Raw genomic sequence first — 53,610 nt, forward strand, 5'->3', positions numbered from 1 at the left:
ATTCTCCGGCAACCTCCTCGCCATCCACCGTGTAACGCGTGTGCAGGAACTCATTGGCGCCGGGCACCGTCTCTTTGGTTGTAACCTGAGCAATGACGTTCCTCGCTTTGAGTTCATACCGCAACACAATCTCCTTGCACCATTCATAGTAACGAAGAGCGGAATCATGCTCCCTGGCACAGTCCATGGCATAGGCGATAAAGGTACCGTCACGAAGCCAAGAATAGCCATAGTGTATATAAGCGGGCGATGCGATATAAGCCCCTGTATTCGCTTGATGCTGTCGAATTAATTCAATACTTTTCGCTATAGAATTGAACGATGTCAAAAGTGATCCCCTCCGTTAATCCGCTACTGTAGAATATGCAAAAATTAATCCGAAATAGTAGTCCAACAAGCCCAAACGGTTGACAATGCTGTAAATCGAGATTACCAAAAGCGCATCCGAAAACATTTGCGAAACGTAAAAAAGGCAGGATGTAGGTATCCTGCCTTCTCACTATATGCACAGTCTCACTGTTATAATTTATTTCTCCGTATCCTGTTGGCTGGACATGTAGTTACGCAGCTCCTGATAAAACGAACGATTACACGCCACTACACTGCTCTTTTCATCGTATGGCAGCTCTTCTCCAGACATTTTGGTCACAATTCCGCCCGCTTCTTCTACAATTACGCGACCTGCCCCGAAATCCCAAGCATTCAGCTGCATACTGACGTAGCCATCCAAACGGCCTGCGGCAACGTACGCCATCTCCAGTGCTGCGCTTCCCAATAAACGAACGGCCCGAACCTTGCCCGCCAGTTTTTTCACGATCTGATCAATGCCCGTTTGCTCCGCCCGTCTGTTCCAGAATACGCTCGTGCAGAGAATCGCTTCTTCCAGCCTCACTTGACGCTTTAATTCCAGCTTGCGATCATTGAGATAAGCTCCTCGTCCCTTCACGGCATAAAACAGCTCGTCACGGGATGGATCGTAGATGACACCAACCATTCCTACTCCTCGGTGATACACCGCAATCGAAACGGAGAAATTAATCTGTTGATGGACAAAATTGGTGGTTCCGTCAATTGGGTCAATGATCCAAAGCGTTTCGTATCGACCTGGCTCATGTTGAACAGTGCTCTCTTCCCCCAATATCCCGTGATCAGGGAAGCGGGACAGGATGGCTTGCACTACTTGCTTTTCAACCTCTTTATCAACGGCGGTCACCAAATCTGAGGCAGACGTTTTGTATTCTACCAGAAAAGGTTCCTTCATCCTCTCAAGGCTAAGTTCTCCCGCCATTCTCGCACAGGAAATTGCAAGCTCCTTCACTTGATCTATATCAAACGGCTGCAAAAAGTATCGCCACCCAACCCATAGCATTTTCTTTAGTTTACCATAGATGAGTTATGCTTACACGTTTTGTGTTTTTTCGACAATCAAACACCTGAAGAGCCCCTTCCTTGTTCGTCCAACTCGGGGTAAAATACTCTTGAATCGCTAGTTGACAAGCATTCTTGGCTTGTCGCATGTCTTATGGATAGTTGGGTAGGAGGTCACGATGCATTATTTTGACAAGGAAACCATCATGTCCCGGGAAAATGCTTTAGTCCTTAAGCCGACTGAAATTGCGGTACTGGAGCATGTTCGGACATACGAATTGGAAGAAAGCGAAAGACCACTTCCCTACTTTATCGAAATCCAATGCCTGGATCACGGTGTAGTCGTCAAGAAAAAAAGGATCATTGATTTTCCAGAATTCGAATTGGAACGGGAAGAAAAGTTTGCCACAGTAGAGGAAGCAACTGAGGTTTTTCGTCAATGGATTAGAGAGATGGAGTAGAAAAGACTTCGTCCCTTTACGTTCTGTGGAAGTTCGCAATGATGTTGCAAAGTCCGCTCTCTCAATCCGAAAGGGAGTCGCCAAACGCTTCGCGCCCCTAAAGGGGTTGGGTGGCGACTCTTTTCCCTTTCTCCTTTCCTTCGCTAAGTATCACTTCCAAGGAATCTCAAGTGGACGAAGTTTTTTCTTCTGGGGGCTTGCGCAAATGGAAGAATGTTTAGTTGCTCTACCTTTGTAAACCAACTAAACATTCTGATATTAATAGAAAAGCCCCACCCGACGAAGCTTTCGCTTGATCGGGGAGGGCCGATAATCCTACATTTATAAATTTCCGCGCAGTTCCTGTTCACGCTCCAACGCTTCAAAGAGAGCTTTGAAGTTCCCGTTACCAAAGCGGCGGCTGCCCTTGCGTTGAATAATCTCGATGAACAGTGTCGGACGATCCACGATCGGTTTGCTGAAAAGCTGCAACAGGTATCCTTCATCGTCACGGTCTACGAGAATCCCCAGGCTTTTCAGCTTCTCCATATCTTCATCAATGGCACCTACCCGGTCTTGCAATTCTGCATAGTAGGTATCAGGTACATGAAGAAAGTCGATTCCATTATCGCGAAGCTTGGAAACCGTATCGATAATATCATTGGTTAACACAGCGATATGTTGAACGCCTGGACCTTTGTAGAAATCAAGGAATTCCTGAATTTGCGACTTACGACGGCCCTCGGCGGGTTCATTGATGGGGAATTTGATGCGACCAGTACCACTTTGCATAACCTTGGACATCAGAGCCGAATACTCGGTAGAAATATCGTCATCATCGAAGTTTTGCGAAGCGGAGAAGCCCATTACTTTTTCATAATAGCTGACCCACTCATCCATCAATTCCACGTTGCCCACAATGTGGTCAATTCCGATCAGACCCGTACTTACCCCTTGCACAGGAGATTCGTACGGTTTGAAGCCAGGGAAGAACGCCCCTTTATAGTTACTGCGCTCGATAAAGGAATGGACAGTATCTCCGTAGGTGGCAATCGTCGCTCTTTTAACGGTTCCAAACTCGTCGGAGTATTCAGTTGGCTCCATTAACGGAATGGCCCCGCGGGATACAGCTTCTTGGAAGGCTTTCTCACAATTGTCTACGCGAAGCGCGATGTCCTTAACACCCTCACCGTGTTTCTTGACAAAATCAGCAATTGGATGGTCTGGATGAAGCGCACCGGACAATACGAAGGTGATGTGGTTTTGTTTCAGCACATAAGAGACCTTATCACGAGACCCGGTCTCCAGCCCAGCATAAGCAAACGCCTCGAAGCCAAATGCCTTGGTAAAAAAATGCATGGCCTGTTTAGCGTTCCCCACATAAAACTCTACATGGTCCCAATCTTGAATGGGAAAAAAGTCAGTCGTGCTCATCTACTCAACCTCCACTGTGATTATTATCACACTTTTCTAAAATTTACTCTGTAAACGCTTTCCTTCGCAAGAGCATGGAGTGACGCTCCAACGCTTTTAACCAATGAAGACCTTTCCTACCTGCTACTAGCTTATGAAATGAAGTGGATCACCGTAACGTACCAAAAAACGAACCCCACTTTTCCCTATACAGAAAAGTGGGGCGTCCCATACTTTTGATGTTTTATTGGCTAGCTGTTTACTTCTCGCGATCGTTACCGATGCCATAAACGGATACATTCGAATCGTAGCTTGAAGTGGAAGGTGCTTGCTTGTTTTTTGCTTGCTCAGTTGGTTCCGCTTTTGGTTGCGCAGAAGTCTGAACAACCACTTGATTGGTCACACCCACATAATTATCGCTCACTGTATCTCGATCCTCTTTGGCGAATGCTGATTGTGTAAATAGAACCGAACCTACTAAAGCTGCTCCTACCATGGCCAATTTTGCCTGTTTCATTTTCCATCACCTTTTCCTATGTTTTCGTGTAACGATTTGCTTACAGGTTTATCTTACAGGAGGATATATTTGGTACAAACGGTCGAAGGATTGGTTTTTCACTCCGCCTCAAGACCGTCATCTTCCTCCATCTTCCAGTTCCTTGATAACTTGTGTGAAAATTAGAAAAAACATGATAACATAGAAATTGATGAAGAAAGCGCTGTCAAAAACCTGATAGATAAAGGAGTATGGCTATGTCCGAGCAAGAAATCATATGGAATGCAGGTGTCGCCTGGCAGTGGAATCGCAATGCGGCCAATTGGCACTCTCGCAGTAAGGAAATGTGGGAAAACGGCAGTCGACGGACGATTCTCCCCATGCTTCGTCAGCTGGTACAACCCCAAGCGGGATCTGTACTGGATGCCGGTTGCGGAGACGGCTATGGAAGCTGGAAATTGGCTGCTGATGGTTACTCGGTTACTGGCGTCGACCTCTCCGATGAAATGATTATGCTGGCGAAAAAACGGATGTCACCTGATCTGAACTTAATGTTCCATTCGCATGATATTACCGCCCTGCCGTTTGAGGATACGTCCTTTGCGGCGATTCTCGCTGTTAACGTGATCGAGTGGACAGAATCTCCTCTCGTAACGCTGCAAGAGTTTAGCAGACTGCTTCAACCGGGAGGAGTTCTTCTCCTCGGCGTGTTGGGACCAACAGCCGCTCCTCGAGCTTACAGCTACCGCCGCCTTTATCACGAAGCGATCATCCAGAATACCATGATGCCGTGGGAAGCGTGCCAGTTGGCTTTGGAGAACGGGTTTGAATTGCTGGTTGAGCATCCTGTTTATAAGGAAGGTGTCGACCCGTCAATAGCTGAGACGCTTACCTCCGAACTTAAACAGTCGCTTAGTTTCTTGACGGTGTTCGCTCTTCGCAAAGTGTGAGAAAAGACTTCGTCCCTTTTCGCTCTGTGGAAGTTCGCAATGAAGGGGGAAAGTCCGCTCTCTCACTACGAAAGGGAGTCGCCAAACGCTTCGCGCCCCTTAAAGGGGTTGGGTGGCGACTCTTATCCCTTTCTCCGTTCCTTCGCTAAGTCTCACTTCCAAGGAGACTGTGTTTCAACCCCCCGGTGAGAGGGGGCAAGCGGACGAAATCTTTTCTTGGTGGGCTTACGCGAATGGAAATAATGTTAAATTACTTACCTATTTAAAGTAATTTAACATTCCAATATTAAGAAAAAAGTTTAACATAGGCTTTTATGTTCATCTAAAACGTGAAAACGGGTCGCTTATCCGAAGGTTCTTCACTCTTCGATAAGCAACCCGTTTTCTCTTGCAGGCTAACTACTTCTTCAGGACGTATACTTTTACATCCTGAATCCCAAAGTCATCAGCATGTCCACCCGGTACGAAAATATCGACCTTGGAACCTTTTATGGCTCCACCAACGTCTACCGCACGAGCAATCATTCCGCTAGCAGGTAATCCGTTTGTTTTGTATCCTGTAACATAAACAGTCGAACCCAACGGAATAACATTAGGGTCCACAGCAATACTTCCTACTTTTAACGGATTTCCAAAGTAATCAAGCCCAGCATAACCGCCATTTTCACTTGCGTCAGCTGTATACGCCGTTGCTTTCGCAGGAATGCAGCGCGCGACAGGGAGTTCCTGTCCATCTGCTGTTTTCACTACTGGTCCGACACTCTTAGGCGCAACACTTTCAATATGAACTGGCTTGGTTTCTGGTTGTGCAGCAGGTTTGGATGCAGGTTGTGCAGCAGGCTTCGTCACAGGTGCTGAAAGTTTCACAACCATACCCGGCTGCAACTGAAGCGGGTCTTTTTCGTTGTTAAGCTTAAGTATAACATCCAAAGGAAGCTGATACTTCTGGGAGAGCGTCCAGAATGTGTCCCCTTGAGCAATTACATGTGTTTCTTCTGCGGCGAACACATTGCCGGACATGCCTGCGAGAAAGATCCCTAGTGTCAATGACAAGAGGGTTTTGTTGCGTTTTTTCAATTAAAGCTCCTCCTTAGCCTACGAGGTTAGCTGTCGGATTCGGATTGAGGAGTCAACCCGTTGCTTGCGCAATTCACCCCAAAGGACCACGAATGATCCTTATTTGACTTCCAGGTGGAAGTCTCGTCCCCCGCACTTGTTTCCAAGTTTCGGCATTTTATTTCGTAACACTTTTTAAACCTTAACATAAGAGCAGGGTTCAAAAAATGCTAAAATGTTGGTAATTGTGGAAAACGCCCGATCCAACGACCAGTTTAATGTATGTATTTGTACTTACCCGTAAAATCCACGGAAACATCGACTCCTATCTCATCCAACGAACCCGTTTGAAGAAATGAGTCTTTGTTTCCTTTAACTTTTCGCCAAAGATTAGGGTCCTCCCGATACAGCTTCTCCTCTAAGTGATACACATCTACGCCAATCGACAGCCCTTTTTCATAGGTATCTCTAATCTCTTTTTGGATGATAGACGAGACTTCTTTTTCTAACTGTTGAAGAGGGATATCTGTTAAGAATTCATTCAGTACACCTTTCGCCTTTACATGAATCTGAAAAGTTGGCTTGTTTCCGGTAACACGATAGGTAATCTGGGGTTTGGGGTGTAGAATCACAACAGTTGCCGCCGCTTTTCCATTTAGTTTGACGAGGACAAAAGTACGTTCTGTTTTTTTCGACACCCAACGAAGTCCAATGAGATTGGGTTCCTTTAAATACCCGTTATATTTGCCATGATGGAACAGGCAAGCACCATTCACCCTTAATAGACTATGTGGTTTTTGTGATTCTTTCCATCTGTTTGGATCAATTGTCAGAGTTGGAAGCAAGGTTGTGCCGGGGGGTTCCATTAACTCTCTGATAAACCGGTAATGATAAACAGGCTCAATCACGGATCGCTGGTTATACGTGTCAACAGGTTCATGGAGGATGGAAGCAAGCGGACTTAATTTAAAAAAGGGGATTACTGTGAACACTTTCTCCAATGATTCCCTTGTACTGTACGCCCAAATGTCGTATCTCATCTCCCTGTAACGATTAATGATTTCCACTATCTCTTTCGGCTGATGTTTCAGGGCTCTTTCCGAATAGACAATCGCTTTGACATGTCCCCAAAATACCTGTTGCTGAGCTGTCGGATACAGATTATTAAAAGCAGAGTTTAACGTAGAGCCTAGCGCTTTTCCTACCCAAACTCCTGGTTCACCTCTCGACCTCGCTCCCTCTTGTTTGGCTACATTGCTAAAATCAAGCACTTGGACATAAATGGCATATTGATTTTTCTCGTAGTCGATTCCAATGGAGGTCACATAGCTTTGGTCTTCAATCTCTCTTTCATCCCAACAGCCTGTAAGGATAACGGAACAGATCAGAAAGATTAGGGTTGCCTTTCTTCTGCACCAAATCATTCGCTTTCCCCCGATTGCCTGCTTTTATCCTGAGGATTAAGAATGCTCGGTCTGCTTTTCATGAGTGGCCAGGGAACACGGAAGATCGATTTAATGACATCCTTGAAGTTAATTGGAGAAACAGGTGCAAGATAGGGAACACCGAAGGATTGAAGCGAAGACAGGTATAAAACAATGCCAAAAAATGAAACAAAAACTCCGTACATCCCGAGCGAGGCACATAAAAAGAAAATAATAATTCGCAACACACTGATGGATCCCACTAGGGCCTGACTAACCAAGGTTGATCCTGCTACCGCAGTTAGCGAAGCAACCACTACCATGGATGGGCTAACCAGACCTGCGCGAATGGCGGCGTCTCCAATAGTTAATCCGCCGACTACCGTAATGGTATTCCCTAATGCGGTTGGCAATCGAACGCCTGCTTCTCTGAAAATATCCACAAGGATGATCATTAGCAACATCTCAGTAGGAGCAGAAATTGGTAACCCTACACGATTAACTGTTACGGTGGCAAGCAAAGGGAATGGTAGTTGATCTTGATGATAGGAAACCAACGCAATCCAAAAACCAGGTAAAAACAAGGATAACATCAAACCGATTAATCGTAGTAATCTACCAAAAGTAACCGAAAGAAAGGTAAAATGCACGTCTTCTGGTGACTTTATCAATTGCATTAAGTTCGTCGGGGCAATAATCGCCGACGGATTACCGTCTATCAAAATAGCAAAACGGCCATTGAGCAAGCAATCCACTACATAATCGGGTCTGCTCGTATAGTCTAACAATGGAAAAAAAGCCCATGAACGATCCGATATAATTTGTTCCAATTGGGTTGAACTATAAATTCCATCAATTTCAATGTGACTCAGGCGGTTTATGACTTCATGCAGAATCTCTTTTGACAGTATGTCCTCGATGTAGAATAACCCCACTTGCGTCTTGGTCCGAGCACCAATCACGAACTTCGCGTATTGAAGTGAAGTGGTTCTTAAACGCTTCCGAATCAGGGCTGCATTAACGGACAGACTCTCGACAAACCCATCTCGTGGACCGCGAACGGATGATTCAAAATTTGATTCGGCTGGCGTACGAGTCGGGATTTTGGCAATATCAAATTCAAGGATCTTTTGGGTGTGGGGGATGATCGCGAACAGCTTTCCCGCAAATACTTGCAGAATAATATCTTCCTCTGTCGCTGTATTGGGTAAACAGCGGATGGGAAGAATGGGATGATTCTCCATCACTTTTTCGTGAACAGGATTGCCTGCTTCATCATCAATCAGCTCGTGCAGGCGAGGGAGGATGAACTCTTGTAATTGCTTCTTGTCAATGAGATTGTCGCAATAAAGAAGCAGAATCGTGGAACCGCCATGCTGATTTACACGAATTGATTTTACTTTGACATCATCATTTAACCCAAATAATTGTCGCAAATAGGATTCTGAATAGAACTCCATTGGTAGTGGTCGGGGATTTTCGTTACGCGCCGTTCTCATGTTGATATCCCTCTTTTCTCTTTCTGCTCAACAAGGCAATTCCAAACAGCAAAATCGAAGTGGATAAACTAAAAACAAAACAATACGGAAAGTAAACCACCATTAAAAATCGATAAAACAAGACATCGCTTAATGGCCACATCGTCATCCCCACCATAAGAAAACTTAATATAACCAGTATCGTATTTCTTTTGATTGGAATGAAACTGCTGAGCAGATCTCCCGATACATACAAGACCAAGCTTAACCGGATAAATACCCCAGAAAACCATTGATAAAGCGATAAAAAGTCAAGATGCTCTATGTATTTGCCTATCTTGACCAAACGCCATTCCACAAAGGCAGGATATCTCTGTTTAGCAGCCTCCACTGGGCCAAATTCTGCGATAGCTCCTGTAAGGGGTCCTATCGTCAACATTACGATAAAAGCGGCTAGAAAGAGAATCTGCCACTTTTTAAAAGGCTTTTTCAGATGGTGTTGGGTTAAGAGAAGGAAAATCGTCTCTACAAATCCCCCACCAGCATAAATACATCCTTGTAAAACAGGAGAAATTCCATTCTCCAATAGTGGGGTCAACAGTTGATAATTCTTGTGTTGGAAGTTAGCCGTCATGACGAAATAGCCTAGTATTACGACGATGGGAAGCAGAATACCCGAAGTAATGGCAATCGAACGAATGCCCAATATTGCGGCAAGACAGCATACCAATACCGTCATGAACACAATGACCAATTGAGGTGTATCTGGAAGGTAGATTCCGACCGTCCAAGTGACCATTTCTTTCAGTGAGACTAATCCCATCGAGAACGTGTAGAGCGATAATAAGAATGCTATAAGACAAGCGAACGGTTTCCATGTTGCACGTTCTAGCCATTGGATAAGCGGTTGATTATGGGTCCATTTCATAATCGCATAAATAAGCATAGTCCATGGTAAATACACGAGTGCTGTTACGAGAACGGCAATCCAGGCATCTCTTCCAGATACTTGAAGGAGAATAGGTATGATGGTAACATGTGTCGTAATCCCTACCAATAGTACAACCATCATGGAAGCTTGCAAAATACCAATCGAACCTTGTCTAGACATGTACGAACCCCTTTTTTATTTGTACCTATAGAATGACCAATTGAAAGGGTTCAAATGCAGAATGGAAATAAAAAGGCATCCAACTTAAACCTTAAAAGAAGTTAACGTTTTCAATTGAAATATAACGATAAATCGAATATGTAAGGAGTTGATACGTTTGCTAACCAATCTTTACTTCGTAAGGCATGCTCATTCGACTTACACACCAGATGAATCAGGAAGATCTTTATCTGAACAAGGCCTTCATCATGCCAAAATGGTTTCTAAGCTATTAATACCTGAAAAAATTGATTATGTGATATCAAGTCCATATAAGAGAGCAATTCAAACAGTTGAAGGAATTGCTGCTTATATAAACAAAGAGATTGAAATTATAGATGACTTAAGAGAACGAACGTTGACGACAGAACCTGTTGCAGATTTTCATCATGCAATTTCAAAGGTATGGGAAGACGATAGATTCTCTTGGGACGGTGGAGAATCAAATGTAGTTGCTCAACAACGAGGAGTTACGGTCACTATTCAGATGTTAGAAAAGTACAAAGGTCATAATATTGTAGTGGGAACCCATGGGAATATCATGGTATTAATCATGAACTACTTCGACCGTAAATACACATTTAACTTTTGGAAGCAACTTGATATGCCGGACATTTACAAACTTACATTTAATCGAAAGGACCTAGTAGAAGTTACGAGGGTATGGAGATAGTTATAACACATATGGAAGTGTGACCAGAAAGTACATTTTTTAAGACGGGTGAACTCAAAAGTGAGTGAGAATAAAAATGTGGATGAAACGCCAGGTTGTTTATGGGTATTTCTTTTTGCCATTCTGGAGTTTGTTTTATTCTGTTTTTCATTATTAATTATTGGATACCTACCTGAAGAGATTACCAATAAGTATATATTCAAAATACTGCTATTCATATTTATCGTTCCAAATGTTGTCTTATTTCGTTATATTAGAAAAAAATAACCGAAGAGAAGGGAACCGTTCAACAAAAAAACAGCCAGACACTTTTTTGAGTGTTTTGGCTGTTTTTCTTTTTACATCAAATGAATATTAGATAACCTATTACAGCAAGGTTTTCAATTCTTTCACACTTGCTTCCAATTCTTCATCTACAACGTTGGCTTCCTTGATGTGAAGAATACTAATGTCATGCACTTCACCCAGCAGGTTTTTGGCTTGGGCTGTTTGATGTGCCATATCGTCAGCGAGTGACTTCTGGTTGCGGATAATGTCCATTACACCGCTTACCTCGTTGCTTACCTCGCCAAATGCGTTGACGATCTCATCCACTTTTTCGGACGCGATTTTGCTAATGCTTAAGCCATCTCGAATGGCTTTGGTGCTTTTCTCGGAGTTGGAGAGTGCTACTTTGGTTTCTTGTTGCATGGTTTCAATCAATTCAGCAATGCTCTTCGTAGAATTGGCGGTCATCTCAGCCAGCTTGCGAACCTCATCCGCCACGACGGCAAACCCACGTCCCTGTTCCCCAGCGCGCGCTGCCTCGATTGCCGCATTCAGAGCGAGCAAGTTGGTCTGGCTTGCAATATCGCTGATTACCTGAACGATACTGGTGATTTGAGTAGAGCGCTCTTCCAGACGGCTCATGGATTGGGAACTTTGGGCGGATTCCTGTTCCAACGTGGTAATCACGGAAACTACGTCCTCAAGCGCCTTCTTCCCTTCCTGAGAACGGCTTACGGATTGGTTGGAGATTGCGGCCAGCTTATCTCCTCGCGCGTATAATTGATTCGCGGATTGGTCGGTTGCTTCACTAGTTGACTGGATTTGTTCGATGGTATTTCTCACACGAGTGATGACAGCCGATAAATCGCTGTGCTGACGGTTTACGACGCCATGCTGACGAATGATTCGGTTCATCCGCTCGTATTGGTTGCGAATTTCACGTTTGAGGTCGTCTTCTTTGGATGTGATCTCCGATTTCGTTACACTAATTGTCGCTGCCACTTCACGTTGAGCATCTTCCTTATTCTTCTTCCAAAACATGTAAGCACCCTCCAATTTTCATCTCGTATTTATGCGTCTCGATTAGCAAAAAGACGCGATTCTATTACGCCAGGATGTTGCTTTGCCAGCGTAAGTAAATTCTCCAAGAAATAATAATGGCCTTCTAATAGCTCCACATCTTTTCGCTCGAACCGCTCTACCTGTAAATACTGCTGCATTTCGAGCATATAGCGTTCCATTTTGAGATGAAAATCGTTGGCACGAAGCATTTGCTCAATCTCTGGATGAAGTACTTTCAGCCGTGCGATCTCACTATGTACCCTGGTTGCCTCCAAAATAAACTGATAACCCGCCTTTTCATAGGAAGCGGCGGACGCCATCCTCTCTTGCCGCCTTGAATCTCGAAGCGCCGCGAGATAGGTAATAAAGTGAAAAATCGTGAGAAACAAGGGGCCCAAGAATAGGATAATGCCTGCCTTGTAGATGTGTTGGTTGGTAAAGCTGTTGATCAACAGAAACAGATGAAACAGAATAGCCCCCAACCAGACATAGATAATAATTTGATGATTGACAAGCCCCGCCTCTTCTTGCCGTGAAAAGACAAACGTTAATCCTAGCAGGTAAAAAGCTAATAACGTAAAGCTTGCGCTAAACAATCCCATTTCCATCTCTTGCAACCAGTCTGCTTGCTCAGGTATCTTAATAAAGAATTCACATGCAAGCACCAAGAGTGAAAATAGTAGTCCGAGGATCCAAAAACGACCGACATCGGTGTCTGTTCTTTTTCTGGTCCTGTGCTTCTCGACTCGTGACACCTTTGACACGTTCAAGGTAAATTCACCTCACATGATTGAAAAATTCGACATAGTTCCCTTTTTTCCTCTCGCATTTCCAACACTTCTCAAGAGGAAAAGTTTTGAACGGAGGCTTATCATGAAAACCGCACTACCCAAGCAATTTGTGACAAGAATGGCTGATCTTCTAGGGAATCAGCTGCAAGCTTTTCTCCATACTTACGAAGAGTCTCCTCTGCATGGACTCCGGATTAACCCGTTGAAGAGTTCTATAGAGGAATTGACAAGCAAGCCAACCTTTACCCTGCAAAGCGTCCCATGGTGTGACTATGGATTCTATTATCCCGCTTCCGAGCGCCCTGGGAAACATCCTCATCATGCCGCAGGACTCTACTACTTGCAAGAGCCGAGCGCAATGGCGGTAGCTGGAGCCGTTGGAGTCGAACCGGGAGAGACGATTCTGGATCTGTGTGCCGCACCAGGCGGCAAGTCTACACAGCTGGCCGGTTACCTCCAAGGAGATGGGCTCTTGATCTCTAATGAAATCCACCCGACGAGAGCCAAAGCCCTATCGGAAAATATTGAACGGCTTGGGATCACCAACGCCATCGTGACCAATGAAACACCAGAACGCCTAAGAGACCACTTCCCGCTCTTTTTCGATCGGATTCTTGTCGATGCGCCTTGCTCAGGTGAAGGCATGTTCCGCAAATTGCCCGAAGCTATAGACGATTGGTCGGAGGAAAAAGTTCTGGAGTGCCACCGTATGCAAACAGATATTTTGGATGCCGCTCATCAGATGCTCAAGCCAGGAGGTACTCTTGTCTATTCTACTTGTACCTTCGCCCCGTTGGAAAATGAACGGACGATTGAGGAGTTTCTTCAGAATTATCCCGACTATCAGCTGGAGCTGGTGCCTCATGCCGAGCTTTTTGCCCAAGGACAGCCGGAATGGTCCCGCTCCCAGGATCCTGCATTGAGTAAGACCTCCCGTTTGTGGCCGCATCTACTGAACGGAGAGGGGCATTATTTGGCCAAGCTGATCAAACCCCTAGACGATGTTCAAGAAGCTACTGAATCAAGTCTTGCCATCCAGGATTCAGATCAGAAGCGTTCGAATAAAAAAAGAATGGGCCGCAAGTCGGATAAACCATCATCAGGAATTCCCAAGGAAGCGTTAACCGCATGGGAAGCGTTCGCGAGCGATGCCTTGTACGAGGGGCATAAGAGCCTCTTCCACAATAGATTCACATTGTTTGGCGAGCAGCTATACCATCTGCCATCTGATGCGTTCTCCTTAAATGGGTTGAAAATTGTACGAGCAGGCTGGCACCTTGGTACCGTCAAAAAGAATCGGTTGGAGCCTTCTCACGCCCTGGCATTGGCCATCCGACCAGAACAGGCCAAACGAGTCGTCAACTTCTCAGCTGACGATCCGCAAATCATCCGTTATCTAAAAGGTGAAACGCTTCAGGCAGATGGTCCCAACGGTTGGACTCTGGTAACTGTAGATGGTTATTCCATTGGCTGGGGGAAACTAGTGGATGGGCAGTTGAAGAATCATTATCCGAAGGGGCTACGGTGGGTGTGAGGGAAAAGAGCTTCATCCCTTTTCGCTCTGTGGAAGTTCGCGCTGAGGTTAAATAGTCCGTTTCGGTCAATCCGAAAAGGGAGCCGCCAAACGCTTCGCGCCCCTGCGGGGTTGGGTGGCGGCTAACCACCCTTTTCTCCTTTCCCTACACTGGGTGTCACTTCCAAGGAGGCTGCAAGTGGATGAAGCTCTTTTCTACCGCGGGGTTTTAAAAGCAAAAGCAAAAACAATTACAAAAACAAATGGCCTCGTCATCTCATACCGAGGTCTTATTCCATATAATCTTTTATCTCACATTTCGAATGATAAACGAATCCGGTTCCCCATCTTTTCCCTTCACGACTTCAAAAATGGCTTCGTCTCGTGAAAAGCCCATTTGGTTATGGATTTCAAAATCACCATTCGATCTCGCGTGTTCAACATATCCTGTGACCTCCTTGTTCTGAACAAAAACAAGTAAATCGATATGATCATGAGTTTCGATAGTAGACACTACTTTATGGTTCCACTTAAATCCTAGCTGTTTACTTATCATTTTTGACGAAGTATACGGCGTAAAGATATAGACGTTGTCCCAAGCAAAAGGTGCTATCTGTGTGAAATCAATGAGTGCTCTCTCATTCGTTTGGCGTTTCTTTTCAACTGCTGATACGATTTGTTGTTCTACTCTCACTTGGTGTTGGACGTAATCTTCTTTGAAAATAAAGAAGTATACAGCAACTGCAAAAATCATAACAATACTAGCTAGCACAATTAGACCTTTTTTCATTTACTCCCCCAAGATTAACCCTCTACCCCCTCCTTTTGGAAACTATAAATCATGATAGAAAAAAGAGCTACTTATAGTAAGTAGCCCGAATTTAAAGAGTAAACTATTCATAATAGATCTTTCGTAATAAATTGATTTAAGATGCTTTTTTCTCTTCCACTCTAGGAGCGAGTGCTTTCTTTTCGATCGCTTTATAGACAAAGTTCAAAATCAATCCGGTAACGGCCAATGCGATCGCAATGTAAAATGCATTGGTAAAGTTTCCACCATTCGCAGAGGCAATTTGTGCAGCAATCTTTGGAGCATAGAACGCGGATGTTGAATAACCGATAAACGTAATACCCCAGTTCACACCTTGATATTTAGGACCGTAATTCTCCATAACAATTGAAGGGAACACACCCATAATTCCACCGAAGCAAAGCCCTAAACCAATGATACCAATCGCGAACCCGGTAATTGAACTTACATTGGCTAAGGCAAACATGGCCAAAGCGATAACCGCGTAAATGTACATCAATGTGCTGGAACGACCGATTTTATCCGATACGTAACCCCACAGAACACGACCAAGGCAATTGCTCAGAGAATAAAGACTTACATAGAAGGCCGCTGCAGCCGCAGTCAATCCAAACATATTTTGCCCGATAACCGATGCGTTAGAAGTAATCATTAATCCTGAGAAAGCGCCGATAGCAAACATCAATATAATGATATAGAATTTTCCCGTACTCAACATGCCTGTCCATGGAACGCTGTTCACTGTAGCTTTTGGTCCAGTAGTAGGAGGAGTCCAACCTTCTGGCACGTAATTAGCTGGTGCTGGTTTAATAAAGAAGCTGCAAAGAATCGTAATAACGACGAACACAAGACCCATATATTTAAAAGCAGCCAGCACACCCTGGTTTTCGATCAAGTAGTTAGCGACAGGAGCAGCGATAATGGTTGCTCCACCCATACCAGCAGTGATGAGACCAGCCGCCAAGCCTCTTTTATCTGGGAACAAGCGAATGGTATTGCTCAAGCAGCCAGAGTAGGCAATCCCTTGACCGAAGCCACCCAAAATACCATAAGTGAGATAAAGCATCGCAGGCGTTGTGGCAAAACCGGACAACATGAATCCAAGTCCATACATAACGCCCCCAATCAGGATTGACATCTTCGCATAACCACGGTCAGTTGCGAACCCACCAAGAATAATCGGGATTGGACCAATCGCCGCATTGATTGTAAAAGCCATCATGACTTGGGCCCTTGTCCATCCATGTACGGCACCTAATGGTCCAGCGAACACACTAAAAGCATAAATTGTACCAGTGCAAAGTAAAACACCAACAGACGCCCACAAAATAGCCCATCTATTAATTTTGGTATCCATTTAAAAATCATCCCTTTTACTAATGTATTTTGGTAAAGATGGGAATACGAATGACTTTGTGATTTTTTTCACAGAATAGATAATAAAGAAATAGCTTATACCCTTGTAGCCTCTTCCCTGTCAGCAAGAATTTGGATTAATTCTCTTTTCTTTATCTTTCCGCTCTCTGTTTTAGGAAAGTCGTCCATGAATACAATTCGTTTAGGCACCTTGTATTTTGCTATTTTCTCTTTGATAAAGTCTTTCATTATCTCTTCATCTTTCGCGTATTCTTCCTTCAAGCTGATGGCTGCACACGGGACCTCACCCAGAACTTGATCTGGCATCCCGAAGACAGCTACTTCTAATACAGCAGGATGTTTATAAAATAGATTCTCAATTTCTGGCGGATATATTTTGAATCCTCCGCAGTTAATAACCTCCTTCTTACGGCCTACGATTCGGATGTACCCTTCGTTGTCCATCGTCCCAAGATCTCCTGTATGAAACCAACCATCCTGATCCAGGCATTCCTTAGTGATGGATGGAGAATTGTAGTACCCTTTCATGACTCCAGCACCTCGGCAAACGACTTCTCCAATTTCCCCCCTTCCGACTTCGATCCCCTCATCGTTTACGACTTTGATGTCTGCTCCGTCTACCGCTTTGCCAACGGTTTCCGTTCGAAGGATTTCACTGTCCTCGAAGCGCGTAAAGGATATTCCTGCAGAAGTTTCAGTCGTACCATAGGATATTGCCACATTGCAATTCATTTCGGTACGAACTCTCCGTACAATTTCTGCAGGACAGGGAGCACCTGCGATGATTCCTGTGCGCAACGAGCTCAAATCAAAGTGGTGGTCGGACAAACTGTTTAGTTCCAGTTTAAAAGTGGTTGGAACTCCAAGGTGAATGGTTACTTTCTCTTTTTCTATAAGTTCAAGTGCTTTTATTGGATGATATTTCGGCAAGAAAAGAATTTTGGCCCCCACACTAATCGCCGTTAACATTCCAGCAACAAGTCCAAAAACGTGGGTGGCAGGCACCGGAACATAAAATACATCCCGGCACGTCGCCCCTAGGTTACTTGCTGTTGAAATGGCAACATGGAGAACATTCCGGTGTGTGAGCTCAGCCCCTTTAGGCTGGCCCGTTGACCCAGAAGTATAGATGATCGTAAATACATCTTCACTTTGAATCACATCACTGGGAGGTTCTGCTTCTTGCCCAATTTCCATTAGTTCCTCTAAACTCGTCACATCATCACCGATAAATCGGACAGAAAAAATGTGTTGGATCCGCTGTCTACCGATCTTGTTCATAATATCGAGATGATGATGTTCCTCCATAATAAACACGGCTTTGGCCCCAGAATTCTGGACGATACGAGAGATCTCTTCCTCTCGATATTTCACATTGCAGGGGACAAGCATCGCGCCAATTTTAGCTAAAGCAAAATATATAATGGCCATTTCATGCCAATTCGGCAAACAGATAACAACTCGATCTCCTTTGCGGATCCCAAAACGCGACAAACCATTCGCAAGCAGTGTCACTTGACTTGCCATCTCTTTATAGGTAATGCTCCCAATCCCATCTGAGACGGCAATGTTATCTGGATATAATCGGACAGATTGCTCAAACAATTCTGTCACAGTACGTATATTTGGCATCCTGTCTCCTCCTCTCCATCCATTACTGTCAAGTTTGATGCGCTTGCCCCATCAACCGTATCGAAATTCAATCCCCATGGTACCAACAGGAAACTCCCATTTATCCAAAATGGTTTTCCCGCAAAGAACACGGCACGTACCGCATTCCAAGCACCCCGCGTAATCGAAACGAGTGCTGCCATCTTCATTGATGGTGTACAAACCGGCCGGACAGGCGATCACCAGCTTTTTGAATTCTTTCATATCAACCGCATCTTTTTTCAACGTGATATGGGGATTTTCCTCATCTACAGCAAACTTGTTGACGCCTAATTTTTCTTCAACGTTTACCCTCATAGTGACCTTACCCCCTTAACCCCGTCCTTGATCAGGTTCATGATTCCCACTTTTTTGACATGTCCCATCATGGTAGACATCAGTGGTTTGGCAGGTGTACCGTCAATGACGAACAACGATTCCATCATGTCAGCAGCCATTTGAGGATACTGATTAAAGATCCGTTCGTTTTCCATGAAATGAGGAAAGTTCTTGTAAAGTTTCAGATCCTTCATGACAAAACTATCATTCAGAAGTTCAGTATACGTAGATAATCCCTTTTCACTGAAATCTGATTTTGCCTTAGCCGCAATGATTGCTTTGGCAGCCGCCTCTCCTGAAGCAATCGCCAAATCCATTCCTCTTACGGCATAACCAATATTGATGCAAAAACCTGCCGCGTCACCTACTACCAGAACACCGTCCCCTACAATTTTGGGAATCATGTTATAGCCAGCCTCTGGAACAAGGTGTGCAGAATACTCGGCCATTTTGCCGTTTTTAATTAACGGCTTGATCACTGGATGAGCTTTAAAGTCCTCGAGCATTTGTGGCACAGTTTTTTGCGAATTTTCTAGGTCGCTTAGTGTACAAACAACGCCTAAGGATATTGAAGATTTATTCGTATAAAGGAATCCTCCGCCTACTCGACCGTTGGAAGGACTTCCGGCGAACAACCAGGCTACCCCTTCACCTTCGTTGAGTTGAAACCGGTCTTCAATGACCGACTCTGGCAATTCAATTACTTCCTTGGCTCCAACAGCTACTTCATGCGGTTTCAGTTCCCCTCTGAATCCTAGCTTTTGGGCTAACAGAGAGTTGACACCGTCTGCAAGAATGACGGAATGGGCTTCAAGCTCATCTTCTCCCGCTATGACCCCGCAAACCTTTCCGTCCTTTACAAGAAGGTCATCTACACGAATGCCCGCAACGATTTGAGCTCCGGCATCTTCCGCTTTGCCAGCTAACCATTGATCAAAATCAGCACGCAGGACAGAGTAGGAGTCCTTTCCCTGCACAGCCAGCGACCTTGAACTGAAATCGACTGTGACCGCACTGTCTTCGGTCATCATGCTAATTTTCTCCGTTGTAATTTTTCTTTCCACTGGTGCTTCCTTGGTGAAATCAGGCATGATTTTTTCAAGGCTGTGGGTATATAATCTGCCTCCGGTCATGTTTTTGCTGCCCGCAAAGTTACCTCGCTCCACAATTAGGACATCAAGGCCTTCTTTTGCCAAAATGTAACCCGCTACACAGCCAGCCACTCCGGCCCCTACGATGATGGCATCATATTGTTCTGACATAGTAATTACTCCTTTCTCTGTTGTTCAATGTGACTGAGCGGCCGGACAAGTTTCATTGATCCTGAATATGCAACCTGCCCGGCTTACCATCACGTTTAGGCTTATTTGATTGCGGAAATTAACTCCGGCAATACTTCCAACAAGTCTCCGACGATATAGTAATCAGCCACTTTGAAAATAGGAGCATTTTCATTTTTGTCAATTGCCACGATGGTTTTGGAATCTCTGATACCATATACGTGTTGAATTTGTCCTGAAATCCCTGCAGCAAGATAGAGTTTCGGTTTAATCACCGCACCGGAAATTCCGATATACCGCTCTTCAGGAAGCCAGTGGAAGTCCTCCGTAACAGGTCGGGAACAGCCAATTTCACCACCAAGAAGGGAAGCAAGCTCCTCAGCATATTTCAAGTTTTCTTTTTCTCCAAAACCTCGACCTACCCCAATTACTACATCCGATTGGTTAAGATTTACAGAACTAGCGGCTTTCTCTTTTCTTTCTGCCAGCGTAATTCCTTGTGGTTGAGGGAATTGAATATCCTCGATTGCACCCTCTGTAGCAGCGGCTGCTTTCACTTTTTCGAATGTGTTGGCAGATACGGATACAATGACGGTTTCACCGTTTACCTCGACGTTCTTTTCAGCCAATCCGCCGTAGATGGTTCTAGAAGCTGTAAGCGTATTGTTGTTTACCTCAAGCTTCTTCGCATCTGAGATATATAAAGAGTCCAAGAGACCTGCCAGATAAGCACCTATGGTTTTGCCTCTTCTGGTTGCTCCAACCAGGATCAATTCAGGCTTTTCCGCCTCTGCCAGCTCACGTAAAGATTGCGCGTAATTTTCCCAGATAGTATCAAGAGGGAAAGAGATTAGCTTCACGCTATTTGCCCCATAAGAAAGGCATTCCTCTCCTACCGAACGATCACCAGCTACGAAGACGGTGATATTCTCGCCAAGTGTTGCAGCTTTCGAAATCAACTCATAGGCATGATCAGCAACATCTGCAATAACCCAAATCTTTTTCATCATGTGTGGCACCTTCCTCTACTGGATATCCTTGTTCGCTTTTAGGAGTTGTACAAGTTCTGCGACCGCATCTTTCACCGATACATCATTGCTGTTTACTCTGATTTGCTTGCGGTCCATGATCGAAGGACCAATGTGTACAACCTTCATACCTGTTTCAAGCTTGTCCGGAGTAAATCCAAGATCATTCAATGCAAGCTCTTCCGCTGGTTTTTTCTTGGCCGAAAGAATTTGTTTCATTCCTGGAATCCGAGGAACGTTGATTTCCGAAAGTACGGTGATGACAACTGGACCTGTTACTTTGATAACTTCAATCACATTCTCCAGTTTGCGCTCCACTGTAATTTCATTGCCGTTGACCTCAACTTTGGAGGCATAAGTAACCAATTTCCACCCCAACAACGCTGCAAGTCTTGGACCTACCTGCTGTGAAAACTGATCACCGGAGCCCTCGCCGCAGATGATCAAATCCATCTCACCGATTTTTTTAACCGATTCGGCGATAATTTTAGCTGTCACCGAACTGTCAACCTCAGGAGCCTCAACATAATAAGCTTTCTCGGAGCCTCTTGCCAAAACATCTGTAGTTGAAGCTTTTACTCCCTGACCTACTGTTAAGGAATAAACCTCAACGCCATTTTTTTCATTCAATTGAACGCCAAGTTCCAATGCGTTTCGATCATAATCGCTCACCTTGAATTTGGCTTTGTCCATGTTCAAGGTTTTATTTACCGTATCAACCACAATATCCGCTTCATCTTTAATCCATTTATAACAAACGAGTGCTTTCATCATGATCCTCCTCTTCAATCCCTTTGGAAGTAGGTCTTTATCTGATAGAATGTAAATTTAAGCTATTTCATTTCGGGCGATTGTAATAATTAGCGGTTTGACTTGCTCTTCCATTACGGATAGGCCTTTCAAGTCTCTCAGTAATACCTCTACGCCAAGGTCTTTACTGTAGCCGTAGCCGCCATGAATCTGTATCGCATCCTGACAAATCTCTTCGCCTGTTTTGATCGCAAAATATCTAGCCATCGAAGCTTGGTTAGCGGCTTCTTCCTTGATATCTACTGTAGCTGCAGCTCTAAGCGTCAAAAGGCGGGAAGCATCGATATTGACGGACATTTTGCCGACCATTTCCTGTAAAGCTTCGAATCGGATGATCGGGGTATTGAATTGTGCGCGTTCCTTGCCATAGGAGATGCTTTTCTCCATAGCTACCTGCGAAATTCCTGTCGCAATGGCTGCAAGGCTGATACTGTGCACTTCGCTCATAGACGAAATGATTTGTTTTCCTTGTCCTTCCGTTCCAATCAGGTTTTCAGCCGGAACGAAAACATTGTCCAAAGTCAGGGTCGCTGCACTCAATCCATCAAGGCCCATTTTCTTATATGGCTCAGAGAAAGAAACGCCCGGAGTGTTTGTTTCGACAACAAACGCACTCAAATTCTCACCGGTTTGGGCAAATACAACGATGACATCACTTTCAATCCCGTTATACACGAAGGTCTTGGTTCCGCTTAATGTGTATCCGCCGTTGAATTTTTCAGCCACTGTTTCAATAGCCAGCTTATCTTTGCCAACCCAGCCTTCACCGAATGCGAATGCCCCAATTGCTGAACCTTTGCAAAGGTTGGTCAAATATTTTTCTTTTTGAATGTCCGTTCCCCATTTATACAAGAAATAGGAGGCTTGGGTGCTATGGATTGCGAAAGCAAGTGCGGCGGATGCTGATACCTTTGCCAGTTCTTCAAGTACAAGAATATAGCTTGCAAAGTCCGCTCCCGAGCCACCTACCTCCTCTGGCAGGTAAACCCCTAGAAAATCAACTTCCGCTAAGTTTTGCAGTATTTCTTTTACCGAGAGGTCTTTCCATTCCTGGGCTAGTTCCTTGACACTTTGCTGGATCAATACTTGCTCTTCCGATAATGTGAAGTCCATTTTAAGCTCCAACTTCCTTTCCTAGGCATTGATCACGTTATTCGCGATAACAATGCGCTGAATTTCGTTCGAACCTTCATAAATTTGCATAACCTTGACATCTCGCATGAGTTTCTCTACCACGGAATCCTTCAGATAACCATATGGTCCGAATAGATCAATAGCTAAAGCCGCAACCTTCATCGCTGTATCGGTACTAAAAGCCTTCGCCATTGCTGATTCCTTGCTGTAAGGTTGTCCGCTTTCTTTTAGATAACAGGTCTTCACAATCAAATTCTCAGCGGCTTCAATCTGCATCGCCATATCCGCAATCTTGAATTGTACGTATTGGGAAGCGGTCATAGGCTTGCCGCCTTTGGTCTCCTGCTTCAAGAAGCGAAGGGTTTCTTCCATAATTCTCTTAGATAAACCTAACGCGGAAGCAGCAACCGACAGACGAGCGGAATCCAGTGTCTTCATCGCAAGCTTAAAGCCAATTCCTTCTTGCCCGATCAGGTTTTCTTTTGGAATACGCACATCGTTGAAAATGACCTCTACGGTATTCGAAGCGCGGATACCCATCTTATCCTCTTTTTTACCAATCATGATTCCAGGACGATCGCTCTCCACAATAAACGCGCTGAGACCTTTGATGCCTTTGGAAGGATCTGTGGAGGCAATAACCGCCATGACACTCGCATAAGCACCGTTTGTACAGAAGCACTTCGAGCCGTTCAGGACGTATTCATCTCCATCCAGGACAGCAGTTGTCTTAACGGCACCCGCATCCGAACCAGCTCCAGGTTCTGTTAAAGCGAAGGCTGTAAGCTTTTTGTCCAAAATGAATTGGAAGTATTTTTTCTTCTGCTCTTCTGTTCCGCCAAACAAAACAGGATAGGCAGAAAGTCCGTTACCGCCAATGGTTGTCTGCATCCCTACGCAACCACGACCCAACTCTTCCGAAATAATCGCTACCGTTAAAGCGTCTAGCCCCGGTCCGCCAAATTCTGTTGGTACCGCAAAATCCAGCAGTCCCCATTTGCCCGCTTCTTCAACGATTGCCAGAGGAAATTCTTCGGTTTCATCGTGTTTCGCAGCATTTGGAATAATGTATTGCTCAACGAAACTTCTTACTTTTGTCTTCCATTCCTGTTGAGTGGATGTCAAGCTCATATCCAACATTGAATCATCACCCTCTTATCTTGATTGGATCAAATTTTTCAACTGTCCCCATTTATCTTCAAAGATACCTGGGTCCATCAGTTTTAAACTAGGGGAGATAACCGGTTCAAAATCCATTTGGTCCAGAATATCTTTTTGCAAATTAATACCTGGAGCAATTTCGGTTAGAACCATTTTTCCGTCAACCAATTCAAAAACAGCTCGTTCGGTAACATAGATAACTTTTTGTTTGATTTTGCTCGCGTATTCGCCGCTAAAGGTGATTTGCTGAACATGCTTCAGGAACTTCTTAACTTTACCTTCCTGTACAATCTCCAGCTTGCCGTTTCCAATTTTGACCTCCAAGCCCCCTGCGGTGAAGGTTCCTGCAAAAACGAGCTTTTTGGCAGTTTGTGAAATATTGATTAAACCACCGCACCCTGCGACACGAGTACCAAACTTACTTACATTGATGTTTCCTTTTTCATCGGTTTGAGCCAGTCCAAGCACGGTCATATCCAAACCGCCGCCGTCATAAAAATCGAACTGGGCATGATGGTCAACGATTGCCTCGCTATTGTACGCATGTCCAAAGTCAGGAAGTCCGCCCGGTACCCCACCGATGGAACCAGCCTCTGTGGTCAGCGTAATCATATCTGTAACGCCTTCTTCTGCTGTTACCGTAGATACGTTAACCGGGATACCTACACCAAGATTCAAGATGTTGTTTTCTCTCAGCTCTGCTGCCGAACGACGCGCGATAACCTTTCTCTCATCGAGTGGCAGGAATGGGATACTGTCCATTGGCACTTTCACATGGCCTGAGAACGCTGGATTATACTTGGTGTTTTCTGTTTGGAAATGATTTTCCGGCTTGGATACAACGATATAATCAACAAGAATTCCTGGTACTCGAACATCTTTCGGATTCAAAGATTCAGCTTTTGCCACCGTTTCAACCTCAGCGATGACAATCCCGCCAGAATTTTTGACGGCTTGAGCGATCGGGAGCACTTCCATATGAAGTCCCTCTTTTTCAAGTGTCAAATTCCCTTTTTCGTCTGCTACAGTTCCTCGAATGAGTGCTACCTGAATAGGAAATGATTTATAAAAGAGCCATTCTTCATTCTCAAACTCAACAACTTTGACAATATCCTCTTTGGTACAAGGAGAAATTTTTCCGCCTTCGATGCGGGGATCCACGAAGGTGCCTAAACCAATTTTGGTGATAACCCCTGGTCTTTTCGCTGCAATCTCTCGATAAAGCTGAGTGATAACACCCTGTGGCAGATTATAGGCTTCACATTTATCTTCTTCGATCAGCTTGGCTAATCCCGGAGATGCAATCGTGATACCGCCCATCCACCGTTTAATCAGACCTTCATGACCCCAGTGGCTCATGCCTTTTCCTCGACGATCGCCAATTGCGCTCGCATGCATAACGGTCAGATTTTTTGGATGCCCTGTCTCAAGAAAGCGTTGTTCTACAGCAATTCCGACTTCTTCGGCCCAACAGGCTAAGCCAAACCCACTAGCAGCTACTGTGTCTCCATCTTTGATTAATTCTGCAGCTTGTGATGCTGTGATCACCTTCGACATCTTTTTCACTCCTCTCAAGGTTTCAGAACGAATTGGTAAACATGTACCTCCTTTTGATTCATTAGAAGTAGAGTTGCGTATCTTTCAAATGTGGATAATTTGTGATTTTTTTCACATCGCATCTCTTACCTCGTTACGCCTTATTTATATTGCAAGACCCGTGCCAAACTAAAAAGAAGCCTGCAATCGGCTCTTATTGTCATATTTCCGGGTTTTTTGTCGCATTTGCACGACATTTTAAGTAGCAAAAGTGGGTTTTTGTCGCAAAATAGCGAAACCGCTTTCATAGATCCTTATCATCAGAAAACCTTGGCGACCGCCGAGCCTGCTATACTTTCCGATTGACCAAAAAAAGCACTCGATGGATTCCCATCGAATGCTTTTCGTTATTTGCTGCATACTTCTTTTAAGTTGCTTTCATTCTCCATCGCTACATCATCATGTAAACTTTTTATTTTTCGATAGAGTACGGAACGGTGTACCCCTAACTTGGAGGATGCCTCAGCTATCTTTCCCTCGCAAGCGTCAATCATGGAATGAATGTACTGTTCCTCTACCTTTAACAGAAGCTCTTTTAAGGAAAGCGGATGATCAAGATGGTTCTTTATATAGGTATCTAGCATGAAATCAAATGGCGTGCTTGTGTCTTCCTTTTCTTCAAAATGGGTATGGTTTACAATTAATAGCCTTTGCACGTAGTTTTTTAGTTCTCTGACATTACCCGGCCAATTTTGGGAAAGCAAATCCTCGTATTGTTTTGCGTTCAGGTTGTAGTTTTTTTGGTATTTCCGATTAAATTCATCGATATATTTCCTGGCGAGACAGATGATATCCATCGGTCTTTCGCGTAACGGAGGAATATGCAAGGGAATCACATTAATCCGATAATACAAGTCCTCTCGAAATGTTCCATCGGCAACCATTTGCTTCAAATCCTTGTTGGTCGCAGAGATTACTCTAAACTCGACTTTAATATCTTCAGTTCCCCCAACCCTTCTGATCTCTTGTGTTTCTAAAACCCGCAACAGCTTGGATTGTTTCTCCAATGGCAGTTCAGAAATCTCGTCGAGAAAGAGGGTTCCATTATTCGCTAATTCTACTAAACCAATCTTTTGTGAATTGGCGCCCGTAAACGCTCCTTTTTCATATCCAAAAAACTCTGATTCAAATAAACTATCCGGAATCGCCGCACAGTTAACCGAAATGAACGGCCTATCATTCTGTCTGCTTTTTTTATGAATGTATTTGGATAATACCTCTTTTCCAGTCCCGGACTCACCATACAACAATATTCTGCAATCATATGGGGCAATTTGATCACATGCTTTCAGAATATTTTTCATTTGGATGCTTTCCGCTACAACTTCACTCTTCTCTTCTTTAACAAAAGTAACCTCGTCTTTGGCATTTTCGATGACGTCCGTATCGGCCATTTCATATTTGCCAACCGTTACAACCAGGTCAATTTCTCCTGTTGGCCCGAACAGCGGTGTGCTTGTCGTTGTTGTCTTAAACCCTTTGCTGGTTACTACCGTCCCTTTTTGCTGTACACCTTTTTTAATGGCATCAAGCGTAAAAGAATGATTATACATCCCGTCTTTAACCAGGTCACCCACATTAGACCGGAGTAATTCTTCCAAAGACATCCCTAGTGTTAGAGCAGTAAACTCATTGGAGATTAAGATATTCCCTTGCCGATCGGTGACAAATAACGAATGAGGGATCTCGTTATTGTTTACATAGTGATTGTTCAGAAGCTCTTTCAAATTATTCATGGATAACACATCCCCGATCACCTTTCAAAGGAACATTTTTAAATCATTACAAAAGAATAGAGGTCAGTGGCTCAAGTAACTATGTAGAAATACTTCATCTACAAAATATTTCTTTCATTAATTCTTATTATAAGTAAATATGAATGAATGAGCCCTTGGCTTTGTGAAACTTGTAAGGAAGTTATCTGAACTTTTATGAAACAGGGCTTACGCGAATGGAAGGAAAATAAAAAACCGAGTGCAGATGCACTCGGTTTTTGGTGATGAATCTTATAGTACTAGATTCATTTTGCTGCCTTCCATGATGGGAAGTTACCGCGAGCGCCGATCATCTTTGACGCTGGTCAACAATCCATCCCGCAAGTATCTCGTAATTTTGGAGACGGTGATACCCGTCGCATTGGCTACCTGCATGGCATTGGAATTGGGATAGGTTCTCAGATACTCTTTTACTTTTCTATATTCGATCATTTCTTTATCATTGCAATTATTACAATAATCCAGATGTGATGGTTTCGGGAATCCGCATACCGAACAAACATCGCTCATCATCAATCTCTCCTTAGACTAGCAATAATGACGGAGTCTTACTACCTTTGCTAGTTCCCGAATTCTCTCTTTATCAAACTATTATAACAGACTTTTGTTTTTCTACGAATATTTGATCAATCTAGACTGGCTCACCGCCTCTGGAAACATGCAAAAAAACCTCGCCAACGGGAGGTTTTGTGGAACGTCTGAATTTATGGTGAGAGATGATGCGGAGCAGGGTTATTGTCAAAATTGACATCTGTATGAGAAGGTGTGGAACCCTGAGGCAAGGTTTGCTGCTCCAAGCTATGACTGACCGTCATCATGTCCCCATTTATAGCGGTGAGAATGTCATATAACGCTTCTCCCTGTTTATAGGTTTGCAAAGCGGAATAAGCGGTTGGATTCGAAGCTTGCTGTGTCGCTTCGGGCAACGTTTCGAACTGATTTTTTGTGCTTCCTAGTGTATTACGGTAGGAGGAAAGGGAAGTCTGATCGCGTCCACTTGCTGCTGATTCCCCGTTCCCTGAAGAGAGGTAGCCTGCTGAATCAAGGAGGTGATGGTTTGTTGCACATTCATAAACGCGTTCCCATAGGCAGATTGGATTCCAGCCGTCTGTTGCAGACGTTGCAAGTTCGCTTGCAAACTGCTGATTGCTTGCTTCATGGCCGATTGATTCAACCGATATTCCTCCTTAGAAGCATTTTTTGTCTGGATTATTTTGTGAATGTACCCGTATTCTTATGCCGATTTGCAAAAAAAAACCTCCACTCGATCAGTAAGCTGATCTGTAGAGGTGATTGTGTGGTTTTTCGAATGAAATTACTTCTTGCGTCCGTTAGCCTGCGGTCTTTGGGACCATTGTTTGCCGCCCAGGCCGGTTTTGCCTTGCGCGGATTTGCCTGCTCCCGGTTTGCCTTTGGCCATTTTGGCTTTGGCTTCTTTGCGAGCCTTGATCGCTTCGTCGCGCTTGCGATTTTGCTCATACTGCTTCTGGAGTTCTTGCATGTCTTGCTGAATTTTTTTCTTGTAGCCCGGTTTTACCTTGGTACTCTTCTTGAGCGCTTCTTTCAACGGAGCTTCTTTTTTCTGCTTCTCGGTCTGCTTCACAATCGCTTTCTTTTCACGCAGGTCGTTGAAATACTCTTCCCGCTCTTTTTGACGTTCTTTGCGACCAGCGTCAAGGTGGCGGCCTGGCGTCAAGAGGCGCTCTTCAATCTTCGTTTTGATTGCTTTTTCGATACGAGCAAGAATTGCTTTTTGGCGAGGAGAAACAAATGAGATAGCCGTTCCGCTTTGGCCGGCACGACCGGTACGACCGACGCGGTGAATAAAGCTCTCCGTATCGGATGGCAGGTCATAGTTGTAAACATGCGTGACGCCCTCTACATCCAAACCACGCGCGGCAATATCTGTCGCCACGAGAATCTGGAACTTGATGTTGCGGAAATCTCTCATCAGCTGCTCACGCTTATTCTGTGAAAGATCACCATACAAGGCCCGAGCGTCATATCCGTCTGCTTGCAAGCGATCGGTCAAATGCTTCACGCGCTCCTGCGTATTGGCAAACACAATCGCCAGATAAGGCTTGTGCCCCTCGATCAGGTCCAACAAGACGTCTACTTTTTCCGATTGGTTCACGGTGTAGTACACTTGCTCGATGCGATCCACAGTTTTTTGCTTGGATTCAATCTTGAGATGAGGAGGCTGATTCATAAATGCTTGCGACAGCTTCTTCACCTGATCCGGCATGGTCGCCGAGAACAATAGTACCTGCTTGTTGGTCGCTGTGGAAGACAGAATTTGTTCAACGTCCTCGAGGAAGCCCATCTCCAACATCTTGTCCGCTTCATCCAATACAAGCGTCGAGATCCGGCCAAAATGCAGCGTTCCCCGCTTCAAATGATCCAGAATACGCCCCGGAGTACCCACTACAATGTGCACAGTTTGCTCCAGCTTGTTCATTTGACGCTCAATATCCGTTCCGCCGTGCAAAGAGAGCACGTTGACCCCCAGATGCTTGCCCAGCTTCTCGATCTCACGGGCAATCTGGATGGATAATTCCCTTGTCGGCGTGAGAATCAGCGCTTGAATATCGCGCTTCTCAATCACCAAGTTGTGCAGAATCGGCAGGACAAACGCGGCGGTTTTCCCGGTACCTGTTTGTGCCTGGCCAATGACATCCTTGCCTTCCAGAATCAATGGAATCGCTTCAGCCTGAATCTGGGTCGGCTCTTTATAAAAAAGGTCTTGAATCCCTTTCATCACTTCCGGACGAAACCCGAACGCTTCAAAAGATTGCTTCATATCATGCCACTTCCTTCCTAAACAAACCTCTTCCTATACTACGTTAGTATTTCCCAAAACACAAGGATCGAGAAGATACAAAGAAAACTTGGCGATGCCAAGCCTGTGGCGCCGGGTAGAGCGACAAATCGAAGCTCCGCCTGACCGACAAAAGTCCTGATCCAAGCGGAGCTTCTTAATTGTTAATGAGTGGATCGATTATCCTTGCGCCAATTCATAAATCGCTTGCGCATAAATAGCTGTAGAACGTACCAAATCCTCAATAAAGATATGCTCGTCACGCTGATGCGCGCAATCTGGACGACCAGGGAACAACGGCCCAAAAGCTACCCCGACATCCAACGAGCGACCATACGTAGCACCACCAATCGCCATCGCGGTTGCATCCAAACCGGTTTGCTCGGAATAAATACGTTGCAAGGTGGTGATTAACGGATGACTTAATTCCACGTGATGAGGCGCCATATTCTCCTCAATCTCAAGTGCCAAGTGAGCATTCTTCAAGTGACCAAGCAGATCAGGCTCCCACTTGTCGTATGGCTGGGAATGTGGGTAGCGAATGTTGATATCAAAACGAATTTCTCCCTCCGCCTCGTACTGGAGGACTCCGGTATTCAGCGTGAGCGGCCCCATCTCTGGATCATTGTGGTCTATGCCCATCGCTTCTCCGTAATGCTGACGGTAGAGATAGGTCTCTGTAAATTGGACGAACGCTTCAGCACGAGTATCCAATTGCAGTTTATGTAGGAAATGAACCAGTTCGGTTCCCGCGTTGATGCCTTTGGCCGGATCCATTCCGTGCACCGAAACCCCTTTAAGAGAAAGCTCTACCCTCTCGCCAGCTATCTTCGCGTCTCCGGTTAATCCCGACTTTTTCATGTATGCTTCAAACAGTTGGACAAGTTCGTCTGCTGTCTTCTGTTGTGGAATCAGGACAGCGTTCGCCAGGTCAGGCACCATGTTCATCCGGCGTCCTGCTTGCAGGGACAGCAAACGGACATCCGCTTGAGCCTTTTCAGCTTTTCCGGCTGCTTTCCACGCTTCAATGGATTGTTTGAAAATCAAATGGGTCAAGCCTTTTTCCGCATAAATCAACGGGAAGTCGGCATCTGGCGTAAATCCTAAAGTCGGCATTTCTTCATGCTTAAAGTAGTGGTGCATGCAACGCCAAGAGGTCTCTTCATCTGCACCGAAAATTAAGCGAACACGTCGATTGAGCGGCAATCCCAGTTCTTTGACGATTTTGGCAGCGAAGAATGCTGCGACGGTCGGCCCTTTATCATCCAAGGCTCCACGCGCAACAATTTTGTCGTCTACGATTTCGGCAGCGTAAGGAGGAGTCGTCCAGCCGTCTCCTTCTGGAACTACATCGACGTGGCTTAAGATACCCACAAGCTCTTCACCAGCGCCAAATTCAGCGTGACCTGCGTAACCATCCACATTCTTGGTCACCATGCCAGCTTCTTCGCACTGTTTTAAAATGAAGTTAAGCGCATCCGCGATCCCTTGACCAAACGGAGCATTAGGTCCTGCTGACGCTTCATCCAATACGCTTTTGATACGGAGAAACTCTTGAGTGGTGGCAATCAAGTCCGCTTTGCGCTTCTCAACTTCTGCCATCCAGTTTACTTGTTGATCTGTCATTATTCGCTCATCCTCTCTTCTAAGCCGCTTGTGTAGTGGGATTGATCCAGTAGCAGATCGTCATCCAGATCCAGCTCGACCAGCCCCAGTAGCTTATCCATTGGCACTTCTTTTTTACGCGTAAAAATCAATTGCGCTTCCTTTATCTCTTCACGGATGTTGTTCATCTCGTTGTCGAGCGTATAGGATGCTTTGGCCGCCTCAATCAAGCGCTGGCGGATCTTGCTTGGAATAATCCCTTCGTATTTGTAATTCAAGGAGTGTTCAATTGTCGCCCAGAAGTTCATCCCCAGTGTGCGAATCTGAATCTCAACCGGAATGAGTACTTCTCCGTGTGCCGTTTGCACCGGATATTTAATCGCCAGGTGATATCCGCGATAGCCGCTTTCTTTTGGGGTGGTGACATAATCTTTCTCCAAGAAGATTTGCATATCCTTACGCTGTCGCAAAAGTTCAACGACTGACCATATATCATCTATAAATTGGCACATAATGCGCACACCGGCGATGTCACGAAGCTCCCAGCCGATATTCTCGTTAATCGGAAACTGAAGCCGATTCGCTTTATTGTAGATGCTGTTTAATGACTTGACCCGCCCCATTACGAATTCAATCGGCGCATGCTCTTTGCGCTTTTTCAGTTCGTTGCGCAGATTTTTTAATTTGATTTTTAATTCTTCAACCGCTTGTTCATAGGGCAGTAGGTACAAGTCCCAGTCAATTTTATGCACGTTTCATTCCCTCCGACCTAAAGTCCTTCGAGCTAACAATTCAACAAAATGACGCCATTCTCCTCTACCAAAAGCGCTTTTCCCGCCTTTGACGCTACTCTACGGATGAGAAAACTTCGTGTATAATGCAAAAAACGAACGATTTTCGCAAAAAAATTTACTCGAAAGGATCATACCATGTTTTCGACTCCGCTTGTAAAGGCTTACAACTTTTTTTATTTTTCTCTCTTATCCATTTTTATCTCATTTTTACCGGTATATCTTTCAACGCAAGGGATCAGTACCTCACGTATTGGCGTCATCATCGGAATCGGCGCGTTTATTGGCATTCTGTCTCAGCCTTTTTGGGGCGTGATCAGTGACAAATATAAAACCATCAAGAAAATCATTTTAATCACGCTTGGTATCTCTATCGGGGTTGGGGTGACGCTTTTTCAAACCTCATCGTTGGTCCCTCTGATGATCCTTGTTTTCTTGATGTATATCTTTTACCTGCCAACTGATCCGTTGACAGAGAGTCTCAACTATCAAATATCCCAGAAGCTTCAGGTAAGCTTTGGTTCCATTCGCATGTTCGGGGCCATCGGTTATGCCACGGCTTCCTTACTGGTAGGATTCGCTTCTGATTACTGGGGAATCCATAGTCTGGCTTGGTTGTTCGCGGGCTATGGTTTGCTCACCTTCGTCACTGGACTGGCGTTACCAGACGCTCCTGCCGCGAGTAAACCCATCTCTCTTACCAGCTTGAAGCTGTTTGTCACCTATCCCAAGGCACTTTGGTTCTTCCTGCTCGTCTTGATTACGGCTCTGCCTCATCGGATGAATGACAGCTTCCTTGGCGTCTATATCCAAAGCCTCGGCGGCGGTACCTCACTCATTGGGCAAGCTTGGTTTATCGCAGCGATTTCAGAGGTTTTCTTTTTTGCCGTGAGCTATAAATTCTTACGCAAAGGGAAGGAACTGCAGCTGATCTCAATCGCTTCTGTACTGTATATGATTCGCTATTTCCTCTGTTCCATCGTGACGGAGCCTGAATGGGTGGTCTACCTTCAGCTCATGCAGGGAGTGACCTTTGTTGTATTTTATACGGCGGCGATCCAGTATTTGTACTTGGTTATTCCGGAAGAATGGAAAGCAACCGGGCAAACGATCCTCGCTATCCTCTTTTTCGGGATATCCGGTATTTTCGGTTCCTTTATTGGCGGGTGGGTATTTGATCGATTTGGCGGAGCCGCTCTTTACCAAACGATGGCCACACTCTCCCTCATCAGCTTCCTGTTTAGTTTGATGATTAATAAAAGGCTGCCGGTCAGTATCCACTGATCGACAGCCAATCTTTTTTATAGACTCTCTTATTCCTCTATATCAGCAGAAGCGAGTTTAAGTCTCACTCCCTGCGTGTTCCTCCCTTGCTTCTACAGATACAATAGTAAACTGTTTGAGCGAGTGCTCCAGATTCTGGGCCAGATTGGTCAGATGCTCGGTTGACTTGGCAATCATGTTCATGGAAGCGCTCTGCTCCTCGATTGCCGCAGAGATACTCTGCATTCCCGATGATGCCTGGGTAGAGGAAGCCGATACTTCTTCCGCAAAATGAACTACTTCCATCGCACTTGGATTCATCCGACTGACCGCAACACTCACCCCTTCAATGTCACCTGCCACCTGATCAATCTGCTGTTCAATTTGATGGAACAAATCACCCGAATGATGGGCCGTCTGCAACCCTTGCTCCACCCGTTGACTGCCTTGATCCATTTGCGCTACGGCTTGCTTCGTGCTTCCTTGAATCTTGTCAACCAAAAGGATAATCTGTTGGGCGGCCTCATTCGTGCCTTCTGACAGCTTACGCACTTCACCGGCTACGACAGCAAAGCCTTTGCCATGTTCACCAGCGCGAGCCGCTTCAATGGCGGCATTAAGAGCAAGCAAATTGGTTTGATAAGCGATCTGTGTAATCGCGTTGGTCATCTCAGATATTTGGTGGGACAGCTGATTTAATTCCCGAATATTCTCTGCCGACCCTTTTACATAACCATGAATCTGCTGCATTTCTTCTATAATTGCCTCTATCGCCGTACGTCCGGTCTGAGCCTGCTTCTGCATCTTATTGGCTGACTCGGCGACCTGTTCGGCATTAGCTGCCACGACCCGAATGCCACTGGACAAATCCTCCGCCAGATTCAAGGTATGCTCCATTCGACCAACCTGTTGATCGGATGCCTCTACGACCTCCACAACGATATGAGCAATATGCTCGGTCGAAGCGGATACGTCGACTGTGTTGCCGTTGATCTCCAGCGTTGAATGATTCAACGCGACCGCGGCTTCCTTCACCTGCGTGAGTATGTTGGTCAGGTTGGTTTGCATGTGCCCAAAAGCCCTGGCCATATCGCCAATCTCGTCTTTGCGGCTGAGGTATGTAGGTTCCAATTGAAAACGTAAATCCCCCGCTCCAATTTGTTGAGTAGCCAACACCATTCGCTCTAACGGCTTGCGGAAGCTTCTGGCGGCCATTGTCGCGATTCCCCCCACGACCAATAGCACAATTCCGTCAAACAGCAATGCCGCGTCGCGGATTTTATTGGGTGCCTCCATGATTTCATCGATGTCCATTTCAGCAAGGATCGCCCAATTCATTTTGCCTACCTTAACGGGACTGTACGAAGCCATGACTGGATTTCCCCGGAAATCAACCGCTTCCACTGTCCCTCCTTCTTGATTCGGCTGCAGGGCAGTATTGGCGACAGGCGTGTCCACCTTTAATTTCAGAAGAGTCTGCTCTTTGCTTGGCAAGTGCAGCTCATTTCGAAGCAGCTTGTCTTGTCCAAGCAAATAGATTTTCCCTGTTTGCCCTAGTCCTTCTCTTCTCTCCAGTTGTTGGGAGATATAGTCGGTTGAAACTTCTCCGACCAGCTGTCCAATCATTCGACCTTGTTCAAAAATCGGGGCGGACAGGAAAAGCGCTGGTTGATTGCCAGATGGTTCATACAGGCTGACGTCACTGAGTTCAACGCTTTGTGATTTTGCACTTTTGGCGATGATTTGTCCAAAAGCTGTATCTTTCTGCGGCCCAGCGAGCAGATTGGATCCGAAATCCGCTTGCGGCCTAGCTTCAAAAATAATGTCACCCTCTTCGTTCAGCAAATAAAAATTAGCAAACCCGTAGCGAGTCTGAATCATTTTGATTTCTTTGCCTGCTTGAACCTCCAAGTCCTGATAAGCTGGATCGGTTCTTCCCTTCCGCCACACTTTCTCGAAATCAAACACCATCTGAATAATGGAGGAATTGCTGGCCACAGATTCGAGATTCTTGGCCCGTTCGCTAAAGTAGCTCTCTACTTGTTCCTGGCGGCTATTACGTATGGCCTCCAAGAAAGTGGAGCTGCTTTTAAGCAGTTCTTGTTTGCTTTGGCTATACGCAAAAAATCCCGCCGCAGTGAGAGGCAACGTGCCTACAAGCAGAAGGATAAGCAGTAATCGTGTTCCAATTTTCATAAGCATAGACCCCCTTTTCCAGTGCAAGCGACTATCTATTCTGTATATTCAGTATATTATACACTATCATAAGAGTCAGTAAAGTTAAAAAAAGGCGGTCTATGCTTATTCTCACACGTGCTTTTATTGAATTTCTCGAATCATGGCAATCTCGTCACAGACGGGTAGCTTGGAGCAGTTAATGCAATCCTTCCAGACCTTCTGCGGGAGAGATTCCTTGGCTACAATTTGAAATCCACACTTCTCAAAGAATTCCTTCTGATAGGTAAGAGACAACACGCGATATATCCCAAGCTGTCCGCATCTCTCAATGAGCGAAAGCACCAGATGTTTCCCGATTCCTTGACCTTTGGCGGTTTCGGCAATCGCTAGGGAACGAATCTCCGCAAGATCCTCCCACAAAATATGCAACCCTGCCACACCTACTACTTTATCGCCGTCAAACGCTACAATAAAGGACTGCAGATTCTCACAGACGGACAGCTTGGTTCTTGGGAGCATCAGCCCTTTTTGTGCATAATCATTGATAATACTCAGCATTTGATCTACATCTTTCATGGTTGCGTGGCGAATGGTAAGCGCCTTGGTCAAGCTCATCTGTTTCTCCCCACTTTCTGACTCGCAATCTATTCAATACGAATATTTATGCGTAATAATATATAAATATACATACCCAACGCGAATTCGTCTAGCCCTTTTTTTCCTGCAGATTATCGATTTGTCAATCAAATCCAGCCAATCAAACAGTATGTTATAATAGAAAGAACGGGGGTGTGCGTATGACGACACGAAGAGAACGCAAGAAAAAAGAAACTCGCCTAAAAATTTTTAACGCATCCATCAAGCTGTTCAAGCAGCATGGCTTCGATGCGACAACCATTGACATGATTTCAGAAGAAGCGGATGTGGCGCGCGGAACCATCTTTTTGCACTTTACATCGAAGGAAGCCATTCTGGCCAACTGGGGCTACGAACGGCTGCAGGAAATCGAGGAGCGGCGAGACGAGTGGGATTTCGGGGACAGCTGCAAGGCAAAAGTCCTTCGCATTTATACGATTATGAATGAGGTTAATTTGCAGAATTACGATTTTATCAAGGTATTGATCGAGTCCTCGATGAAGCATCGGAAGGTTCTCGAATCGGACAAGAATGTGTATTTCGAGCTTCGCGGTTTATTTGCCGATCTCTTAGAGGAAGCTCAGGAGAAAGGGCGTATTAAAACGAAGTTCAACCCCTTGGTTGCGGCGAATATGCTGGAGAACATTTATTACAACGCGCTGTACGACTGGGTTCGCTCAGATGGCGCGTGGCCGTTGGAAGAGATTATGGAAGAGAAGGTTTCCATCGTATTTGAAGGGCTGGATGCTTAAGGGCAACCGGCCCTTTTTACCTGAATGGCCCTCATCCGCATTTACAAGAAGTTGTTAGCTTGCGATAACTAGCCACTTCCCCTATGATGGAGGATGAAACAAAACGGTCAGATTTATTTTTATGAACACGTCGAGGCGTTTTTCACAGTAAACAATGGAGGTTACACCAATTGGGAACACATATAAAGCGTGAAGATATCGAGTTGTTGGCGCCAGCCGGTAACTGGGATTGTTTAAAAGCCGCTGTCGCGAACGGCGCTAATGCCGTCTATTTCGGGGTCGAAAAGTTTAATGCCCGTGCCAGAGCGGAGAATTTCACCATGGATGAATTGCCAGAGATCATGTCATACCTTCATCTGTATGGCGTCAAAGGCTTTCTAACGTTTAATATTCTTGTGTTTGAGAACGAGTTGGAGGATGCCCGCCAGCTGATTGATGCCTGCATCCAGGCTGGTGTGGACGCTGTGATCGTGCAAGACTTAGGGCTAGTCAAATTGATCCGCGAAATCTCCCCTGACTTCCCGATTCACGGTTCTACCCAGATGACGATTACTTCACCAGAAGCTGTCGAATTCACCAAACCATATGATATGGAACGTGTCGTACTGGGACGCGAGAATTCACTCAAGGAAATCAAGACGATTGGGGATAAAGCGAAGCTCCCGATGGAGGTTTTCGTTCACGGTGCGCTCTGCGTCTCTTACTCTGGGCAGTGCCTCACTTCCGAGATGTGGGGTGGACGCTCCGCCAACCGCGGCGAATGTGCCCAAGCCTGTCGCTTGCCTTATGATTTGATCGTCGATGGACAACGCAAAGAAATGGGCAACATCGCCTACCTGCTCTCCCCGAAGGATTTGGCCGCACTCGACATTGTGCCTGAGTTGATTGAAGCTGGAGTTACTTCCTTTAAAATTGAAGGACGGTTGAAATCTCCGGAGTATGTGGCCAATGTGGTAAGCAAGTATCGGACCGCGATCGACCGCTATTTTGAAGGCAAAAATACGGCCCCGAGCAAAGAGGAGCTTCGTGAGCTTCAGCAAAGCTTCTCCCGCGGTTTCACCCATGGTTTCTTACAAGGGACGAACAACAAGACCCTGCTGGATGGCTCTTTTCCAAAAAGCCGTGGGGTGTATCTGGGAACTGTTAAAAAAATCGTTAACCACTCGATCCTCGTTGAACTGGAAAGCCCTTTGAAACGCGGAGACGGGATTGTGTTTGACGCAGGCGATCCGACCCAAAAAGAAGAAGGCGGTCGCGTATACGACATTTTAAACAGAGGCACTAAAGTAGAAGGAACGGTTGAAAAAGGCTTGTACGAAATTGTCATGGGACGCAACGATGTGAAGCTGGGACGTATCCACGTTGGCGATCGGGTGTGGAAAACCAATGACCCTGAGCTGGATAAACGACTTCGCAAATCGTTCGAGACCGTGAAGCCTTATCATACGCAACCACTCCAGGTCCATGTAACGGGACGTATTGGTGAAGCGTTGGTCACCACATGGGTAGACCCTGAGTTCAACCTTGCCGTCACCATCCGCTCCGAGAGACAGTTAGAGGAAGCGATCAAGCGCCCTCTGACCCATGAGACTTTATTTGATCAATTCAACCGACTGGGTGGCACCGTATATCATCTCGAGGCGGATGATTTGACCCTCGAATTAGAAGGGAATCTAATTGTTCCCGTCAGTGAATTAAATCGGATGCGCCGTGATGCCGTTGATGAGTTGATTCGTTTGCGAACCAAGGCGCGCCCTTATGTGAAACGGGATGTGAACGTTTTAGACGATGTGCCAGCCAACCGAACCATTACGGCTAAACCAAATCTGACAGCACTTTGCCGCTCGCTGGAACAATTGGAAGCTGCCGCTCAGACGGAAGTTGATTTCTTGTATGCTGACTTCGAGTTTGTGAAACAGTATCCCAAAGCGGTAGAGATCGCTCACCGTTACAATAAAAAAATTGCCCTTGCCACCATGCGGATTCATATGCCTGACGAGAACGGCGTCCTTGAGTTGATCGCCCGAAGCAAGCCGGATGCCATCCTGATTCGCAATACAGGTGCGCTTTATTACTATCTGTCACGCCAGCAGGAGCTCAATATCCCGTTGATCGGCGATTTCTCCTTGAATGTGGCGAATCATAAAGCGGTATCTCTTTTCCTGGAATCGGGTCTAGAGCAAGTTACTCCGTCGTATGACTTAAATATCCAGCAAATGCTTGATCTGCTTCAGCATTCAGACGCTTCTCGGCTCGAAGTGGTCATTCACCAACACATGCCGATGTTCCATACCGAACATTGTGTATACTGCACGTTCTTAAGTGAAGGAACCGATCATACGAACTGCGGCACACCATGTGAGACCTCGCGTATTTCCTTGGAGGACCGTGTCGGCTTCTCCCACCCGGTGCGTGTGGATACGGGATGCCGTAACACCGTATATAACGCGATTGATCAGTCTGGTGCTGAGTACCTGCCAGAGTTCAAAAAGCTTGGGGTAGGCAGCTACCGTGTAGAATTCCTCGAGGAAGAGCCTCGGCGCGTTCAAGAAGTGATTGCTCTTTATGGCAAAGCACTGCGCGGTGAAGTGAGCGGAACCAAGGTTTGGAAAACATTGAAAGCAACCAATCAGCTTGGCGTTACACGCGGACAGCTGACCAAATAATGGGGGGAGATTCACACATGAGCAATTTGCAAGAAGCTACTCAAGAGAACTTGGAGATTATTATTGAAGGAATCAAGCAAAAACTGAACATGGCCAACACAGCCGTTATGAGACCAGAGGATTTTGACCTGGCCAACTACGACGACCTGCTGTATATGTACAACATGGTGCAAAAAAAGCCATCGTTTAGCATTAACGAGATGACCGCTATTGTTGAAGAGTTGGGTGGGTTTCGTAAGCAAAAATAAAAGAGTTTTGTCCCTTTACCCCCTCTCATCGGGGGGCCGAAACGCGCTCTGTGGAAGTTCGCAATGAAGATGAGAAGTCCGCTCCAGTCAATTCCAAGGAGGCTAGAAGCGGACAAATCTCTTTTATTAGCAGTAGGTTGAGCGTTTAAAGCAAAGAAGTCGATCACGTCAACTGACGTGATCGACTTCTTTTTTATAATATTGGAATGTTCAATTGCTTAAACCAGCTAGAGAAGAGATTTCGTCCACTCTCCGCTCATTTTAAGCGAAACCAAGCGCAGAGAACGCAGGAAGGAAAAGAGTCGGCATTCTTTACCTCAGTGAGAAGCCAAGTGATTTTCTTGTCGACTCCCTTCCGTAGTGAACGGAGCGGACAGCAAATGCTACCAGCGAGCTTAAACAGAGCATAGAGGGACGAAGTCTTTTCTCATGTAGGCACAACCTCTTCCCGATGCTCCTGCCCATTGGACTGAAGCTTAGTTGGACAGAAATGATCGTCCCCGATGATTTGGATTTGCATGATGGGATAATTGGTTTGGATTGTTAGCCGGATATCTTCCAGGAGAGAACACAGCACTTCCTCCTGAATCCGTTGATCAAACGAAAGCCGCACATCGATCTCATACGGGTAGGGATTGGGATTCTGCTTGGCGTCCATATTGCGCACAGCATCGCTCCTCCTTCGATAACTATCATAGGTATATCGTTCCTACTCCTTATGAGTTTATGCGTTTCACTCTGGTATATAAAAACAATAACGGAATACCCAACATGGCAATCATCACGGTATTAGCAGTCGCTGAGCCAAACCCCCATTGAAAAACCGCCATCTGAAAATCATAATCAGACAAACACACGTCGACTAAGGCTGCCACAATTAATCCAACATAGTTTCCAATGACAGACAGGATGATAAACATGACATAGTGGATAAGATGGATCTCTCCTTTTTTCGGCGCAAATCCTGGAACCAAATAGAGCAGTCCAATCACAGCACCAATAATGCCGTTGCCAATGCTCCAATTCCACCAGTAGTCTCCTGTCAGAATATCTACTCCTATATTTCCTAAGAAGCCCATGAAGAAACCAAATAACGGCCCCTCAATTGCCGCATAAGCCGCTAATATCGCAACGGCTGGTCGAAAGCTTTCTAAAGGGCAAATGTGTTCCGTCAAATGGGAAAGGATCGCGTATACAATGGTTACAATGAGAAGCGTGAGGAATCTCTTGTAGTGAGTTTTCAAGTTCATATCCTCCCAGCGGAATTCGGGCATTTCTACATTACATTCTACTTACCCCAAACACACCGAAATAAAACCGAATTTTTTCACAATACATAAGCCCCAAAGGGAGACCTGCATACACCGGTATCCCTTTGAGGCTTTGATCGCTTGATTTTCTAGTGATTACTGATGCCAATTCTCGGTTCGGCTTCCTGCCAGACGACTCCTGCTTGCTCGTTGTTCTTCCACAGGAGATAGTTGATACTATCCAGCAACGCTTCATAGCTCGCCTCAATGACGTTCGTCGATACACCAACCGTGCTCCATTTTTCACCTTCATACGCTGATTCAATCAGCACTCGAACCTTCGCCGCTGTAGCTTCACTTTCATCCAGTACCCGTACTTTATAATCGGTCAGATGCATTTTCGATAAAGCAGGGAAATATCCTTCCAACGCCTTGCGTAGCGCGTTATCCAAAGCGTTAACTGGACCATTGCCATCCGCCGCCGTATGTACCGTCTGATTATTGACTCGAAGCTTCACAACCGCTTCCGAGACAATGGAGCTGTCTGCTGTTTTCTCCATGAGAATTTTAAAGGATTCCAGCACAAACAATTCTTTGAGCTCACCCGATGCTTGCAGCAGCATCAACGAAAGTGAAGCCTCCGCTCCTTCGTACTGATAGCCTTGATGTTCTCGCTCTTTAATTTGCTTGATGACCTGTCTAGCTTCCGGCTTTTCTTTATCAAAAGTAAGTTGCAGTTCTTCCGATTTAGCCAAAAGATTGCTTTGTCCAGACAATTCCGAGACCAGTACCCGTCTTCGGTTCCCAATCCTCTCTGGCTCGAGATGTTCATAGGTCTCAGGATTTTTTAGCACGGCACTGACGTGAATGCCGCCCTTATGAGCAAAAGCGCTGTTCCCGACAAACGGTTGATTGTTTGGCGTAACCATGTTGGCGATTTCTGCAACATACCGAGATACCTTGGTTAATTGACCCAATTGCTCTTCGCTTACACACGTAAACCCAAGCTTCAACTGTAGATTGGGGATGACAGAAACCAGGTTAGCATTGCCACAGCGCTCCCCAATTCCATTGATCGTTCCCTGTACCTGTGTGGCTCCCGCTCGAACCGCCATCAATGCGTTCGCTACCGCCAGCTCCCCATCGTTATGGCTATGGATTCCAAGCGGCACCTGTACCGAAGAACGAATGGCCGTCACAATCTCATAGACCTCATGCGGAAGACTTCCGCCGTTGGTATCGCAGAGCACGATCCAATCAGCCCCTGCCTCTTCCGCTGCCTCAAGCACGCGCAAGGCATAGATCGGATTTTGTTTATAGCCGTCAAAGAAATGCTCTGCCAAAAAGAGAACGGTCAACCCGCATTCCCTCAGGTAGGTAACAGAGTCCCGAACCATTCTCAAATTTTCTTCCAAGGTGGTCTTTAATGCCTCTGTGACATGCAAATCCCAGGATTTGCCGAAAATCGCAGCCACTTGTACTCCGCTGTTCAGTATGGCGCCAAGATTCTCATCCTCATCTGCTGATACGCCTGGCCGACAAGTACTACCAAAAGCCGTTACTTTGGCATGTGTAAACTTCATGCTCTTGACACGCTCAAAAAAAGCCATGTCTTTGGGATTGCTCCCTGGCCAGCCACCTTCGATGAAATCAACACCGAACTGATCCAAGCGAAGGGCAATTTTACATTTATCCTCGACAGATAAGCTGATTCCTTCTCCTTGAGTACCGTCGCGTAACGTCGTGTCATACAGATAGACCTTTTTCTCTCCCATGATTTTCTCCCATCTCCATTTTGTTGAAATTTTTAGAATTTTTAGTTTCTATCTAATATTTTGCCTATGAGTATATCACAGTCTGTACCTTGAAGGAAAGGTTTAAGAAAAGACTTCGTCCCTCTCCTCTCTGTTTAAGCTCGCTTGTAGCATCATCTGTCCGCTCCGTTCACTTCGGAAGGGAGTCGACAAGAAAATCACTTCGCTTCTCATAGGAGTAAAGAATGCCGACTCTTTTCCTTCCTACGTTCTCTTCGCTTTGTATCGCTTAAAATGAGTTACAAATGGACGAAGTCAGCTTACGTGAATGGAAGAAATGTCCAATTACTTTTCTTCTGTAAAGTAATTAAACATTTCTATATTATAAAAAAGCCCAACCGCTATTGATCACAATGCGGCGGGCTTGACTGTTAGTCCTATTCGATTATTAAGCCGACGTATGCTTCTTCACAAAATCCGCTGTGACACGGATAGCTTCTTCCAGCTCAGATGTACTCCCGGCAAAAGGATGCTTCGCGTTCCAAGTATGATCTCCGGTAGAAATCCAATGCAGCTCACTGGTTGGGGCAGCTTCATGGAGACGGCCTGCGCCTTTTACCAATCTGGCAAAATCCTGCTCGCCCTGTACAATCAGGAGCGGTTTATTCAGCTTGCTCACCTTGTCGATCAGATTGTATTTTTCCTCGTTCTGATCCACATCGTCAATCACGACTTGTTTGATGGGCATGTCCTGTTTGGTACGGGCGTTATGGATGTACCCTACGCCATTGTTCGCAATCTCGTCACGAAGCTTGGGATCAAACAAATCGACATCGGCTATTCCGTTCCAGGTGATAATGCCTTTGATCTTGTCACTCGCCGAACCGAATAAAATAGCGTCTCCCCCGCCCTTGCTGTGCCCAACAATATAGATATTTTCTTTATCCATCTGTTCGGAAAAAGGCAGCTGGTCGCTCAGGAGCGCATCTAGCAAAACCTCTAGGTCAAGGACTTCTCTTGCATATGTATTCACCGCGAACTTTTCCAGCTCGTCAAAGTCTGTGAGACTTGCCCCGACGCCGTTGCGAGAAAAATTAATCCGAACACTCACGATTCCTTGCTTGGACAGCTCTTCATTGGCGTACGGAAAGCTGCCCCAATCCTTAAATCCCTTAAAACCATGGCAAAAAATCAAAACAGGATGCGGCTTCGTTCCCTCTTCCTGCGTATGGACATTCCCACGAATGGTCAAGCCATTATCGATTGCCAGTTCAAATGCCTGTTGCATACGATCCCCTCACTTCCTAATTACTCGTTCGATTCCAAAAAGGCAAGCGCACTTCTGCCCAGAACCTCAGCACTCACTAACATCGACTTCTCATCAATATCAAAGCGTGGATGGTGATGCGGATATTCGACTCCTTTATCTGGATTGCCTGCACCGATGAAGACGAAAGCTCCCGGAACTTTTTCCAAATAGTAAGAAAAGTCTTCCCCACCCATGATCGGGGTCATCTTTTCTACATGAGACTCACCTAGCACTTTGCTGGCAGCCTCCCGGACAATCTGTGATTCTCGCTCACTGTTAATGACCGCTGGATAGCCACGGTCGTATTGAACTGCAGCTGATCCCCCTAGCATAGATGCCGCTCCCTGAGCAATTTCCTTCAATCTTTTTTCCGCCAGATCTCTTACTTCTGGTGCAAAAGAACGAACGGTTCCAGTCAGTCGGCAGGTATCAGCAATGACGTTAAAATTGTTTCCGGCATGGAACGTTCCAACCGTTACCACCAGACTGTCCATTGGACTTACATTGCGGCTGACAAGTGTTTGCAGGTTCGTTACGATCTGTGAACCGATGACAATGGAGTCAATCGTCTCTTGAGGGACTGCGCCATGTCCACCTTTTCCCTTGATGTCAATAATGAAGTCGTCTGTATTGGCCATAATTGGGCCAGCGGAAATCCAAACCTTGCCGACAGGAGCCATCGACCACAGATGAGCGCCAAAAATCGCGTCAACCCCCTCTAATGCCCCGTCCTGAACCATGGCGGTCGCTCCACCCGGATTTTCCTCCTCCGCATGCTGAAAAATAAAGACGACATTCCCTTTCATTTGCTCCCGATGCTTGGCAAACACGGTGGCCAAGCCCAATAACGTGGAAGTATGGGCATCGTGTCCACATGCGTGCATGACGCCAGGAACCTGTGATTTGTACGGTACGTCTTTTTGATCCTGAATCGGCAGGGCGTCAAAGTCTGCCCGAATCGCCACCGTTTTCCCCGGTTGACCACCACGCAGCAGTCCCACTACCCCGCGGCTCCCAACTCCGGTGCGCACTTCATCGAATTCAAGCTGCTTGAGAATCTCGGCGATCATTGCGGGAGTTTTCTCTTCTTGGAAGGATAGTTCGGGATTCTGGTGCAAATGCCGTCGCCAGCTAACCATTTGAGGCTCAAGTTCTGTAAGCAAGTCCTTCAATTGTTCTGAAAGCATCTTCCCACCACCTGTTCATTCCATATTTAATCTTTACTATAAAGCTTATCATCAAGAATCAAAAGACTATAAGCAAACCTTTTAAAAAAAACGACCGGAACCTGGGAGTCCCGATCGTTTGTGGTTTTTAGCTATTATGGCTTTGCCGCAGAACGTTAGCCGCCTGTGGACCACGCTGCCCATCCACTATATCAAAAGAAACCAGTTCACCTTCTTCTAAGTTGCGGTAACCGGTCCCTGCAATACCTGTGTAGTGAACAAATACGTCTCCACCACCGTTTTTCTCAATGAAGCCATACCCTTTTTCCTTGTTGAACCATTTCACTTTTCCTTGCATCATACTGGATCCTCCCTTATCACTACCGACAGCAATCTCTTGCCTTACCCTATCCTATGCAGGAGAAAAGGGAATTGAGCCTATGGTTCCAGAAAAATCAGCGTTTGACTGAAGCGGTATTCTAAACTGTATGGTTTTGGGCTACAATAGTAAATATTTCTACCAAGAGAATTATTGTTGTAAAAGGAGAGACTATAGCCCATGCGCAGTATATTCATTCTCATGCTATCCGCGCTATTGTTGACAGCGTGCGGTAATTTAGACCAAACGGTAAATAATGCCCAACAAGCAGTAGACGCGGGAAAACAAGTGATTGATACGGGAAAACAAGTGATCGACAAAGGCAAAGAGATTGCTGATTCTGAAGTGGCTCAACAATTAAAGACCTATCTGCAAAAGAAATACGATTCATCGGAAAAATTGCGTAAAGCCATGTTCAGCGGAGATGGGAAGCTAATAGCTAAAGAGCTGAAAAATACGGAGTTAGCCGACTTCGATTTCTATCGTTCGGACATATTTGGTGTGCAGTTCAAAGGAAAATTAATGGCGGACGGCACATTCCAGGTTCTGCGTTACAACCTCAATAACCCGAAGGAACAACCAACCATTGTGAAGGAATTCAACGTTGTGCTCGACTCCAATGGACAAATACAGGTGCAGTAGTGATCGTTTATGAAAGAAGCCGAACCCCTGATCGTTAAGGGGGTCGGCTTCTTTTCTGCTAGGATTGAAGTAATTGCCCAATCACCGCATGCTTCTGTCTCAATTCGGCCAAATCTATCTTCATGTCGAGCGCCGCAAACACACCTGTAAAATATTCTTCCAGTTGCGCAATCGCATGCTCCTTCTCATGTGCAATACTTTGACTGAAAGCCTCGGAGTAGACCGAAGCCAGACGATCGGAGCCTTGTGCCAGATAATCCTGAACAGGCTGCTGAGCCAGCTTCTCCAGCTCGTCACGCATTCTCACTTTACCATCCTGTTCAAAGAAATCCTTGGTGTTTTTAAAAGAAGATAACGCGGACTGAAAAACGGACACTCCAGCAGGCAGCTCTTCCGCGAACTCCGGTGTATCGATGTTGACCGTCTGGTAAGGGGCCAGCTTGAAGTGATTGGCGTAAGTGGCCAGTTCCCCTTCCCACACGCGGATGAGATTGCCGCCCGCTTTATTCGTGAATTTTTCCAAACGAAGCGAGGTCGCCCGAAGCTCCTGAGCCAAATCGTACGCAATGGAGCGCAAGAGATCGACGAGTGAGCTTTGCAGGGCTTTTTTCAAATTGCGTCCGTCATCTTTAATCACCGATGAATTGAATGCGAAATTAAACAACTCGTTAAAGCGGAAGAATAGACGCTGTTTCACGTAGTAAACCAGTTCTTCCCGCTCTTTATGCAAATCGCGTTCTTCGGAAGCGACGGAATAATTCCGAATGAGTTGTTGCGCTTGCTCCTTGGCGATTTCCGCTTGTCTTTTTCGCTCTTGGCGCACTTCTTCGCCTGCCTCGGCCATTTCGATAAATTCGCGCAAGGTTTCTTCCGAGCGTTTCATTTCATTGCGAGCCGCCGTCACTGCCATGTCTGTCAATTCTTCCAGGCTAAAGCGCATGAAATCCCTCTCAAATTGAAGAATCCCCGACAGTTCCAGCCCTGTTTCTGCAGATGGCACTGGATCATTCTCCGCTGCATTTGTACGCTGGCGGTAAACCTTTTCTGCGGATGCGGTCAGCTTGCCTTTTTCGTGCATACGTGCCAAAAGTGCCGTCTGACTGGAGATTGGGTACAGGCGTGGATGGCGAATCCCGCAAGAAAGCAGATTTTTCTCCACATGCTCCAGCACACCCTGAAGCTCTTCCGGTGTAGCCGCCAAGTCGGCAGCGTTGACCACGAAAAACATCTTATCCATTTCAAAGGTGTCTTTCACTCGTCCCATTTGCAGCAAAAACTCACGGTCCGCATGGGCAAATGCATGGTTGTAATAGGTCACGAACAATACAGCGTCTGCGTTCTTGATATAGTCAAAAGCGACTCCAGTGTGACGAGCATTGATAGAATCCGCCCCAGGTGTATCCACGAGGACAATCCCTTGATCCGTCAACGGACAGGAATAGTACAACTCAATGAACTCCGTGAAGCAGGCTTTCTCTTCTTTGGCAACCAGTGATTTAAAGGCTTGCTGATCCACAATCAGTTCTCCGCCAAGATGCGCTCCCATCTCCGGCAAGCCTTTGGCAACGGCACGCAAAAACGTATAGTGCGGCTTCGCGTTCGGTGCAATCTGCGCCACATCAATCGATTGAATGGCGGACAAGCCACTCTCCATATCGGAAGCCGCAATCTCAAACACAGCCAACGAGCGCAATACATCGGCTTCAATCGCTTGCTTGGATTTCACAATGACCCGCACCGTTCCATGTGGATAGGTCTCAGTAGGCGGCATGATTTTGTTAATCGCGGCAGTGGTTGGATTCGGTGAAACCGGCAGGACCATGTCCCTCATCATCGCATTGGCAAAAGAAGATTTCCCCGCGCTAAACGCCCCAAACAGCGCGACCGTAAATTGGTTGGTGCGTAAACGTTCTGCGCGTTCGGTCAACTCTCTCGCCAACGCCTGCATTCCCACGACTGATTCAATTTGTTTACTGGTTTGTTGTAGCTGATCCGCCGCGTGCAGCAGTCTTGTCTTTACCTGATTCATGATTTGGATTCTCCTTTTATTGACCCGACAACAATATCGCTCGTAATTGATTCATAAGAGTGTGCTCTTGACTCTTTAGCTCTTCTAGTTGGGCATAGACAGAAGCCGCATTTCTTAGCTTGTCTGCCTGTGCTCGCAAGGACTCAAGCTGATCTCCCAGCTGTTCGCTCAATCGCTTGGTTACCTGCTCGATAAAATGCAGTCCCGTTCTGCGGTACTCCACTTTGATGCCATTGGAGATATCTTTACAGTAATTGAGCACATATTCGCTCGATACTGCTCCTTCTTTAACCTGCGAAGCAAGAAACTCTGGTGTTACTTCAATCTTAATGGCATGTACGGCTGCGTGATACGCTTCGTCACGTACGCCGAATTGCTCTGGCAGCTTGCTTAAGAGATCCTTGTAGTGCCACTCCAAATTGCTGGCTACCTTTTCGCTGAAATCGCTAAGCAAGTTTTGCATGCGTGCTGTACGCTCTTCTTCTGTCTTCTTACCGGAAAATAGAAGGCCCACCTTGAAGTTCGGTTTGCGGCTCTCCAAGTATTTTTCCGCCGCTTCATTGGTGCTGTAGTAGGTGAGGCGCGCGTTTTCCAAGAGGGTTTGCAGCTCTTTTTCCATGCTGGATCGGGCATTCGTCAGTTGCTCATTCAACTGCTCGATCTCAGTCGTAAGCGCATTCAACTTCGCCTGAGTAGTCTGCGCCTCTTCGGCTCCCAACTCTGTACCGAGAGCTTCAAGTTTGGCTTCCAGTGCTTGTCTTGCCTCTTCGTTTTGTCGAGAAACAAACCGTACATGCTCTTCAATTAGGTATTGCGCAGAGTAGGTCACACTCTCTTGGATATACTGCTCGGACTGCGTGAAAAGCTCCTTCAACTTGGCGCGGAATTCTTCATACTGGTTCTCCGGATGGTCAGGCTCCGCCAACGAAGTGTAAAAAATGCCGTCGGGTTGGATATTCCATGTGGCAAAGGACTCTTCGACACTTTCTTTATAGCTGTCAAAATCCAGCTCAAAATCCACATGCTTATCAATCATGTTAATCACAAGATAGACAGGCTTGCCACGATCCTTCAATGTCTTGGTAAAATTGAAGTTCTCCTCCGCTTGTACATGGTTGTAGTCCATCATATAGATCACCACATCGGCCAAATGCAATGCGGATTCGGTCGCTATCTTATGCGCAGCGTCTGTTGAATCGATTCCAGGCGTATCGAGCAGGCTTCCCTGATCCCCCATAAATAGGTCTGGATACTGGATCTCCACCCAATCCACTGTGTCGCCGTCTACAGCGTATTTCTTCAACTGATCAATCTCGGTGGTCGGGTCAAAAGAAACAACCCCGTGATGTCTCGTATAGGCTCGCGCTGCAGGCTCACCGCTTCTTATCTTCACAACATTGGCACTTGTCGGAATAGGGTTGGATGGCAACAATTCTCTTCCCAGCAGCGTATTAATCATCGTCGATTTTCCCGCTGAGAAGTGGCCACAAAAGGCGATGCTCATCTCACCTGTCTCTACCTTGCGCACGAGTTGTGTTAATTTATCGGCATTCTGTTTGTCTTTTGCTTGTTCCAGCTCATTTTGTAAACGAATTAATCGGCTCGCCAGATCATTCATTCCGATCGGCGCCTCAACCGTATAGTTGCTTGCCATTCAATATCTACCCCATCTCTTCTCCGTTGTAAGACGCAAATTCATTGAAGTTTGATCTTTTTGTGAACTTTTCGCGACCTTACATTACTATCAAAACAAATGATCTAGTATTACGCAAGTTTTTTTCATAGCTTCTCGCTATTGAGGAACACTATACATGGAATACACCCTGTGGAGGATTGGCATGCCGAACCTGGATTGGATGACCTATTTGATGATTATTTTGGCTAGCTATCGTTTTACCCATTTAATCGTCTTTGATAAAATTACAGAATTTCTGCGCAATCCGTTCTTGCGTAAAGAAAGAGTAGTCGACGATGAGGGCCACGTCTCCACCAAAAAAACACCAACTTCCATGTTTGGCTATCTACTCAATTGCTACTGGTGTACGGGAATCTGGAGCGCTATTATACTAGGGGTTTCCTATTTATTGATTCCCCATATCTCCAAGCCAGTGATCTTCATTCTCTCCATTGCCGGCGCGCAGGCGATCCTGGAAACATTTGTCGGAGTAGGCACGAAGCTGGTTCAGTTCTTGTCCGAAAAAAAATGACTCTCGTTGGATATTTTCAATCTTGATTTAAGTCAATGATCCGCGATAAATTTCCTCCTACAATAGAATCAACAATGCAACCTAGGAGGTTTTATCTTATGGCTACCTTAGTTAATGAGCGATCGTATCAACGAAAATCAGCTCTGACTGCTGGCATATCACTTCTCATCATGACGTTTGCCTCATTTTTTTCCTATGGCTATGTCCATGGAAGTCTTATCGTGCAAGGAGATGCCATCGCCACATTTCACAATATCCAATCATCCACTTTGCTGTACAAAGCTGAAATCTTTGGGTGGGTCATTACCCTGATCTGTGACATAGTCGTCGCCTGGGCATTCTATCTCTTCCTAAAGCCAATAAACAAGAACCTTTCATTGCTTGGTGCATGGCTACGTCTGACCTATGTGGCTATTCTGGGAATTGCCATACTGAATTTGATATTTGTGTTGAATCTCTCGAAAGGTACAGAGCTATTATCATTATTTCAAATCAATCAACTACAAGCACAAATGATGGTTTATTTGAAAGCATTCGAAACAATTTGGTCGATTGGTTTGATCATCTTTGGCGCGCATCTTATGACTGTAGGTTATTTGGCTTTTCAATCAACCAACATCCCCAAGGTCATTAGTCTATTATTGCTGCTGGCTTCAGTTGGTTATATCGCCATCAACCTAAGCAAAACGTTTTTTCCACAATTTATTGGGATCATTTCAACTCTTCAAATTGTATTTAGTCTGCCCATGATCGCAGGAGAATTGGGCTTTGGGATATGGTTGCTGCTTAGAGGAGGAAAAGTCCCGATATTCTTTTCTTGATTCTGCTTAACGACTCCGGAGTCATGCCAAGATAACTGGCCAATTGATGTTGGGGTACACGATCAACTAAGGAAGGACGTTTCTGTAATAATGTTTTGTAGCGTTCTTCAGGTGTAGAAGCGATAAAGGAAGCTAATCCATCTTGTATCTCACTAAGGTTTTCTTCTAACATTTTGCGTGACATTGTTTCGAGCTGTGGCTGTTTGCTAAACATGTTACTTACAGTATCAGGGTTTCCAACTACCAAAATACAATCTTCTAAACAAGTTAAAAAGTATGCGGATGTTTTATCTTGTTTATGGTGGTTAAAATTCACAATCGCTTGTTCTTCTGTATAGAAATTGGATGTAATCTCTTTTCCCGTTTCATCTATAGAATACTGTCTAACACATCCCTTCAATACAAAGTAACATTTCGTGGGAACATCTCCTTGTCTTAGGAGCATGGTTCCTTTTCTATATTCTTCCATAAGAATTTCTTCAAGGATTGCCCGTTGTTCTTCTTCGCGAAGGGTTGTAAATTGGGTCAGATATTTCAATAGTATTTCTTTCATTTAACTTTCCTTTCAACTTAAGCTTCATTTTGATTCACATCATCATTTACAGTACATAATTCGTCGTATCAGGGTAAGATCCGGCTATAGGGATTGGCGAACCGAGCTTTTGAACCCTTACCAAATAAAAGGAATTAAATGATAACGTGTTTTCTTACAATAATCATCATATCCCTTTAACTCTTTTAACAATACTTTTTCTTCATTTAACAGCCTTAGAACAATAAAAATCATGATAAAAAAAGAGGGAATCAACGCCCAAATTGAACCTAATGCAAGAGGAGTGAACAATATTATGAATAGAGCACCTGTATACATTGGATGACGAACCACCGCATATGGACCTGTAGATACAACTTTCTGGTTCTCGCTGACTTCAATTATCGCAGACGTATATGAATTCTGTTTGAAAACTAAGAAAACAATCAAAAAACCGAGCAAGATGATAGCATCTGCGACTAATACAATAAATAAAGAAACATTTGACCAACCAAAACGATAGTCTAAACCTGGAATAACTAACAATCCAACAAAAAAAGTGACACCAGATATCGTTTGAAAAACTTTTTGTTCCTTTTCTTTTTCTTTCGCATTACTTCTTCTTTTTATTAGTTCAGGATCCCTGTTCAAAAAATATTCATTGATAAAGGATGTTGAACCAAAAAAGATTCCAATATAAATCCATGCCTCCCAAAAATCAAGCGATCCTGCGGGTAAAAAAAGTAAAGCAAAGAAAACGATTGAAAGCAGGAGCGTACTAAGGTATACCTTTTTCTTTAACACAAACTACACCTCCCACAAAATTAATCTTTTCATGATTACTCAAATATATTCGCCGTACAATTCTGCCCTTTTGTTTTAAAAAAATAAACACATTTCTTGACTAGGGCCTAAATGAAAAAAAGCCCCGAAACGAGTGATTCACCGTCTCAAGACTTTATTAACTATGTATGGTGCCGGTAGAGGGACTTGAACCCCCACGGTTTCCCTCACGATTTTGAGTCGCGCGCGTCTGCCAATTCCGCCATACCGGCAATTATAATGGTCGGGAAGACAGGATTCGAACCTGCGACCCCTTGGTCCCAAGCCAAGTACTCTACCAAGCTGAGCTACTTCCCGATTTTGTTTTTTGTTCTGGGGCCCCCGAAAAGTATTCGGTGTAAGCTTCGAAGGATTTCGTCACTTTTTGGGGTAGAAGGTATATGGCGTGCCCTGAGAGATTCGAACTCCCGACCTTTTGATTCGTAGTCAAACGCTCTATCCAGCTGAGCTAAGGGCACATGATTATTCCTTCAAAACTGAATACGCAAGAATCGCTCCTATATGCTTCTTGTTGGCTCCGTCCGCCTATGGCGCAAAGTCGCTGCACAAAAACATATACTCGCTCTGATTACTTAAGGATACGTGGATAAGTCCTCGACCGATTAGTATTCGTCAGCTCCATGCGTTGCCGCACTTCCACACCGAACCTATCAACCTCATCGTCTATGAGGGGTCTTAC

At 45.4% G+C, this 53,610-nt stretch carries 50 protein-coding genes, 3 tRNA genes, 1 rRNA gene and 1 riboswitch (1 of these 55 cut by a window edge); of the genes, 11 read left to right on the forward strand and 43 right to left on the reverse strand.

All coding sequences use genetic code 11. The features are described 5' to 3' along the window. On the reverse strand, positions 1–328 hold the beginning of the coding sequence (locus tag ACQCN2_RS20740; protein WP_426930857.1) for a glycoside hydrolase family 15 protein. It extends 758 nt beyond the left edge of the window; only the first 328 of its 1,086 coding nucleotides appear in the window; the start codon lies at positions 326–328; its stop codon lies off the left edge, out of view. Between the two features lie 198 nt (positions 329–526). Then, positions 527–1,288, reverse strand: a complete 762-nt coding sequence (locus ACQCN2_RS20745) for an inositol monophosphatase family protein (protein WP_426930919.1) — start codon at positions 1,286–1,288, stop codon at positions 527–529. Positions 1,289–1,547: 259 nt separating this feature from the next. Between ACQCN2_RS20745 and ACQCN2_RS20750 the strand changes: the two genes are divergently transcribed. Continuing rightward, on the forward strand, positions 1,548–1,829 hold the full coding sequence (locus tag ACQCN2_RS20750; RefSeq protein WP_426930858.1) for a hypothetical protein: 282 nt from the start codon (positions 1,548–1,550) through the stop codon (positions 1,827–1,829). A gap of 321 nt (positions 1,830–2,150) precedes the next feature. Here ACQCN2_RS20750 and hppD read toward each other — a convergent pair whose 3' ends face one another. Further along, positions 2,151–3,242: a 4-hydroxyphenylpyruvate dioxygenase gene (hppD, locus tag ACQCN2_RS20755; RefSeq protein ID WP_426930859.1), complete on the reverse strand. Its 1,092-nt coding sequence runs from the start codon at positions 3,240–3,242 to the stop codon at positions 2,151–2,153. Positions 3,243–3,480: 238 nt separating this feature from the next. Continuing rightward, positions 3,481–3,738 carry a hypothetical protein gene (locus ACQCN2_RS20760; RefSeq protein ID WP_426930860.1) on the reverse strand — a complete coding sequence of 86 codons (258 nt, stop codon included), beginning with the start codon at positions 3,736–3,738 and terminating at the stop codon, positions 3,481–3,483. 236 nt (positions 3,739–3,974) lie between these two features. On the opposite strand from ACQCN2_RS20760, the gene ACQCN2_RS20765 reads away from it, so the two are divergent. Further along, positions 3,975–4,667, forward strand: a complete 693-nt coding sequence (locus ACQCN2_RS20765; RefSeq protein WP_426930861.1) for a class I SAM-dependent methyltransferase — start codon at positions 3,975–3,977, stop codon at positions 4,665–4,667. 399 nt (positions 4,668–5,066) lie between these two features. Here the strand turns inward: ACQCN2_RS20765 and ACQCN2_RS20770 are convergent, their stop codons facing one another. The 4 genes from ACQCN2_RS20770 to ACQCN2_RS20785 form a co-directional block, all read right to left on the reverse strand. Beyond that, the gene (locus tag ACQCN2_RS20770) at positions 5,067–5,744 is read right to left on the reverse strand and encodes a 3D domain-containing protein (RefSeq protein WP_426930862.1); all 678 of its coding nucleotides are present in this window, start codon (positions 5,742–5,744) and stop codon (positions 5,067–5,069) included. Continuing rightward, positions 5,745–5,909: riboswitch (cyclic di-AMP (ydaO/yuaA leader) on the reverse strand. It lies immediately after the preceding gene. An 89-nt stretch (positions 5,910–5,998) separates the two neighbouring features. Next, a complete protein-coding gene (locus ACQCN2_RS20775) occupies positions 5,999–7,147 on the reverse strand; it encodes a Ger(x)C family spore germination protein (RefSeq protein WP_426930863.1) in 1,149 nt (382 codons plus the stop codon). Further along, complete coding sequence (locus ACQCN2_RS20780; protein WP_426930864.1) at positions 7,144–8,646, reverse strand: spore germination protein; 1,503 nt, start codon at positions 8,644–8,646, stop codon at positions 7,144–7,146. Before ACQCN2_RS20780 ends, ACQCN2_RS20775 begins: the two co-directional genes overlap by 4 nt. Further along, positions 8,630–9,736: a GerAB/ArcD/ProY family transporter gene (locus ACQCN2_RS20785; RefSeq protein ID WP_426930865.1), complete on the reverse strand. Its 1,107-nt coding sequence runs from the start codon at positions 9,734–9,736 to the stop codon at positions 8,630–8,632. Before ACQCN2_RS20785 ends, ACQCN2_RS20780 begins: the two co-directional genes overlap by 17 nt. 157 nt (positions 9,737–9,893) lie before the next feature. Between ACQCN2_RS20785 and ACQCN2_RS20790 the strand changes: the two genes are divergently transcribed. After that, positions 9,894–10,448, forward strand: a complete 555-nt coding sequence (locus ACQCN2_RS20790; protein ID WP_426930866.1) for a histidine phosphatase family protein — start codon at positions 9,894–9,896, stop codon at positions 10,446–10,448. Positions 10,449–10,814: 366 nt separating this feature from the next. Here ACQCN2_RS20790 and ACQCN2_RS20795 read toward each other — a convergent pair whose 3' ends face one another. After that, the gene (locus tag ACQCN2_RS20795; protein ID WP_426930867.1) at positions 10,815–11,756 is read right to left on the reverse strand and encodes a methyl-accepting chemotaxis protein; all 942 of its coding nucleotides are present in this window, start codon (positions 11,754–11,756) and stop codon (positions 10,815–10,817) included. A 29-nt stretch (positions 11,757–11,785) separates the two neighbouring features. Further along, positions 11,786–12,547, reverse strand: coding sequence for a hypothetical protein (locus ACQCN2_RS20800; protein WP_426930868.1), 762 nt, complete (start codon positions 12,545–12,547; stop codon positions 11,786–11,788). Between the two features lie 103 nt (positions 12,548–12,650). Between ACQCN2_RS20800 and ACQCN2_RS20805 the strand changes: the two genes are divergently transcribed. Then, positions 12,651–14,102: an RsmF rRNA methyltransferase first C-terminal domain-containing protein gene (locus ACQCN2_RS20805; RefSeq protein WP_426930869.1), complete on the forward strand. Its 1,452-nt coding sequence runs from the start codon at positions 12,651–12,653 to the stop codon at positions 14,100–14,102. Positions 14,103–14,388: 286 nt separating this feature from the next. Here the strand turns inward: ACQCN2_RS20805 and ACQCN2_RS20810 are convergent, their stop codons facing one another. The 17 genes from ACQCN2_RS20810 to ACQCN2_RS20890 form a co-directional block, all read right to left on the reverse strand. After that, positions 14,389–14,871 carry a hypothetical protein gene (locus ACQCN2_RS20810; protein WP_426930870.1) on the reverse strand — a complete coding sequence of 161 codons (483 nt, stop codon included), beginning with the start codon at positions 14,869–14,871 and terminating at the stop codon, positions 14,389–14,391. 136 nt (positions 14,872–15,007) lie between these two features. Then, positions 15,008–16,249, reverse strand: coding sequence for an L-lactate MFS transporter (locus ACQCN2_RS20815; protein ID WP_426930871.1), 1,242 nt, complete (start codon positions 16,247–16,249; stop codon positions 15,008–15,010). A 95-nt stretch (positions 16,250–16,344) separates the two neighbouring features. Further along, positions 16,345–17,901 (reverse strand): class I adenylate-forming enzyme family protein, encoded by a 1,557-nt coding sequence (locus tag ACQCN2_RS20820; RefSeq protein ID WP_426930872.1) that lies wholly within the window; start codon positions 17,899–17,901, stop codon positions 16,345–16,347. A 51-nt stretch (positions 17,902–17,952) separates the two neighbouring features. Further along, positions 17,953–18,237 (reverse strand): ferredoxin family protein, encoded by a 285-nt coding sequence (locus ACQCN2_RS20825; RefSeq protein WP_426930873.1) that lies wholly within the window; start codon positions 18,235–18,237, stop codon positions 17,953–17,955. After that, a complete protein-coding gene (locus ACQCN2_RS20830; protein WP_426930874.1) occupies positions 18,234–19,520 on the reverse strand; it encodes an FAD-dependent oxidoreductase in 1,287 nt (428 codons plus the stop codon). Before ACQCN2_RS20830 ends, ACQCN2_RS20825 begins: the two co-directional genes overlap by 4 nt. 101 nt (positions 19,521–19,621) lie before the next feature. Beyond that, positions 19,622–20,548 carry an electron transfer flavoprotein subunit alpha/FixB family protein gene (locus ACQCN2_RS20835; protein WP_426930875.1) on the reverse strand — a complete coding sequence of 309 codons (927 nt, stop codon included), beginning with the start codon at positions 20,546–20,548 and terminating at the stop codon, positions 19,622–19,624. A 15-nt stretch (positions 20,549–20,563) separates the two neighbouring features. Then, positions 20,564–21,340 carry an electron transfer flavoprotein subunit beta/FixA family protein gene (locus tag ACQCN2_RS20840; RefSeq protein ID WP_426930876.1) on the reverse strand — a complete coding sequence of 259 codons (777 nt, stop codon included), beginning with the start codon at positions 21,338–21,340 and terminating at the stop codon, positions 20,564–20,566. Between the two features lie 54 nt (positions 21,341–21,394). Continuing rightward, a complete protein-coding gene (locus ACQCN2_RS20845) occupies positions 21,395–22,489 on the reverse strand; it encodes an acyl-CoA dehydrogenase family protein (RefSeq protein ID WP_426930877.1) in 1,095 nt (364 codons plus the stop codon). A 21-nt stretch (positions 22,490–22,510) separates the two neighbouring features. Further along, positions 22,511–23,650 carry an acyl-CoA dehydrogenase family protein gene (locus ACQCN2_RS20850; RefSeq protein ID WP_426930878.1) on the reverse strand — a complete coding sequence of 380 codons (1,140 nt, stop codon included), beginning with the start codon at positions 23,648–23,650 and terminating at the stop codon, positions 22,511–22,513. Positions 23,651–23,665: 15 nt separating this feature from the next. Further along, a complete protein-coding gene (locus ACQCN2_RS20855) occupies positions 23,666–25,228 on the reverse strand; it encodes an acyl CoA:acetate/3-ketoacid CoA transferase (protein ID WP_426930879.1) in 1,563 nt (520 codons plus the stop codon). A gap of 386 nt (positions 25,229–25,614) precedes the next feature. Beyond that, positions 25,615–27,003, reverse strand: a complete 1,389-nt coding sequence (locus ACQCN2_RS20860; RefSeq protein ID WP_426930880.1) for a sigma-54 interaction domain-containing protein — start codon at positions 27,001–27,003, stop codon at positions 25,615–25,617. 312 nt (positions 27,004–27,315) lie between these two features. After that, on the reverse strand, positions 27,316–27,555 hold the full coding sequence (locus ACQCN2_RS20865) for a hypothetical protein (RefSeq protein WP_426930881.1): 240 nt from the start codon (positions 27,553–27,555) through the stop codon (positions 27,316–27,318). Positions 27,556–27,746: 191 nt separating this feature from the next. Further along, entirely contained in the window at positions 27,747–27,968 is a 222-nt protein-coding gene (locus ACQCN2_RS20870) for a hypothetical protein (protein ID WP_426930882.1), read from the reverse strand. 26 nt (positions 27,969–27,994) lie between these two features. Next, positions 27,995–28,216: a hypothetical protein gene (locus ACQCN2_RS20875; RefSeq protein WP_426930883.1), complete on the reverse strand. Its 222-nt coding sequence runs from the start codon at positions 28,214–28,216 to the stop codon at positions 27,995–27,997. 141 nt (positions 28,217–28,357) lie between these two features. Further along, positions 28,358–29,842 (reverse strand): DEAD/DEAH box helicase, encoded by a 1,485-nt coding sequence (locus ACQCN2_RS20880; protein ID WP_426930884.1) that lies wholly within the window; start codon positions 29,840–29,842, stop codon positions 28,358–28,360. Positions 29,843–30,040: 198 nt separating this feature from the next. After that, positions 30,041–31,486 carry a dipeptidase PepV gene (pepV, locus tag ACQCN2_RS20885; protein ID WP_426930885.1) on the reverse strand — a complete coding sequence of 482 codons (1,446 nt, stop codon included), beginning with the start codon at positions 31,484–31,486 and terminating at the stop codon, positions 30,041–30,043. Then, positions 31,486–32,217 (reverse strand): GTP pyrophosphokinase, encoded by a 732-nt coding sequence (locus ACQCN2_RS20890; RefSeq protein ID WP_426930886.1) that lies wholly within the window; start codon positions 32,215–32,217, stop codon positions 31,486–31,488. Before ACQCN2_RS20890 ends, pepV begins: the two co-directional genes overlap by 1 nt. A gap of 177 nt (positions 32,218–32,394) precedes the next feature. Between ACQCN2_RS20890 and ACQCN2_RS20895 the strand changes: the two genes are divergently transcribed. After that, entirely contained in the window at positions 32,395–33,540 is a 1,146-nt protein-coding gene (locus tag ACQCN2_RS20895) for an MFS transporter (protein WP_426930887.1), read from the forward strand. A 57-nt stretch (positions 33,541–33,597) separates the two neighbouring features. Here ACQCN2_RS20895 and ACQCN2_RS20900 read toward each other — a convergent pair whose 3' ends face one another. Next, complete coding sequence (locus ACQCN2_RS20900; protein WP_426930888.1) at positions 33,598–35,715, reverse strand: methyl-accepting chemotaxis protein; 2,118 nt, start codon at positions 35,713–35,715, stop codon at positions 33,598–33,600. 123 nt (positions 35,716–35,838) lie between these two features. Continuing rightward, positions 35,839–36,312, reverse strand: a complete 474-nt coding sequence (locus ACQCN2_RS20905) for an N-acetyltransferase (protein WP_426930889.1) — start codon at positions 36,310–36,312, stop codon at positions 35,839–35,841. A gap of 182 nt (positions 36,313–36,494) precedes the next feature. Here ACQCN2_RS20905 and ACQCN2_RS20910 point away from each other — a divergent pair, with 182 nt between their 5' ends. From ACQCN2_RS20910 to ACQCN2_RS20920, 3 genes are all read left to right on the forward strand, one after another. Continuing rightward, a complete protein-coding gene (locus ACQCN2_RS20910) occupies positions 36,495–37,085 on the forward strand; it encodes a TetR/AcrR family transcriptional regulator (protein WP_426930890.1) in 591 nt (196 codons plus the stop codon). 170 nt (positions 37,086–37,255) lie between these two features. Next, complete coding sequence (locus ACQCN2_RS20915; protein WP_426930891.1) at positions 37,256–39,751, forward strand: U32 family peptidase; 2,496 nt, start codon at positions 37,256–37,258, stop codon at positions 39,749–39,751. A gap of 17 nt (positions 39,752–39,768) precedes the next feature. Continuing rightward, entirely contained in the window at positions 39,769–39,999 is a 231-nt protein-coding gene (locus tag ACQCN2_RS20920) for a DUF1128 domain-containing protein (protein ID WP_426930892.1), read from the forward strand. Positions 40,000–40,426: 427 nt separating this feature from the next. On the opposite strand, the gene ACQCN2_RS20925 is transcribed toward ACQCN2_RS20920, so the two are convergent. The 6 genes from ACQCN2_RS20925 to ACQCN2_RS20950 form a co-directional block, all read right to left on the reverse strand. Next, a complete protein-coding gene (locus tag ACQCN2_RS20925; protein WP_426930893.1) occupies positions 40,427–40,666 on the reverse strand; it encodes a hypothetical protein in 240 nt (79 codons plus the stop codon). Positions 40,667–40,715: 49 nt separating this feature from the next. After that, on the reverse strand, positions 40,716–41,243 hold the full coding sequence (locus ACQCN2_RS20930) for an ECF transporter S component (RefSeq protein ID WP_426930894.1): 528 nt from the start codon (positions 41,241–41,243) through the stop codon (positions 40,716–40,718). A 155-nt stretch (positions 41,244–41,398) separates the two neighbouring features. After that, a complete protein-coding gene (gene cimA / locus ACQCN2_RS20935; RefSeq protein WP_426930895.1) occupies positions 41,399–43,024 on the reverse strand; it encodes a citramalate synthase in 1,626 nt (541 codons plus the stop codon). Positions 43,025–43,451: 427 nt separating this feature from the next. Continuing rightward, a complete protein-coding gene (locus ACQCN2_RS20940) occupies positions 43,452–44,291 on the reverse strand; it encodes an alpha/beta hydrolase family protein (protein ID WP_426930896.1) in 840 nt (279 codons plus the stop codon). A gap of 20 nt (positions 44,292–44,311) precedes the next feature. Next, a complete protein-coding gene (locus ACQCN2_RS20945) occupies positions 44,312–45,499 on the reverse strand; it encodes a M20 metallopeptidase family protein (protein WP_426930897.1) in 1,188 nt (395 codons plus the stop codon). 127 nt (positions 45,500–45,626) lie between these two features. Continuing rightward, the gene (locus tag ACQCN2_RS20950) at positions 45,627–45,839 is read right to left on the reverse strand and encodes a cold-shock protein (RefSeq protein ID WP_426930898.1); all 213 of its coding nucleotides are present in this window, start codon (positions 45,837–45,839) and stop codon (positions 45,627–45,629) included. 198 nt (positions 45,840–46,037) lie between these two features. On the opposite strand from ACQCN2_RS20950, the gene ACQCN2_RS20955 reads away from it, so the two are divergent. Then, positions 46,038–46,499 (forward strand): hypothetical protein, encoded by a 462-nt coding sequence (locus tag ACQCN2_RS20955; RefSeq protein ID WP_426930899.1) that lies wholly within the window; start codon positions 46,038–46,040, stop codon positions 46,497–46,499. A 58-nt stretch (positions 46,500–46,557) separates the two neighbouring features. Here ACQCN2_RS20955 and ACQCN2_RS20960 read toward each other — a convergent pair whose 3' ends face one another. Then, positions 46,558–48,528: a dynamin family protein gene (locus tag ACQCN2_RS20960; protein WP_426930900.1), complete on the reverse strand. Its 1,971-nt coding sequence runs from the start codon at positions 48,526–48,528 to the stop codon at positions 46,558–46,560. A 16-nt stretch (positions 48,529–48,544) separates the two neighbouring features. Further along, on the reverse strand, positions 48,545–50,182 hold the full coding sequence (locus ACQCN2_RS20965; RefSeq protein WP_426930901.1) for a dynamin family protein: 1,638 nt from the start codon (positions 50,180–50,182) through the stop codon (positions 48,545–48,547). Positions 50,183–50,366: 184 nt separating this feature from the next. Here ACQCN2_RS20965 and ACQCN2_RS20970 point away from each other — a divergent pair, with 184 nt between their 5' ends. Together ACQCN2_RS20970 and ACQCN2_RS20975 are read left to right on the forward strand one after the other, a co-directional pair. Beyond that, positions 50,367–50,735: a DUF1360 domain-containing protein gene (locus tag ACQCN2_RS20970; RefSeq protein ID WP_426930902.1), complete on the forward strand. Its 369-nt coding sequence runs from the start codon at positions 50,367–50,369 to the stop codon at positions 50,733–50,735. A gap of 98 nt (positions 50,736–50,833) precedes the next feature. Beyond that, complete coding sequence (locus tag ACQCN2_RS20975) at positions 50,834–51,556, forward strand: DUF4386 domain-containing protein (RefSeq protein ID WP_426930903.1); 723 nt, start codon at positions 50,834–50,836, stop codon at positions 51,554–51,556. On the opposite strand, the gene ACQCN2_RS20980 is transcribed toward ACQCN2_RS20975, so the two are convergent. The 6 genes from ACQCN2_RS20980 to ACQCN2_RS21005 form a co-directional block, all read right to left on the reverse strand. Continuing rightward, entirely contained in the window at positions 51,522–52,109 is a 588-nt protein-coding gene (locus ACQCN2_RS20980) for a Crp/Fnr family transcriptional regulator (protein WP_426930904.1), read from the reverse strand. The two genes, ACQCN2_RS20975 and ACQCN2_RS20980, sit on opposite strands and share 35 nt — an antisense overlap. 117 nt (positions 52,110–52,226) lie before the next feature. Beyond that, the gene (locus ACQCN2_RS20985; protein ID WP_426930905.1) at positions 52,227–52,892 is read right to left on the reverse strand and encodes a methyltransferase family protein; all 666 of its coding nucleotides are present in this window, start codon (positions 52,890–52,892) and stop codon (positions 52,227–52,229) included. Positions 52,893–53,060: 168 nt separating this feature from the next. After that, positions 53,061–53,143, reverse strand: a tRNA-Leu gene (locus tag ACQCN2_RS20990). A gap of 8 nt (positions 53,144–53,151) precedes the next feature. After that, positions 53,152–53,228: transfer RNA gene (locus tag ACQCN2_RS20995), tRNA-Pro, on the reverse strand. An 84-nt stretch (positions 53,229–53,312) separates the two neighbouring features. Further along, a tRNA-Arg gene (locus tag ACQCN2_RS21000) sits at positions 53,313–53,389 on the reverse strand. A 124-nt stretch (positions 53,390–53,513) separates the two neighbouring features. Next, a 23S ribosomal RNA gene (locus ACQCN2_RS21005) occupies positions 53,514–53,610 on the reverse strand; the annotation flags it as partial.

The organism is Brevibacillus ginsengisoli (genome assembly GCF_050113715.1).
GTDB lineage: Bacteria > Bacillota > Bacilli > Brevibacillales > Brevibacillaceae > Brevibacillus_H > Brevibacillus_H ginsengisoli.

Excerpts from the sequence above, each read along its gene's own strand:
- ACQCN2_RS20860 (WP_426930880.1), bottom strand. The coding sequence starts at position 27,003 with ATGAATAATTTGAAAGAGCTTCTGAACAATCACTATGTAAACAATAAC.
- ACQCN2_RS20950 (WP_426930898.1), bottom strand. The coding sequence starts at position 45,839 with ATGATGCAAGGAAAAGTGAAATGGTTCAACAAGGAAAAAGGGTATGGC.
- ACQCN2_RS20825 (WP_426930873.1), bottom strand. The coding sequence starts at position 18,237 with ATGAGGGTAAACGTTGAAGAAAAATTAGGCGTCAACAAGTTTGCTGTA.
- ACQCN2_RS20895 (WP_426930887.1), top strand. The coding sequence starts at position 32,395 with ATGTTTTCGACTCCGCTTGTAAAGGCTTACAACTTTTTTTATTTTTCT.
- ACQCN2_RS20905 (WP_426930889.1), bottom strand. The coding sequence starts at position 36,312 with ATGAGCTTGACCAAGGCGCTTACCATTCGCCACGCAACCATGAAAGAT.
- ACQCN2_RS20880 (WP_426930884.1), bottom strand. The coding sequence starts at position 29,842 with ATGAAGCAATCTTTTGAAGCGTTCGGGTTTCGTCCGGAAGTGATGAAA.
- ACQCN2_RS20810 (WP_426930870.1), bottom strand. The coding sequence starts at position 14,871 with ATGAAAAAAGGTCTAATTGTGCTAGCTAGTATTGTTATGATTTTTGCA.
- ACQCN2_RS20980 (WP_426930904.1), bottom strand. The coding sequence starts at position 52,109 with ATGAAAGAAATACTATTGAAATATCTGACCCAATTTACAACCCTTCGC.
- ACQCN2_RS20840 (WP_426930876.1), bottom strand. The coding sequence starts at position 21,340 with ATGATGAAAGCACTCGTTTGTTATAAATGGATTAAAGATGAAGCGGAT.
- ACQCN2_RS20820 (WP_426930872.1), bottom strand. The coding sequence starts at position 17,901 with ATGCCAAATATACGTACTGTGACAGAATTGTTTGAGCAATCTGTCCGA.
- ACQCN2_RS20865 (WP_426930881.1), bottom strand. The coding sequence starts at position 27,555 with ATGATGAGCGATGTTTGTTCGGTATGCGGATTCCCGAAACCATCACAT.
- hppD (WP_426930859.1), bottom strand. The coding sequence starts at position 3,242 with ATGAGCACGACTGACTTTTTTCCCATTCAAGATTGGGACCATGTAGAG.
- ACQCN2_RS20940 (WP_426930896.1), bottom strand. The coding sequence starts at position 44,291 with ATGCAACAGGCATTTGAACTGGCAATCGATAATGGCTTGACCATTCGT.
- ACQCN2_RS20775 (WP_426930863.1), bottom strand. The coding sequence starts at position 7,147 with ATGATTTGGTGCAGAAGAAAGGCAACCCTAATCTTTCTGATCTGTTCC.
- ACQCN2_RS20945 (WP_426930897.1), bottom strand. The coding sequence starts at position 45,499 with ATGCTTTCAGAACAATTGAAGGACTTGCTTACAGAACTTGAGCCTCAA.
- ACQCN2_RS20760 (WP_426930860.1), bottom strand. The coding sequence starts at position 3,738 with ATGAAACAGGCAAAATTGGCCATGGTAGGAGCAGCTTTAGTAGGTTCG.
- ACQCN2_RS20960 (WP_426930900.1), bottom strand. The coding sequence starts at position 48,528 with ATGAATCAGGTAAAGACAAGACTGCTGCACGCGGCGGATCAGCTACAA.
- ACQCN2_RS20855 (WP_426930879.1), bottom strand. The coding sequence starts at position 25,228 with ATGTCGAAGGTGATCACAGCATCACAAGCTGCAGAATTAATCAAAGAT.
- ACQCN2_RS20835 (WP_426930875.1), bottom strand. The coding sequence starts at position 20,548 with ATGATGAAAAAGATTTGGGTTATTGCAGATGTTGCTGATCATGCCTAT.
- ACQCN2_RS20955 (WP_426930899.1), top strand. The coding sequence starts at position 46,038 with ATGCGCAGTATATTCATTCTCATGCTATCCGCGCTATTGTTGACAGCG.
- ACQCN2_RS20805 (WP_426930869.1), top strand. The coding sequence starts at position 12,651 with ATGAAAACCGCACTACCCAAGCAATTTGTGACAAGAATGGCTGATCTT.
- cimA (WP_426930895.1), bottom strand. The coding sequence starts at position 43,024 with ATGGGAGAGAAAAAGGTCTATCTGTATGACACGACGTTACGCGACGGT.
- ACQCN2_RS20965 (WP_426930901.1), bottom strand. The coding sequence starts at position 50,182 with ATGGCAAGCAACTATACGGTTGAGGCGCCGATCGGAATGAATGATCTG.
- ACQCN2_RS20900 (WP_426930888.1), bottom strand. The coding sequence starts at position 35,715 with ATGAAAATTGGAACACGATTACTGCTTATCCTTCTGCTTGTAGGCACG.
- ACQCN2_RS20910 (WP_426930890.1), top strand. The coding sequence starts at position 36,495 with ATGACGACACGAAGAGAACGCAAGAAAAAAGAAACTCGCCTAAAAATT.
- ACQCN2_RS20750 (WP_426930858.1), top strand. The coding sequence starts at position 1,548 with ATGCATTATTTTGACAAGGAAACCATCATGTCCCGGGAAAATGCTTTA.
- ACQCN2_RS20785 (WP_426930865.1), bottom strand. The coding sequence starts at position 9,736 with ATGTCTAGACAAGGTTCGATTGGTATTTTGCAAGCTTCCATGATGGTT.
- ACQCN2_RS20830 (WP_426930874.1), bottom strand. The coding sequence starts at position 19,520 with ATGTCAGAACAATATGATGCCATCATCGTAGGGGCCGGAGTGGCTGGC.
- ACQCN2_RS20975 (WP_426930903.1), top strand. The coding sequence starts at position 50,834 with ATGGCTACCTTAGTTAATGAGCGATCGTATCAACGAAAATCAGCTCTG.
- pepV (WP_426930885.1), bottom strand. The coding sequence starts at position 31,486 with ATGACAGATCAACAAGTAAACTGGATGGCAGAAGTTGAGAAGCGCAAA.
- ACQCN2_RS20745 (WP_426930919.1), bottom strand. The coding sequence starts at position 1,288 with ATGGCGGGAGAACTTAGCCTTGAGAGGATGAAGGAACCTTTTCTGGTA.
- ACQCN2_RS20815 (WP_426930871.1), bottom strand. The coding sequence starts at position 16,249 with ATGGATACCAAAATTAATAGATGGGCTATTTTGTGGGCGTCTGTTGGT.
- ACQCN2_RS20845 (WP_426930877.1), bottom strand. The coding sequence starts at position 22,489 with ATGGACTTCACATTATCGGAAGAGCAAGTATTGATCCAGCAAAGTGTC.
- ACQCN2_RS20780 (WP_426930864.1), bottom strand. The coding sequence starts at position 8,646 with ATGAGAACGGCGCGTAACGAAAATCCCCGACCACTACCAATGGAGTTC.
- ACQCN2_RS20795 (WP_426930867.1), bottom strand. The coding sequence starts at position 11,756 with ATGTTTTGGAAGAAGAATAAGGAAGATGCTCAACGTGAAGTGGCAGCG.
- ACQCN2_RS20850 (WP_426930878.1), bottom strand. The coding sequence starts at position 23,650 with ATGTTGGATATGAGCTTGACATCCACTCAACAGGAATGGAAGACAAAA.
- ACQCN2_RS20970 (WP_426930902.1), top strand. The coding sequence starts at position 50,367 with ATGCCGAACCTGGATTGGATGACCTATTTGATGATTATTTTGGCTAGC.
- ACQCN2_RS20920 (WP_426930892.1), top strand. The coding sequence starts at position 39,769 with ATGAGCAATTTGCAAGAAGCTACTCAAGAGAACTTGGAGATTATTATT.
- ACQCN2_RS20765 (WP_426930861.1), top strand. The coding sequence starts at position 3,975 with ATGTCCGAGCAAGAAATCATATGGAATGCAGGTGTCGCCTGGCAGTGG.